Source organism: Turicibacter sp. GALT-G1, from assembly GCF_025594995.1.
GTDB lineage: Bacteria > Bacillota_I > Bacilli_A > MOL361 > Turicibacteraceae > Turicibacter > Turicibacter bilis.
In genome coordinates this window covers 1-57,671 of the sequence record NZ_JAMQUS010000036.1, presented here as the reverse complement: position 1 = coordinate 57,671, position 57,671 = coordinate 1, and the positions used below count along the sequence as shown (strand labels likewise).

The following is a 57,671-nucleotide window of genomic DNA, read 5'->3' as shown; positions in this document are numbered from 1 at the left end:
ATCTCACAGTCATTGTAGAAGGTAAAACGATGAAAGAAGTGGCGATGTTTGTTTCGGAGAAATTAGCTGTTCAAGAATACGTCTTAAGCTGTTCGACACACTTTGTCTTGAAAAAATATAAAGATCATGGAACGATCTTTAAGGAAAAAGAATTTGATGATCGAGAGGTAATCTTCTTATGATGCTAGAAAATATGATTTTAGAAAATGTAAAAAATATGCCCCCATCAGGGATTCGTAAATATTTTGATATGGTTCATGAAATGGAAGGGGTTATCTCACTTGGTGTTGGTGAACCAGACTTTGTAACCCCATGGAATGTTCGTGAAGCGGGAATTTATTCACTTGAAAAAGGGCATACCCATTACTCATCAAATGCTGGTTTTTTAGAGTTGCGTTATGAAATTTCACGCTATTTGTATCGCCGTTTTAATCTATCTTATCATCCAGAAAATGAAATTTTAGTGACTGTCGGTGGAAGTGAAGGGATTGATTTAGCATTACGTGCCTTAGTTGGACCGGGTGATGAGGTTATTATTCCTGAACCCAGTTTTGTTGCTTACAAAGGTTGTACAACCTTTACAGGAGCGACGCCGAAGGTGATTGAACTAAAAGCAGAAAATGAGTTTAAATTAACAAAAGAGGAATTATTAGAAGCGATTACTCCAAAAACAAAAGTTTTAATTATGCCATTCCCGAATAACCCAACAGGGGCGATTATGACAAAAGAAGAGCTTCAAGAAATTGTCGATGTTTTAAAAGATAAAGAAATTATTATTATTTCAGATGAAATTTATGCTGAACTAACTTATCAGACGCAACATGTTTCAATCGCAAGTTTCCCTGAAGTAAAAGATCAAACTCTTGTTATTAATGGTTTTTCAAAAGCTTATGCGATGACAGGATGGCGTTTAGGTTACGTGTGTGGACATCCAATTTTAATTAATGCTATGAAAAAAATTCACCAATATGCTATCATGTGTTCACCTACGACATCGCAATATGCTGCGATTGAAGCGATGAAAAATGGAGATACTAGTGTCGAGATGATGGTTAAGGAATATAATCAACGTCGTCGTGTGTTAGTCGATGGATTTAGAAAACTTGGTCTAGACTGCTTTGAACCACTTGGAGCGTTTTATGTCTTCCCTTGTATCAAGTCAACCGGCCTATCTTCTGATGAGTTTTGTGAGAAGCTACTATTAAGTGAGAAAGTACTAACTGTACCAGGAAATGCGTTTGGTGACTGTGGAGAAGGGTATATTCGTGCGTGCTACGCTTCATCAATGGAAAATATTAAAGAAGCGCTAGCGCGTATTGAGCATTTTTTAACAACATTATCAAAATAGAAAAAAAGGTGAAAGTTTGAAGCATCAAGATGAATGAGCAATAAAACCCGTGACAAGATTACTTATTCAATATTCTGTTCCTGCCATCATTGGGATGATGGTTAATGCCCTTTATAATGTGGTGAATCGAATGTTTATCGGGAATATCTAGGGGAGGGTCCACTTGCTATTACAGGAGTTGGGATGACTATGCCAATTTCTACAATTATCCTAGCATGTGGCATGTTGGTTGGAATCGGAACAACGGCTAATATTTGGACTAGATGGGGTGTGGCTCGCACAACCAATCTCTGATATATTAGCGATTGTCATTACTTTGATTTGTCTTTTACGAGAATTTAAAAACTTAAAACAAAAAGAATTGGATTGGTCAAAGATAAACGACTAAAAAGGAAGCCGTCATTAAATAAAATGACGGCTTTTATCATATTTGAAGGACGTGACTCATAGTTTTGAAAGAGACTCATCAAAAGGAGAGAGAAGATTGAAAGAAGTCGTATTAAAAATGATGATTCGATGCTTAATATCGATCGGCTTAATGATTTTCCTTATTAGTGGTGGTTTCTTTGTCATGCGTCAACTCTTTAGACAGTCTATTTTATCATCAGCGAATGAGTTAAATCACACTGGTGGAATCAGTGAAGTACGAGAAGTGCTACTAGGTGATATGTTACAATATATCGCTATTGAGGGAGAGAACATGGATAATCCGGTTTGCTTATTTTTACATGGGGGCCCAGGTTTATCTTTGCCTTATGGAATCAGTAGTCGGCATCAGTTGGAAACGATTAGCTCACATTGTACGGTTGTTTATTGGGATCAACGAGGCGCCGGAAAAACTTATAGTACCAATCCCTCAGACGTGTCTTTTACTTATGAACAAGTAGAGGCAGATGCTAAAGAGTTAATTACCTATTTAAGACGTGAGTTCGAGGTAGATCAAATCTATTTAATCGGATATTCATGGGGGAGTGTTTTAGGTATGCGACTTGTCCATGAAATTCCGGAGCAGTTATATGCTTATTTTGGCTTATCTCAAGTTGTTCATCCCCTTCAATCTGAACAAGTATTATATGATTGGCTCTTAGATGAATTTGAATCAACAGGTCATCATCAACTTGTTTCATCGTTAAAGCAATTGGGTCAGCCACCTTATGAACAAGCAAGTAGTCAAGAAACGTTTCAGCAAATTCTAAACCAAAGTAATGCGTATGTTAAATGGCGGGAGGGATTGCCAAATGTCAATGTTTTAAATTGGATCCGTCAAGTTTTAGCTTGCCCTGATTTAACATTGAAGGAAGCGTATGATACATTAATTGGAGCCTCCCATCAAACCTTACAGCAGAGTCAATATTGGTCCCAGTTGCAAGCGGTCAATTTATTTGAGGAAATAAAAGAAGTGAAAATTCCTATCTATTTTGCTACAGGTGTTGATGATTATATTTGTTCGGTTTCATTATTACAGTCTTGGGTTGAACAATTACAAGCCCCTAAAAAAGAGGTGCTCATTTTAGATAACTCGGCTCATTATTTTTCAAATGAAGATGAAAGTATAATCTATCAGTGGATGAAGGACCTCATTGCAAAGAAGTTTCCACAAGCAGAAGAAGCACCAGACGAAACAACGGTAGGAGATGTCTTCTCAAATTTATTACAATAAGAGCAAATGAATCTTATGGGGCATTTAGCTCTTTTTTTATGTTGTAATGTCTAAAGGTATAAAACTGTATATAGGTTATCACTTACATAAGAGGTTGACAAAAACGGAACATTTAGATGTGCTTAAATATTATGAAGGGTTAATTCATTATTCAGATATCTAACTGGTTCAAGAGGAACAGATAGACACTTCAAAACATCCAACTACGGGTTATGGTGATTTAGGGCTATCATTAAGCTTGGGTATTTGCTTAATTGTTGTTGGAGTGTGGATTCATCATCATAGAAAGATAAAAACATCAAAATAACGATAAAAGCGATGATTCATCAAGAGTCATCGCTTTTTTTGATAAGAATTAACACTTTGATTCATAATAAACATAAATGAATCGAGTGAGGTAGATTATGACTAAAATTAGTTTGTATCAATGGAGTATTATCGTTTGTTCGCTGGTGGTGGTTGTGATGACGATAATGCAATTAACACTAGATTTAAGTGCGTCAGTCAATCGAGTCTTTAATATTTTAGATATTTTAATTTGGTTGTTTTTTTTAATTGATTATACTCGCCGGTTAATAAAAAGTGAGAGTAAGAAAGAGTTTGTCAAAAATAACAAAATTGATTTATTAACAATCATCCCCTATTTTTCATTCTTTCGTATTTTAAGGGTAATTCGTGTGACACAAGTAGTTCCATTGTTCCATTTTGTAAAGGTTTTACGGGCGACGGCTATGTTAAGTAGTCTATCTAAGCGAGTAGGTTCTTTTTTTAAAACGAATAACTTTCATTATGTTGCTGGAGTGACACTAATTGTTATTTTATTAGGCGCAGGCAGTTTATCGTTCGTGGAAGGGATGGCGTTTAAAGATACCCTTTGGTGGTGTATTGTAACAGTGACAACCGTTGGTTATGGTGATATTGTTCCAAAAACAGGGCTTGGTCGGGTGATTGCGGGGATGGTCATGATTAGCGGAATTGGATTTTTAGGTGTTTTTACGGGAACCATTTCTACTTATTTTTTAAATCGACGAATAACGGACCACCAATCTCAGTATGTGACAGAATTAATTGAGAAATTGAATCATTTTGATGAACTGAGTGAAGATGAATTTAATGAGATCATGATGATTTTGCAAGTCATTAAAAAAGGTCAAAGTCAAATTTTGACCACTAATGAGAATGAGGGAAACATGAAGTCTTAAATATGATATACTTAAAAAGAGTGAGGTGAAGAAGATGCAACAACCTGAATTCATTGAAATTAATTCAGCTTTACGTTTAAGGACTCCTAAAAAATCCGATTGGGATTTAGCATATCCTTGGTATCAGAATCCAAACGTGATGTATTTGTCAGAAGGAGTGACTAATAAGACATACGAATTAGAACAAATTTATAATATGTATGAATTTCTAAGTACTCGGGGAGAGCTATACTTTATTGAGGTCAAGGAAAACGAAAATTGGTATGCAATTGGTGATGTGACACTATGGGAAGAAAATTTACCGATTGCAATTGGTGATGAAGAATATTGGGGACAGGGCATTGGAAAAGCAGTAATAAAAACGTTATTAAAACGTGCAAAAAGCCTTGGTATGACAAAAATTTCAGTTCCGGCTATATATCATTATAATATCGGATCACAGCGATTATTTGAATCATGTGGATTCAAAAAAGTAGGGGAAAATGCAACTGAGAAGTCTTACGAGAAAATCATCAAGTAAGCGCATTGACACCCATTTAAAGGGGATTTATAATTAACTTAATAATTAGATATTTTTCTAATTATACTGAGGGGGAGAATATGGTTAGTATTAGTTCAATGATGATGATGTGTTTGACACTTATTATTTGTTTTGGGGTTCCACTTGGCTTATTTTGGTTTATTAGACGACGCTATCAAGCATCCATTAAAAGTTTTTTCGTTGGGCTGATTGTTTTTATTGTGACTACACAAATACTAGAAGCTGTTGTTCACGTTTATTTATTAAAAGTGAATCAAACAACATCAATTTGGCTCATGCAACCTATCATCTACTCGTTATATGGTGGTTTAATGGCAGGGATATTTGAAGAAACAGGACGTTATTTTAGCTTTAAGTGGTTTTTGAAGAAAGAAAATCGAATCCAAGATGGAGTCAGTTATGGGATTGGACATGGGGGAATAGAGGCCATGCTCATTGTTGGAACAACGTATTTAAATAACTTGATTTTTTCAATTCTCATTAATCAAGGATGGATTGAGAAACTTGGATTAAGTGCTGAATTAGAAGAGACCGTTGTGACGCAACTCACACAGATTTCTCCGATAATTTTTGGATTGGCCGGCTATGAACGGTTGATGACGTTCATTATTCAAATTGGACTAAGTCTTCTCGTTTTTAAAGGTGTTCGAGAGCAAAAAATTTGTTATTATGTGTTAGCTGTGTTCATACATGCTATATTAGATGTTCCAGCAGCTTTAGTGCAAGTGAGGATGTTTAATATTTATGTCGTCGAAGGTTTCATAACATTAATTGCGATTGGCTTTATCATTTTTATGGTTAAGCAGTTTAAAAATTATCATGAAGATTTAACAAAAGTCGAAGATATTGAACTTGAAAAATACAAGCAGGCTGGATACTAAGTTATAACATAAAGGAGGTGTGCCGTTAGCTGATTGGTTAGCAACGGAAAGAAGCTGTGAATAAAGCATTTCAAGCATTAGCGGACCCAACAAGACGTACGATTTTAAAAAAATTAAATAAAGGTGAAATGACAGCCGGTCAAATTGCCGATTGTTTCGATATGAGTAAACCCTCGATTACACATCATTTAAATATTTTAAAAAATGCTGATTTGATCCAAAGTGAAAAGCGTGGACAATTTGTTGTATATACGTTAAACACAACGGTAATCGGAGATGTTCTTGGTTGGTTTTATGAATTTACACATCGTATCTAAGTAAAGATGGTCTAAAGATTATTCTTAGACCCTCTTTATTTTTTTACATAATTTATACTGTTATTTCCATTTCTTGTGATAGAATGGTTTGATTAATTTGTGGAATAATAAGTGAACAGATAGTAAAAGGGTGGGACATAAATGGATAATATTCAGATTGTATTAAATTATTTTTCGGAGTATGGTTTAGTGTTTTTATTTTTGATCGTCTTCCTAGAGTATATGAATTTACCTGGGTTACCAGCGGGAATTATTATGCCTGCAGCAGGAATCTTAATCGCAGGGAATGATATGGATTTTATTACAGCGCTAGTTATTTCAGTCATTGCCGGTTTATTTGGAAGTTATGTATTATACTTTATTGGTTATTTTCTAGGAAAGCCCATTTTAGATAAATTTTATGAAAAATATGAAAAAATCAGACCTTCGATTAATAAGGCGATTAGTTATACCGATAAACATGGAAGTAAAGGTGTTTTTATTGCTCGGCTAATTCCCGTTGCAAGAACGTTAGTGTCGTTAACGGTAGGAACCGTACGTATGAATTTTCTAACATTCACGATTTATTCCGTGTTTGGAATAACCATTTGGAATTTAATCTTTATTTATATGGGATATGCCTTTGGCTATTTTTTCTTAAAATAGGAGAGAGGGGTTTTGGGTTAAACGACTGGAGGCTGTCTATATGATTACTGTTTTTTTTGCGATATTTCGAATGATTAACTTGATATTAATCGGGATCTTAATTTTTTATAAACGAAAAGATCCAGCTCTATTGCTAGCTTGGATTCTCCTTTTGTTATTTTTACCTCCAGTCGGATTTGTTATGTACCTTTTGTTTGAACGAACACCAGTTTCTAGAAAGAAGATGTTGTTTTTAACAGAATATACTGATCAACGTTTGGAACGTCAAATTGATTATCAATTCAGTGAGTGTGTTGCATCGGTCATTGCGTTTAATGAAATTTATAATGGAAGTCGCTTATTCATGTATCATGACTGGATGTATTTTGCGGATGGAAAGAGTAAGTATGATCAATTATTTATCGATATTGAGCAGGCGACACAATCCATTCATTTATTATATTTTATTGTCCGTAAAGATGAGGTTGGACAGAGGTTAATCTCTTTATTAGCCCAAAAAGCAGCAGAAGGCGTTGAAGTTCGACTCGTTTATGATAGTGCGGGTTGCTTTGGTACAACTTTAAAATTTTTTGATTCAATTATTAAAGCAGGTGGTCATGTTTATAAGTTTCATCCTCCCACTTTACGTCTGATTGGTTTAAATTATAATTATCGAAATCATCGAAAAATTGTTGTCGTTGATGGACGGATTGGTTATTTAGGTGGGATGAATGTTGGGAAAGAGTATATGTCACTCGATCCTAACTATTCCCCATGGCGTGATGCCCATCTTCGGTTAGTAGGCGATGCAGTTTGGGATTTACAACATCGCTTTTTTAGAGATTACTTCATGGTTTGTGAAGATAAACGTGATGAAGTACACATTCAATCCAATCTAGATCATTACTTCAGTGCTTCATTAGTGACGACCATCTGTCCAATCCAAATTGTCTCAGATGGTCCAGATACACCGACCGACGATATTAAATTAGCTTTTGTGAAAATGATGCAAACAGCAACGAAATCAATTCGCATTCAAACCCCGTATTTTATTCCCGATCAGTTGTTTTTAGAGACGTTAAAAATTGCTGCTTACTCCGGTGTTAAAGTCGAAGTGATGATTCCAACAATTGCCGACCATCATTATGTTTATCGCACAACTACTTCTTTTATTCATGAGTTACTAGAAGCGAATATTGATGTTTACTTATATAAGGGTTTTTTACATTCTAAGATTTTAGTGATTGATGATGAGATTTGTACCGTTGGATCGACAAACATTGACCAACGAAGCTTCAAGATTAATTATGAAGTAAATGCCTTTATCTATGATCAACTTTTGACGCATCGCGTCTCACATCAATTTGATAAAGACTTAGAAAATTGTTTATTAGTGGATGAATCTTACGAAAAAAATAAATCATGGGTTGTCCGACTTGAAGAAAAGGTTTACCGATTAGTATCCATGATTTTATAATATAGGAGAAATAAAATTTTTTAGAAAGGAGGGACATTTACCAAAACGATTTGATATTCTTAGGCTTAAAGATTAAATTTCAATGTTTTGGAAAGATGACATATGATAATCTTACTCTTTATAGTGACTCTCTTATTCATTTACTTTGAGCAAGAAGTCTTTTCAACCTCATTTTATAAATTAAAAACAGATAAACTAAATTTAAAAAAGGGCCCAATTCGTATTGTCCAATTATCAGACTTACATTCGAAATCCTTTGGTCGTCAAAATAGACGTTTGATTCAAAAAATTAAACGTTTAAATCCTGATTTTATTGTGACTACGGGTGATATGATTACCTCTACGGATTCAAATGGCAATGCTTTCTTAGATGTCGTTACCGCGTGCTCATCAAAATATCCGATTTTTTATATTGAAGGGAATCATGAGATAACGGCTAAATATGATACCTTAAATCAAGAAACGAAATGGTATGAAGCCTATTTAAAGTCTTTAGAAGATTTAGGGGTTCATTTATTAAATAATGAGTCTCGAAAAGTCACGATTAATGAGGATGAGCTGTATATCTATGGGCTTACGGTCCCATTAGCGCATTATTATTCTGTTCCCATCGATATTCAAAAACAGGTGAGTGTCAGAGCGATTAAAGAAGTATCGGAGGTACTTCCTGATTTAGAAGAAGGACATTTTAATATTTTATTAGCACATAATCCATTTTTAGCAAATCTATATGAACAACATGGATTTGATCATGTTTATTGTGGGCATGTTCATGGTGGAGCACTTCGATTACCGTTGATCGGTGGAGTCTTATCACCGGAGCGAAAGTTGTTTCCTAAATATAGCGCAGGTATTTATCAAATTGGAAAAATGAAGATGATTGTCAGTCGAGGGCTTGGACGTTTGCGTTTATTTAATCGCCCAGATATTGTCGTTATCGAGATTTATCCGAAGTAAGAGTGGAGTGAGAAAATGGTAATGTTAGATAAAATTGCAATTATTTCAGATATTCATGGGAATTTACCAGCGCTTGAAGCCGTTTTAAAGGATATTGATAGACGAGGAGTTTCTCAGATTATTTGTTTAGGGGATATGATCGGGAAAGGCCCTCATTCAAAAGAAGTATTAGAAGTGTGTCAAATCAGGTGTCAAAGAATTGTCAAAGGGAATTGGGAAGATTTTATTTCAGATCCGAAGACGGAAGCGACACCTTTTATTCAGTTTTATCGAAATCAACTAGGGGAAGAACGTTTAGCCTATATTCGACAATTACCTTCGGTGACAGGTTTTTGGATGAGTGGAAAATATATTCGTCTTTTTCATGCGAATCCACATAGTTTATATGATCGGGTTTATGCGACCTCTCCACTTGAAAAACGTTTAGCTTTATTTGAAGTCCCAAAATTACCATCGACTGAAAGCAGTTCAAAAGCCGCTGATATGATTGGGTATGGTGATATTCATGAAGGATATTTGCAACATTTAGAGCAAGGACGCGTGTTATTCAATGTCGGAAGTGTTGGAAATTCATGTGATTCAATTCCAATGGCAGCTTATGTAATCTTAGAGGGGCATCTTCATCGTCGGGAAGAGGCTGATTTTTCGATTCAATTCTATCGTGTTAAATATGATCGTATGAAATCCATTAGTGATGCCATGAAAGTAGAGATTCCTGATCAAGAAGCATATATCAACGAAATTAAAACAGGTTTATATTGTCGTTAGAAACATCCAATAAATTAAGGATGTTTTTTTTTATTTTCAAAAAACTGGAATACAAACTTTTGGATAAAGTGGTGAAAACTAAAAAAGTCAGTTTATTCGAAAGGAGATTTTAAGATGAAAAAAATAAATATGACATTAGGTGCTATCTTTTTAGCAGCCACACTTAGCTTAACGGGTTACGCAAAAGAATCAACAAAAGAGATGCCAACGCCACCTGCTTTAACTGAAGAGCAAAAAGGAGAGAAGGCAAAACAATTTGAGGCTGAGTATAAACAAATGCAAGAGAAATTTAGTGCTTTAACAGATGAACAGAAAAAAGAAATTTATGATCTCTATGATAAGGTTAATGTTGCAAAAATTAAATTATTAGATAAGTATGTGGAACTAGGATTAATGACAGATGAAGAGGCAAAGTCTATTCAAAAACATATGTCTGACGTTTCAGAAAAAATTCGAAGTGAAGGTCAGTTTATCGGGTTTAAGGCCCCACATTTTCCTAAACGTGCAGAAAATAATCAACAAAATAGTCAAGATGTTGAATAATTTAGCTATTATTTACCAACAATAAAAATGTGATGAAGAATGCCCATCTTGATTTTTGGGGCATTCTTTTATCTACCCATTAATCATCATGTAACGATGCCAATTAAAGGCTGGATGCATATGATAAAATAAGAGAATAAGACATGAGGTGATTAGCTATGAAAGAACGAAAGCGTCCATCGCTTCGACCAAAGCAGCGAACGATTCCTTCAAATATTCATCACACGTATAAATTAAAAATGACGGATCAAGAACAAAAAAGAAAAACGTATTTTGCAAGATTAAGAGGTTATCGTGACCGCCAATAAGAGCCACGATAACCTTTTTTTTATATTTTAAATTAAAGTAATTATAAAATTAGACAATACTCTAATTAATTGACAATAAAAAAAATCCAACGAAAAATGATAAAACATCGCCGATACAATAAAGTCAAACAATAAAAAATATAACCATTTGTGATAATTTTCGCATGTATTGTATTAAAAACTATCATGATGACTGAAATTTCTCCATAAACTGTATTAAAAAGATAGAGAGGAGAGGTGGGATGTTATTAAATCAGCAATTATGGTCTGTTTATCAAATGGCCAGTAATCGTGAATCAATTAGAGCACTTCTTCTTTATGACTTTGAAGAGGAAGACACTGACTTAGGTTATAAATTTATCGTAATTTGTACAGATCCTGCCAGTTTCTTTATAGACTTAAATTGGGTTAATGAAATTGATCCTGTTGGTCATATCGAAAAAGAACGATCCTTTTATCAAAGCAGTCATATTTATTTTAATTGCTGTATCATCTTTAAAACAGCATGGAGCAGCCAATTTATTTTTATTATAAATGATGAAAAGAGCTATTTTTTTAAACAATCTAAAATAATTGTTTTTATTGATCGTGATTTCTTAATTAAATCGGAGCGAATTCGAATTGAGGCGATGAACTTTGGACAATGGAAGGAACCTCCAATAGAAGTTGAACTTCGAGCGTTAGTCTCCGATTTTTACGAAGAAATTCTTCAAATATGCCGGTTGATTAAGCAACAACCTTTTTATTTCACACTATCGTCACCAGAATTTTGTATTGAATGGACGATTGTTCATTTCGTCCAGTGGTTGAGCTATTTTGGAGTATGTTTTTCAGTAGACGAATTACAAGACATTAATGCTTTAATCAACTCTCCATCGAAAGTAACGGAAGTGATTTCCTTTAAGCAACTTTCAAAATATATTCAGTTAGCAACCCACCTACTAGAGCTTTATTGTGACTACACGAACTATAACTATCAGACCCCGCAGATTGTCCTGTTAAAAGAATATATTGATATCATTCTAAGACAAGAAAACGTTAGATCTGAAGGTTATAAAATGTCATTGGTTCGGGTAAATTAATAGTGATTTGACAGTTCTTTACAAAAAGCCAAGCGTCTCTCGTTTCTTATATGAGCAATTTATGGTAAAATGAAGAGATAAGTTGAAAATAGGAGTGTGAGTAGCGTGAATTTAAACCAAACTATGATTAAAAATCGAGCAGCTAACCCTGCTGTTTTTTCGCGTGCTCAATCTTTTTATAACAGTGGGGGAAAAATTCAATACTATGTAACTTACGATCCAGTCGATCTCTATCAAATCTTTGCAGAAGTTGAAGATGATAACGAATTACATCATATTTTGATTAATTTAGATGAAAAGAGTAAAGTGATTCATGATCAATGTGATTGCGGAACATTTTTATCAAACTTTGGTTCATGTAAGCATGTGATTGCGACACTGTTGAAGGTCTATGATGATCAAGTGCGTAATAAACTTGTTATTCACTCCACAGGAGATGAAGAAGAAGGCCTCATGGACGAGTTATTAGCGGCTTATGAATCACAATTAACAACAGAGATGAATTACGAGATGTATACAAAAGATGTCATGATCTATCCAAAATTAATCATGAAATCACAACAAGAAGCCTCAGTTGAGGTCTCTGTCGGCATTCATCGTCCTTATGTTGTTCGCGATATTTATAAGTTAGCCAGCGATATTTGGAATGAAAATGTCGTAAGCTATGGGAAAGAGCTTCAATTTAAACATGCGATTCAACATTTTGATGAGGGGTCACGTCCATTTGCGAGCTTTATCTGTGAAATCGTCAAGGAATATGATATTTATGCAAAACAGCTTCCATTACTAGGGCCTGTGAAGTCAACTCGTACGTTAATCTTGACCCCTAGTTGGTTTGATCGGTTTTATGACTTATATAAACGTCAAACGATTGCATGTGACATCGAGGATTTATCAAGTGAAATGATAACCCTCCATCCCTATGAACCAGCGATTGAACTTCGATTAACACAAGAGGATGAAGACTATTATTTATCGCATAATCTCGGAGCTTTTAGAATGATTCAAGGGCAGAAATACATGTATCTTCTTTGTGAACGAGAAGCCTATCGCTGTGGAAGTAAATTCATCGATCAAATGCTCCCAATCTTACAAACACTCATTCAGTCACCTCGTTTTGAGTTGCGTATGAATGAAGCTTATATGGGAAAATTTTTATCATTAGTCATGCCCAAAATTAAAAACTACATTCGGGACACATCTTTAGATGCGCTTTATGAACGGTTTAAAGTTTATCCATTAGTGATTAAATTTTATTTAGACTCATTAAAACGAGGAAATATTGGATTGAATGTCCAATTTTGCTACGGTGATACGGTCATTCAGGCAAATGATCCAAATTCATTTGAACACAGTACGTCTATTTTACGAGATGCAAACAAAGAAGCTCAAATCTTAGCTCTCTTAGAACAATATCAATTCCAAAAGCAATCTAATGGAACTTATCTTTTAGCGGAAGAAGAAGCGATTTATTCATTTTTACATGATGGAACAGCTGAATTAAAGCAGTTAGGAGAAGTTTATGCTTCTGATACGTTTAAAGCGATTAAAATAAAAGAGCCTAAATCATTCTCAGTTGGTATTCGTTTGAAAAATGATTGGCTGAGCTTAAATTTTGAAGATTTAGAGTTTGGACCATCTGAGTATAAAAAGATTCTAGCCTCGTATCGCCAAAATAAGAAATATTTCCGTTTAAAAGATGGTTCATTCTTAAATTTAAAGAATGAGTATGTGGATACACTTGCTTCATTTGTAGATGATTTAAATCTAAATGATGACCAATTAGACGAGGAAGAAGTTTTAATTCCAAAATATCGAGCACTGTATTTAGATCAATTAACAAAAATTAGTCAGTCCTTACATGTCGAACGCGATGTTTCCTTTAAATCGATGGTTCGTGAATTTAAACAGGTGGAAGATGCTGACTTTACCGTGCCAGTTAATCTTCAAAAAACACTTCGTCGTTATCAAAAAACAGGCTATCGATGGCTTAAAACGTTATCAAAATATCAAATGGGTGGAATTTTAGCCGATGATATGGGACTTGGAAAAACATTACAGGTCATTTCTGTTTTATTATCTGAGAAGGGTCAATCCAATAAATCATCACTCATTGTGGCACCAAGTTCGCTCATTTATAACTGGGAGAGTGAAATTCATAAATTTGCTCCGGGGTTAACAACCATGATTATTCATGGCGATCCAGCGACGAGAAGGCAACTGATTCAAGACAGTTCTAACGTTGATATCGTCATTACATCATATGACTTAATACGTCGCGATGTGGAGAGTTATCACTCTCAAAGCTTTAGATACTGTATTTTAGATGAAGCACATTATATCAAGAACCATACGACGTTAAGTGCAAAAGCTGTGAAAAAAGTAAATAGTGAAATTAGATTTGCCTTAACTGGGACCCCCATTGAAAACTCATTATCAGATTTATGGTCGATCTTTGATTTTATCTTACCAGGATACTTTGGAACATACGCACAGTTTAGGAAAAAGTATGAAGTGCCTATCATGAAGCAACAGAATCTGAATTTATTAAGTCGGATCCATCAACAAGTGGCTCCATTTATTTTACGACGCTTGAAAAAGGACGTCTTAAAAGAATTACCTGAGAAGATTGAAACTAGTATGTACTGTGAGATGGATAAAACGCAACGTGACTTATATCACGCAATGGTTTATGAAATGAAAGAAGAAATGAATCAAGAGATTCAAGAGCAAGGCATTGAACGTAGCCGTATTAAAATCTTGGCACTTTTAATGCGCTTACGTCAAATCTGTTGTGATCCATCGTTATATTTAGAAAACTATAAAGGGGAAAGCGCAAAATTAAAACTTTGCTTAGAATTAGTCGATGAATGTATTTCTACAGGTCATAAAGTGTTGATTTTCTCACAATTCACATCCATGTTAGATATTTTATCTAAAGAGTTAACGGCTAAAGAAATCAAACATTTAATGTTAACGGGTTCAACGAAAACGAATGAGCGTTTAGCTTTAACGGAACAGTTTAATTCAGATGATACCCCTGTCTTTTTAATCTCTTTAAAAGCGGGTGGAACGGGATTAAACTTAACAGGGGCAGACGTCGTCATCCATTATGATCCATGGTGGAATATGAGTGCTCAAAATCAAGCAACAGACCGTGCACATCGTCTCGGTCAGGAGAAAACGGTTCAAGTATTTAAACTATTCGTTAAAAATACAATTGAAGAGAAAATTGAACGTCTTCAACAGCGAAAACGTGATTTAACTGAAGCAATCGTTCAAGAAGGAGAAACCTTTATTACTCAATTAAGTAGTGAAGAGTTAACCGCACTTTTTGAAACTGATGATGATTTTTAATTGACAAAGTGAGATGCTTTTCATACAATGATAATAAATAATAAACCTTTGATTGAGAAATAGTAGTTTAAGTGTCATTTTAAAGAGAGTCGATGGCTGGTGTGAATCGATAAATGTCTTAAATGAATGGGCTCATGAGTGGAACCTGAATAAAAAGAGTAAGGAACCCGGTAAACTCCCGTTATGAGTATGAAGTGGAATAAACAAGCATTTATTCTATTGAGGTGGTACCGCGGTTTTTATCGTCCTCTATCGATTGAGATAGAGGGCGTTTTTTTATTTAGATAAACAATAAAAGGATGATTAAAACTTAATAAAGGAGTCGAAATTATGGCAAGAATTTTATCTGCAATTCAACCATCAGGAACATTAACTATTGGAAATTATTTAGGGGCATTAAAAAACTTCGTGAAATTACAAGATGAGCATGAATGTTTATTTTTCATTGTTGATCAACATGCGATTACAGTCCCACAAGATCGTTTAGAATTACGTAAAAAAATTAAAGAGTTAACCGCATTATATTTAGCTTGTGGATTAGATCCAGAAAAAGCAACGATTTTCGTTCAGTCAGAAGTACCAGGGCATACGCAACTAGCTTGGATGTTAACTTGTAACACGTCCATGGGTGAATTAGAGCGCATGACTCAATTTAAAGATAAATCACAAAAGCAAGCCGCTAAAGGACAAGGAATCGGTGTTGGATTATTCATGTATCCAGTCTTAATGGCAGCTGATATCTTATTATACGATGTTGATTTTGTACCAGTTGGAGATGATCAAAAACAACATTTAGAGTTAACTCGTGACTTAGCAGAGCGTTTCAATAACCGCTTTGGAGAAACTTTCAAAATTCCTGAGCCATTAATCGCTAAGACAGGGGCTCGTATTATGTCATTACAAGAACCGACAAAGAAAATGAGCAAGTCAGATGATAACCCACGTAACTTCATTTTAATGACAGATGAACCGAATGTCATTCGTAAAAAAATTAAATCGGCTGTGACGGATTCAGATGGAATTATCGCATTTGACCGTGAAAATAAACCAGGATTATCAAACTTATTAGAAATCTACTCAGTGATTACTGGAGAATCAATTGATTCAATCGTGGCTCGCTATGAAGGATGCGGATATGGACAATTTAAATCTGATTTAGCTGAAGTAGTTGTCGCTGAATTAGAACCGATCCAAAATCGTATGAAAGAATTATTAAATTCACCAATTATTGATGAAGTATTAGATCGTGGGGCAGAACAAGCGAATAAACTAGCATTCAAAAAAGTAAAAAAAGTGGAACATAAAATGGGATTAGGTCGCAAAAAATAATCATTTAGAACGGATAGCTCAGAAAAGCTATCCTTTTTCTTTGATTGAGTAATCTATTAAGCACGTTTCTTAGCAACTTTTTCCGTCGAACATTCGGACTTAAGGACAGTTTAGTTCTATTATTGAACATTACTGGGGAAAGCGTTGACAATGTATGGCAATTTCAAATAAAATGAGAATAACTTGAACGCAAGATGAGTTAGATGGGGGCTAAATATGGGGAAAGTTTTGGTTTTTTTATTTGATGGGATGACGGATTATGAAATTACGTTTATTTGTCATGTCTTACATTCAGATGCAGGGAAAGATATTATAACGGTCGCTTATGAGGATCGTGTCGTCAAAGCACAATCAGGCTTCAACTTTGAACCTGACTGTACCCTTGCGGAAGTCGTTGATTTAGATACTGAGGGACTTATATTATGTGGGGGGCGAGAGGTTGATATTAAACCTTCACTAGTTAAATTAATTCAACGCTATCATGGTGAGCGAAAACTATTAGCAGCGATTGGAACAGCTGGAACCATCATGTTAGCTAAATCAGGTGTCTTAGATGAAGCGACTTATACAACACCTTTAACGCAGTGGTCAACGAAATACCAATATGTCTATGGAATCCAAGATCCATTCCCGCGCGATAATTGTATTGAAAAGCGACTCGTACGTGACAGACATATTATCACGGCACAAAGCATTGCTTTTTTAGATTTCACATTAGAAATTTGTGCTTGGTTTAAATTATTTCAAAACCATCAAGAGAAGCATGCGTTTGCGAAGTTGATTAAAGGAGCATAAAAAAAGGTTAACTCTGACATTGGAGTTAACCTTTTTTATATATTTAAGGGTTTTAATTCACCATGAATAATGATTTGTTCTTCTTTTATATATGATTCAATTCCTTTATATGAGCTTGGATAAAAATCCTCACATGCTATTAATCTCATAAACGAATATGAGGAATCATTCATAAAAGCGATTTGTGAATCGATCATGTCTTGTAATGATTGGAACACAGTTTTCATCTGAACTGATGAAAAAGATTGGGTAAATTGTAAAACGACGTGTTTAATTTCTTCTTTTATATATTTAACATGTTGCATTAATGTCATGTCTTGAGTTAGGCTTAATGGTTTGACGGTTTCATCAAGGTTCATTTGACTTTGTATGTTCATGATTGGCGTCACTTCTGAAGATGCAACGACGTTTGGTGTCTCATGACATCCAATCAGTAAAACAGTACTTGCAAAAGCTACAAATATCATTTGTTGTAGTCTCATATTGACCTCCATTGCTACACTTTTTGGCGAACGTTATTTAATTTAACACAAGATTTTTACAATGTAAATAATAAAAAACTAAAAAATGATAAAAATCGACCTTCAAAAACGCTTTTTATGTTACTTTATCCCATTTTATAATGAGGATGAGTTTAACGTAACGTTTGATTTTAAAAAGATAGTAAAACAATTTTTAAAGTTACTGATATTTCGTATAAAGCATGCTACAATACCATTAATTGGTAAAAGTTGTGTTTTTGATATAAGTCAGTCATAGATAGGGGGATGAGTTTGATGATTAAATATAATAACCGAACGAATTTAATGGAAGCGATTGAATTTAATTATTTATTAAATGATGTTAAAGATCCAAATCTTTATCGCGATGTTTATCCGTATGATGAAATTCCAAAGGTGACATTTAATCATACGCGGGTTCCTATACGTATGCCAGATGATATCTTTATAACAGATACATCATTTAGAGATGGACAACAATCACGCGCACCCTATACCGTTGATCAAATGGTAACACTGTATGAAATGCTACATCGTCTTGGTGGACCCCAAGGAAAGATTCGTCAAAGTGAGTTTTTCTTATATTCGAAAAAAGATCGAGAAGCCGTCTATCGATGTTTAGAATTAGATTATGAATTTCCAGAAATCACAGCATGGATTCGTGCGAATAAGGATGATTTTCAATTAGTTCATGAGATGGGATTAAAAGAAACGGGTATTTTAGTCTCTTGCTCGGATTATCATATTTTTAAAAAATTAAAGATGACACGTAAAGAAGCTTTTGATCATTATTTAGGCATCGTTAAACAAGCGTTAGAAGTTGGTATCATTCCAAGATGTCACCTCGAAGATATTACACGTGCTGATTTTTATGGATTCGTAGTACCATTCGCTATGGCGCTGAAATCATTAAGTAACGAAAGTGGTGTTCCTATTAAGGTGAGAGCTTGCGACACGATGGGATATGGGGTTACTTATCCAGGAGCGGCTTTACCACGCTCGGTTCAAGGAATTATTTTTGGACTTAATCATCATGCTCAAATTCCAAGTGAACAAATTGAGTGGCATGGGCATAATGACTTTTATAAAGCCGTTAATAACTCATCGAATGCTTGGTTATATGGAGCTAGTGGCGTTAATTGTACGATGCTTGGGATTGGAGAACGAACTGGAAATACGCCTCTGGAAGCGATGGTGTTTGAGTATGCCCAGCTGAAAGGAACACTAGATGGCATGGATCCTACTGTCATTACAGAGATTGCTTCTTATTATGAGCATGAAATTGGTTATAAAGTGGCGTCTAATACTCCTTTTGTTGGAAAAAACTTCAATGTGACTCGTGCCGGTATTCATGCCGACGGCCTCTTAAAAAATGAAGAAATCTATAATATTTTTGATACGGATAAATTTTTAAATCGTCCACCCCTTGTCTCGATTTCTGCTCATTCAGGATTAGCTGGAATTGCTCATTGGGTGAATAGCTATTATCAGTTAAAAGAAGAGGAGGCTGTAGATAAAAACTCAGCACTCGTCTGTCGATTAAAAAGATTTGTGGATCAGGAATTTGAACAAGGTCGAATTGGAATTATGTCAGATGAAGAGTTAGCCAATTATGTCGAGTTTTTAAAATCTAATGGGGGCGTTTTATAATGGGATTAACATTATCACAAAAAATTATTCAAAAACACCTGCTTCATGGAGAGATGAAAGCAGGAGAAGAAATTGCAATCAGCATTGATCAGACGTTAACACAGGACTCAACAGGAACGATGGCTTATTTGCAATTAGAAGCCATGAATATTGATCAAATCAAAACTAAACGCTCAGTTGCCTATATCGATCATAATATGTTACAAGTTGGTTTTGAAAATGCAGACGATCACAAATATATTCAAACGGTCGCTAATAAATATGGGATTTATTTTTCAAAGCCTGGCAACGGGATCTGTCATCAAGTTCATCTTGAACGATTTGGAGTACCTGGACAAACGTTAATTGGGAGTGATTCACATACGCCAACGTGTGGGGGGCTTGGCATGTTAGCCATTGGGGCAGGTGGTTTAGATGTTGCACTTGCTATGGCAGGTCAACCGTACTATTTAAAGATGCCCAAGATGGTTCAAATCAAACTAACTGGGGCACTAAGAACGGGTGTCTCATCTAAAGATATTATTTTAGAAGTTTTACGTCTACTAAGTGTCAAAGGTGGCGTTGGTAAAATTATCGAATACAGTGGAGAAGGGGTAAAGACATTAACTGTTCCGGAACGCGCAACGATGACTAATATGGGAGCAGAACTTGGAGCTACGACATCCATTTTCCCAAGTGATGAGCAAACATACGCCTTTTTAAAAGCTCAACAACGCGAACAAGACTTTACAGCATTAGTTGCAGATGAGGATGCTGATTATGATGAATCTTATGAAATTGATTTAGATGAATTAGAGCCACTTGTGGCCAAACCTCATTCACCAGATGCCATTTCAACCGTCGAAGAAGTGGGAGCTATAAAAGTCGATCAAGTGGCCATTGGGTCTTGTACGAACGGTTCTTATCTTGATTTAATGAAAGTCGCTGCTATTTTAAAAGGGAAAAGGGTGCATCCAGATGTCAGTCTGGTCATCTCACCAGGGTCAAAACAAGTATTAACGATGTTAGCTCAAAATGGAGCATTGGCAGATTTAATTGCTAGTGGGGCGCGAATTTTAGAATCTGGATGCGGTCCATGCATTGGAATGGGACAAGCTCCTGCCAGTCATGCCGTGAGTTTACGAACATTTAACCGTAATTTTTATGGACGATGTGGAACGTTATCAGCACAAGTTTATTTATGTTCACCTGAAACAGCGGCTTATTCAGCAATCAGTGGGACATTAGTTAGTCCATTGCAAGCAACAACGTTTGAGCACCCTTCATTCCCTCATCAGTTTGAAGTGTTAGATAATAGTATTATTTTACCAAACGAACTAAAACAAGACGTCGTTCGAGGACCTAATATTAAATCATTCCCATTAAATGAGGCACTTAAAAAGGATTTAGAAGCCTCCGTATTATTGAAAGTAGAAGATAACATTACCACTGATCATATCATGCCATCAAATGCTAAGCTTCTCCCTTATCGCTCAAACATCCCATATTTATCGAACCATTGCTTTGAAACGATTGATTCTACTTTTTCTTCACGCGCAAAACAGGCGAAGCAAGGCTTTATTGTTGGAGGAGAAAATTATGGACAAGGTTCCTCACGTGAACATGCGGCACTTGTTCCACTGTATTTAGGAATCAAAGCTGTTTTTGCTAAGTCATTTGCACGCATCCATCGCTCAAATTTAATTAACTCAGGAATCCTTCCTTTTGAATTTGAACAGTCTTCAGATTATGATTTGATTGAAGAAGGAGATCGATTATCAATCAAAAATTTAAAAGAGGCCATTGAATTGAATCAAACACAGCTTACAGTGACAAATCAGAGTAAACAAAGCACGTTTACCGTTCATTTACCATTAAGTCCTCGTGAAAAAGAGGCGATTCTAGCAGGTGGGATCATTAATTTAATTCGTCAAAGGGAGGAAGCTTAATGAGAACAGTCACATTAATTCCAGGGGATGGCATTGGACCAGAAATTAGTCAATCTGTCGTCAAAATCTTTGAAGCTGCCAAGGTTCCGATTAAATTTGAAATCGTTGAAGCGGGAGCGAAAGTGATGGATCAAGAAAAGACTCCACTGCCACAGGCCGTCTTAGATTCTATTCAAAAAAACAAAGTAGCGCTCAAAGGCCCAATTACAACGCCGATTGGATCAGGCTTTCGTAGTGTCAATGTGGCCTTACGACAATACTTTGATTTATACGCCAATGTACGTCCCGTTAAAAGTATTAAAGGGGTTCCTTCCCGTTATGAGGAGGTTGACTTAATTATTGTTCGTGAAAATACAGAAGATTTATATGCTGGAATTGAACATAAAATCGGAGAGGTAGCGGCTGAAAGTATTAAGGTCATCACGAAAAAAGCAAGTGATCGCATTGCAACGTATGCTTTTACACTCGCGAATCAACAACAACGTGAAAAAGTAACGGCCGTTCATAAAGCGAACATTATGAAATTAAGTGATGGTTTATTCTTAGATTGTGTTCGTGACATTCGTGAACAATATCCTGACATTGAATATGATGAACAAATTGTAGATGCGATGTGTATGAATTTAGTCTTGCATCCTGAATCCTCAGATGTTTTAGTGATGGGGAATTTATATGGCGATATTTTATCTGATTTATGTGCCGGATTTGTAGGTGGACTTGGATTAATTCCGGGCGCAAATATTGGAGAAGAGATTGCCATTTTTGAAGCTGTTCATGGTAGTGCACCGAGCATTGCCGGCTGTAATCAGGCCAATCCAACAGCTTTGATTCAATCTGCAATCATGATGCTTCGACATTTAAACCTTCTAAATGAAGCAAATCGCATTGAGGCCGCCCTTTATGCGGTATATGAGCAAGGGCATGACTTAACCAAGGACTTAGGTGGAACAGCGACAACGACACAGTTTACTGATGCGCTCATTGCTAAATTACTGAATAATCGATAGAACGGGCTTCCGTTCTTTTTTTGTTTTCCTTTGACAGAAGAAATGAGAATGTGACGGACTGAGACAACTTCCTCTCTATTTAAAGACGTTTAATGAATGATTTTTTTATCGAAGAATGAGTAATATCAAATGCTACCACACGTCATGCGATATAATAAGTCATATTAACTAGGCGAAATGGAGGATTCATATGCCAGACATAAAATCAATCTTACTACTTTGCTCCTTCTTGTGTTTCATCACCGGTATTTTTAGCCCTGAAGTCATCATTAGATGGGGAATTCCTTCCGTTAAAACTAGAAGACGTGTCCTTGCACTTTTTGGAGGTGTGACACTTTTATTAGTCATCATCACACAAATCGGTGAATCATTACCGGAGACTTATACTGAATTTAATCCTGAGGAAGAACCGTCTAATATTTTTGTCTTTTCTCCCATTGAGGCAGGAGATCGAATGAAAATTTATAAAATTGCTGAAACCGGCTATACCAATCATTTAGAGATTAATATTCTGAATCAGCAGACCTCTTTAGGTAATGAAAATTATAATGCACCTGAAGGATATGAGTTTGTTCAATTAGATTTAAGGGTAACAAATAAAATGAATGAGCCCTATACACTTGATACACGTGAACTTCAATTACAAACAGGGATGCTTGAAGTCTTAACACCAACCATTGAGGATACGACAGAAACAAGGATTGATCTCGCGGGAGAAGAAACAATTGAGTTATCCCTAGTTTATTTACAACCGATTGACGAATCCTATTTGACCTTAACGTATTTACCACTAGCTACAGAAGCAGAATCCAATGAAGAAGCCTCAACAGAAGTCAGTGTTAGCAAAATTGGAGAAATCATCAAGACAAAACAAACGATGATTCAAGTTCATGAAGTGAGGCGAATGAATCAGAGTGCTAAAGCTGGATTTGAATATATTGAAGTCTCATTAAGTATTAAAAATCCAAGTAATCGTGCGATGACGTACTATCCCTTTCATTTTGAGTTAGAGTGTAGTTCAAGTCCTAATCGGGTAAAATCAGCTATGGGAATATCTGAAGTAGAAACATTAGGAATAACCGAGTTAGCTAGCGGAGGAATGGTGACGGGCACCTTACTATTTGAAGTTCCTAAAGGAGCGACGGATTTAAAGCTTTATTATCACGAACCCTCATTATTTACAAAACAAACCCTTGAAATCAATTTAATGGAAACAAGTAGTCAGTCGCTACCGCTACAATCTGAAGTCGTATTAAGTGAACAATGGAAGTCAGTAGACGAACTCAATAACAGACAACTCAAAGTTTTAGAAACAGAGTTAATCAAAGAAACTAAATACACGCAAGCTAAAGAACATCATCAATTTGTTGCTGTTCGTGTTGAGTTGACAAATCAATCGGCTGAAAATCAAGAATATACCGCTTTTGATTTTAAATTAATGAATGAGCAAGGTCGTTTAACGATGCCAAGTCTTTTATTAATTGATAATCAATCCGAGTTAACGAGTGGCACCTTAGCACCACAAGAAAGTGTCACAGGTTACTTATTATTTGAAGATTCCGATTTATATACGACTTTTTACTTACTTTATTCACCTGATAATTGGAAAGATTCTGAGTGCATCATTCAACCGTTACAGTAATTTGTGGGAATATTGAAAAAATTTTACAATTTGTTGAAAAAACAGTGTCTTTTTTGTGTACACAGTGTATAATATTCTTAATTTAACAAAAAAAAGAAAAGTTAAAATGCTTTAGGCTGATGAGTGAATTATCTTAGATCTAGATGGCACACTTTAGCGTCTCAAAGGATGGGGATCGATTCTTAGAACGAGGCCATTTAATTTTTTAAGCTGATGTAAAAATGTTGAAGATGATAGGTTATATAAGCAAATGGCTATCGCTATTCCTAGATGAATTGACATAGCAACAAGTTGAATGACTGAAACCTATTTCAAACGTACCATTCAAATGGTATCCGTTATTAATCATAAATGATGGTCAAGTGGGTTATATCGAAAGCTTTTTAGATAATGATCAGTGGCATCAGTCATGTAAGGCTAGTATTCAAGGACTTGATACAGTGTATCATAATCATTGAACGTCATGATTTGAAGGCCCATATAGGTAGGGAAGACATTGTAAGACTTCAAATCAGCTAAAGCAACTTATTGATCTTTCTTTTTTTGCAAAGGATGAATTTGAAGACGTTGATCTTCAAATAGAGTCCTATCACCATGACGTGAGTGAGTAGGTGAGTGAATGCTAACGTTCGTTGGGGAAAGACGATCGTTAGAAATAAAGGAGTAAAGGGGTAGTGAGTATGAGTCAAGGGCTTTTTGAAACATTAATTAAAGAAGAACAACAACCATTTTCAGGATGGGATTTTAGTTACTTAGAAGACAGTGGTCGAATGGTAGAGTTTCCTTTAAAGTGGAAATTTTCAAATGTTTTAAAGCCATATCTTGAAAATTGTCACCGATTATTAGATATGGGCACAGGTGGCGGTGAATATTTAAGTTCATTCGCACCACTTCCAGCGGTGACCTTTGCAACAGAAGGGTATGAACCTAATGTAACGATTGCTGCTGAGCGTTTAGCACCACTTGGAGTAACTGTCGTTCCAATTGAATCAGATGATCATTTACCATTTGAAGAGGATTCGTTTGATGTGATCATGAATAAGCATGAATCCTTTAACGCAGATGAAGTGGCACGTCTTTTATCAGAAGATGGTTACTTCATTACTCAACAAGTCGGTGGTTTAAATGACTGTGAGTTGAATATCTGGTTAAATGCAGAACCCAGTCACTTTTCCAATTGGAGTTTACGTTGTGCTGTGAACCGTTTAAAAGAAGCAGGATTAACGATTTTAAAGGCAACGGATGATGTCTCATTCACACGTTTTTATGATGTGGGAGCCATTGTTTATTATTTAAAAGCGATCAGTTGGCAAATCCCTGATTTTTCAGTGGAAAAATACTTTGATCGTTTAGAATCCATCCAAGCTGTTATTGATAAACAAGAATATATTGATTTTACACGCCATCGTTTTTTAATTGTGGCACAGAAAACAAAGCAAGATGAATTAAATTGACAAGACTAGTCGTGATCCAGCATGTAATTGGTAATTTATTCGATTCATGCTGGATTTTATGATCTTTTTTTGACTCTTTATGAACTGCTGACTAATCAGACTTCTTTTATTCGGTTATCAATTTTTAAAATCTCGTGTTAGTCGTTTGACATCTGTCTTTAATAAAGTTCATGGGGATCCATTCCATTATGATAATAATTATCTACAAATTCTTTTGTTTTTTTATCCATAAAGCTAATGTAGAGGTTTCCAGTTTCATCAAAGCACATTTCATCAATGGTGACTTGATAAGTTTTAGCTATTTCTTGTGCTCTAGCTAATCGTTCACTACTCTGAGTAATCACATAAATTTGTCTAAAGTTATCGGCTGAAATAATTTTCCAGCCAAGTGCATGTAAGATATCTAAGATATTCAATTTAATCACCTCGAATACCTTATTATAGGAGAAAAAGTTCTTAGTTAAACAAAAAAACACCTCGTCAGAGGTGTTTTAAATTATTCTTGTTCTAAGTTTGCAACGTATGATTCACGATCAATAGGAGAGAATCCAACGATTTGATCACAATGAAGGGTTAATTCATCAAAACTTAGTGTGTGTCCCGCTGCATAAGTGACGATAGCCTCTTTGACACAAATCATGCTACCATCACCGATAAATTCTACGTCCTCTTCACGCATGTTTTTAATCACTTCATCTTTTGCTGCCGAGATGATTCCTGCCATCGTTTCATCCATTTGATCTCCAGCATAATATAAACGTCCCATGACATGGCCAAAGTTAGTGATTAAAATAACATATCCATCACCAGAGTTAGCTATGGCAGATAATAAATTTAAATTTAAATATTTAGAAGACATTTGCTTCATACTAACACATCCTTATCTGAAATACCTTATCCATTTTAACATGAGAAAAAATTCACGACTACAATAATTTATCGAATTTTTAAGAATAACAGTGATGAATGATTTACGATGATACCTGATATTTCAGTTCATGCCCTTATTTTAAATGATAAAATCAAGAGTTCACTCAACTTTTATTCGATAAAAAGCGGATTCTTTTTTATATTTCATGTATAATTATCGTAAAAGTTGTCAGATAAAAATAGAGGTGAATATAATGGACTTTTTTAAACACTATCCTCGTAAAAAGATTGACTTAGCAACTATTGAGGAACATTACAAGCTAGGTAACTATCAAGAGTTATATTATTTTATACAAGAGGCACTAAAAACGGGAGTCATCATCCCAATCAAAAGTAGTGGGAGTAATGGGAAAAAACCAGCATTGTATAAAACTTACCGAATTCAAGTCACGATAGAAAATGAAGCAACTCTTCGTGAGGAGTTACTCTATTTAATTCATCCCAATTTAAAAAATGATTATTACCTGGCTCATTTAACGCAATATAGCAACGATCGTGAAGCCATATTGAAGCTCAGTTCTTTTTTTCAAACGAAATCATCTGATTTAGAACATCCCACTGCAATCAATGAACGCAGTTTTCAGATTTGGCAACAAGAGAAGTTTCTCTTAGAAGAAGGAAACAGACTTTTAAAAAATGTTGGCCTATCAATGACTGATTTAAATATTTATGAAACAGCAGAACCCCTGGCGTATTTTAGTGCTTGTAAAGAGACGCCTCAAAATATTTTAATTATTGAAAACAAAGATACGTTTTATAGTTTGCGTAAATATTTAATTGCGGGGCATAAAGAGATTCTAGGGTGTCGAATCAGTACCTTAATTTATGGAGGCGGTAAAAAGGGTGTTAAAGGATTTCAACATTTTCACGCGAGCGTTGAACCGTATTTATTGCACCAAGACAATCGATTTTACTATTTTGGAGATTTAGATTATGAAGGAATTATTATCTATGAAAGTTTATGCGCTCATTTTTACTGTGAGCCATTGGTGTCAGCATATGAGGCGATGCTTCAAAAAGCAGCCAATCTTCCATTACCAAAGACGAAAGAAAAACAAAAACGTCACGAACAAGGCGTTTTCTTTAGCTATTTTAATGAGGTGTCAGCCATGAAAGCCATTTTAGAGAATGAGTATTATATTCCACAAGAAATATTGACGATGGAAGATTTTTAGGAGGAAGGACATGCAGTACGATTTTTTACGACACTTTCAAATGCGTATGAAAAAAGTGGGTGCCTATGCGGTCTTGTTTAAGAACAGTTTAGCCAAAACGACATGGAAAAGTTATGGGTTTGATGAATCTTATGAACAAGTCAACCTCATGTTTTCAGTCTTACTTTATATTATGGAGTGCTCACTCAAAGAAGAGGTGTGCACGATGGATGACATTGCGAATTTCATTGATCAACTTAACATGCAAGCTTATCAGAAGTCACTGTCCTATGAACAAGCAAAAGAGCTGGCTATTTTTATTGTTGATGTAGCCCTTTGTAATGAAGGACGTCCGATGTACTTTGAGAGTTATAATTACGAAGAAAGCCAGTATGAGTCCATTTATATCAGCTTCGTCGGAAACAAAGTGGTTTACATCGATCAAGAATTGAAACGAACGTCGTATTACTTAACCGATGAAGGCTATGAACTGATGTTATCCACCCTTGAAGTCGACAGTCATTTACAATTAACGATTCAAGAGATGATCTTTAAACTGCACTTAGAGAAGGCAACGTACGATAAAGCGGTGGATGATGTCAAAAATATCTTTAATTTATTGCGCATTCAATTTCAAAAAATTGAGGGAGCCATGCGAAAAATCCGTCAAAATGCCTTGCTATATTCAGTGGATGACTATAAAGAAGTTGTTGAACAAAATTTAAGCATTATTGAAGAAACCAAAGAGAAATTTTTAGGATATCGCGAGAATATTAAACGTCGAATGCAAGAACTAGAAGAAAAAGATATTACGATTCAAAAGCTTGCAGAAGATGAACGTGAAAACTTAGGGCATTTAAAAACGATTGAAAGTTATTTAAATCAAGCCCTTGATGAACATCAGCGAATTTTAAACTTACATTTTGATTTGAAAAGTTTGTATACCAAAGAACTTGAAGGTTTGACGCAAATGGGGATGATTCAACGATTTAACTTACGCACTGAACTTTATGAAGAAGTATTAAAACAACCACATACCTTGGATTTTATGGATTATTTCTTACGCCCGTTATTTATGAAACCATTAGAAAAGACGTACAACCTTAATAAAAGTATTGAGTTACAACGCCCGATTTCAAAAAAGAAAAAAGAAGAAGAGTTTTTTACCACAATTGAAGAAGAATCAATGGAAACCTTTATCCTTGAACAAAAGCAGCAACGACTTCAGCGTTATCGGGATAGTCTAACCCTTTTACTGTCATTTGTTTTTAAAACGGGAAGTATTGAACTAAATGAGATCCAGCGACAACTGAATGACTCTCAATTACAACAGCTTATTCCAACCGTTGAAATTTTTAAAGAAATTATGATTGAATTATTGCAAGCGAAAGAACTCGATATCCAACGCTTAAAACAAGAACGTTCCGAAAATATTAGTGAACAAACCTTTGAATTTCAGCTGAGCACTTGTTTGCTTGATGTACTGGAAGCACAATTTCCATTAAAACGAATTGAAACGCTGACGGTCACTCGAACAGAAACAAAAAAAGTGGTGACATTTGAGCACGTTCAAGATGAAGAAGGGCGTAAAAAGACGATTAAATGTTCTAACATTAAATTAGAGGTGAAGTAACATGAGTTATCAAATAGAAGAAGTAAAACTTAGCCAGCAAATCTTTTATCACTTACTTTCACAGCGTGAATTAAATGAGCAACAAGACAAAGCTCTTTATTACGCCTATACTGGAAATGAAACGGTGATGAATTTAGTCAAAAGCCAAGGCGAAATTGCCAATTGTGTCATTGAACGTTATGGAAGTAGCATCTACTTAATTCCAAAAGAGGAAAATGAAGTTCTAGGATTTTCAAAACGTGAACTAAAAAAAGTCCTTTGTAAATCATCGGGAACAGATAAAGATTATTATTTATCTCAATTTGTCATTTTAACCTTACTTGTTGAATTTTATGATGGACAAGGACAAAGTGCAAAAGGGCGAGACTTTATGCGTGTGGGAGAGTTACAAAATATCATTGCCGAGCGTTTAAAAGAAGGCGCAACCTACTATGACGAAGAACAACAACAGCAACTTGGCATTGCCTATAGTAACATGCTAGAAGCCTTTGAAGCGCTACGAAGTGATGATCGAGGTTCAAAACAAAAAACAACAAAAGAAGGATTTTTACATGGAATCTTTAAGTTTTTACAAGAGCAACAACTCATTGAATACATTGAAGCTGATGAAATGATTACAACAACGAAAAAGCTTGATCAACTGATGGATTTTAATTTATTAAATCAAAACAACTATACTCGAGTATTACACGTCCTAAAGGAGGCCGAAAATGAGTCGAATTAATCGTATCCGTATTGTCAACTTAAATTACAATAATAACGCCATTCGAATCGATGATGAATGCTTTGAACTAGTCAATGAAAATACGTTACTTTCTTTACGGAATGGGGGCGGTAAATCGGTGTTAATTCAAATGTTAACCGCTCCGTTTGTTCATAAACGTTACCGTGATACGAGTGATCGTCCATTTGCTAGCTATTTTACGACGAATCAGCCAACGTTTATTTTAGTGGAATGGAGTTTAGATCATGAGGCTGGGTATGTGTTAACGGGAATGATGGTTCGTAAAAATCAAGAGCTGAAAGAGGACGAGGATCATCGTTTTGACCTTGAAATGATTAACTTTATTCATGAATATACGTCTGAAAATGATTACGATATTCAAAATTTCCCGCTACTGATTCAAGAAAGTCAGCGTAAGACGTTAAAAGGGTTTCATGTTTGTCGTCAATTATTTGAGCAATGTAAACAAGATAAACAACTTAAATTTGATTACTATGATATGAATCAGCCGGCACGTAGCCGTGCCTACTTCAATAAATTAGAAGAATTTCAAATTTATTATAAAGAATGGGAGTCCATCATCAAAAAGGTCAATTTAAAAGAGTCGGGATTATCTGAATTATTTAAGGATGCAAAAGATGAAAAAGGGCTCACAGAAAAATGGTTTTTAGAAGCGATTGAAAATAAGCTCAATCAGCAGCAAGACCGCATGAAAAACTTTGAAACACTAATAAAAAAATATATCTTACAGTATCAGGCGAACGAAGGAAATTTCAAAAAAAAAGAAGGAATTTTACGTTTTCAAGAAGAAATGCAGCCGATTTTAGAGCTTGAAAAACAGTTGCTCGAGAATGAAACTCAAGTGCATGAGTATGAATGTCAATTGGCTAAATTATATGCCATTTTAGATGTCTTACACCAAGAAACGACACAGGCAAAGGAGCAGCAGAACCAGCAATTAGAGCAGTTAACTCAACAACAACATCGTCTAGCTTATGAACAACAATCCCTTGTCATTTATGATTTAATGGATCAGATAACAACCTTACTTAAGGAAACAGGTGAGCAAGAACATCGGTTAACTCAATTAGAAGAGCGTCAACAAATAACCGTGAGACAACAACACATCTATGAAGCAGCGAATCGTTATCAATCGTATAAGCAAGCGTCAGAAGATGTTCAGCGTTGTGAATCGGAACTTGCCGTTGCGAAAAAAAGTCAAGAAGATTTACTCCCACGTTTACAAAATCTTGGATATAGTTTAAGTTTAGCGTATGAACAGCAAGTCGAACGTGAACAAGCTGACTTAACTCATGTTCGTTGGCAAATAAAAGATGTGATGCAACAACAAAAACACATTCACAAGCAATTAGAGATCAAGCAAGAGGATCGTCAGCAATTTTCCACTCAAATAGGGCGACTTGAGCAAGCTATTTCACAATTTGATCAAGACGAACAACGCTTATCTTCTAAGTATGACGAAGCTATTCAACGAAACTTAGAAGGTTTTTATGCAGCGGGATTGTTAAAGGAGACAATCGACTCCATCAAACATCAGCTTGGAGAACTCAAGAAACAAAAAAAACAAGACTTAGAACAAGAGCTTCACGTAAAAGAGTTGCAGCATAAGGTGAATCGTGATTCAGAAGATGCTAAAGAAGCACTTGGGTCGTTAAAAATGATGATCAACGCCTATCAACAAGAACTACAACAATTAGAAGAGGAATTGAAAGTTCGTCATCGTATTCGTAGTTACATTGCTTGGCCTGAAGAAGCCGTTCTTGATACAGATGGCATGATAGAGGCGCTACACCAAAAGCGCCAAACCGTTGAAGGACGTCTACGTGAGTTTGAACGTGAAATGGATCGTTTACAAAAAGAAAAACAACAACTTCAATCGGGAGAAGTTTTGCCGATTCCTGATGATTTAAAACAACGTCTAGCGGATGAAGGGATTCAATATATCCAAGGAATAGACTGGTTAAAACGAAATCAACGTTCAGCCGAAGAAAATCAACTCCTTATTTCGAAAAATCCATTTTTGCCCTACAGTTTGATTTTAAATGCTACAGAGATGAAGCGATTAAAACGTATTGACCTTCAAATTAAAACGCCATTCCCTGTACCGATGATTCTGAGGGAACAATTAGAACAAGCACCGGCCACAACGTATTTATCTGGTTATTGTCAATTAGATACCCTTCATTTTTATGTTTGGTTTAATGAAGAATTATTAGACGAGCACCGTTTGCAACAATTGTTACTGCTTAAAGAAAAAGAAATTGCCGAGATTCAAGATAAGTGTGCCACACAACGTCTTCATCTTGAACGATATGAGGAGCAAATAGGTGTCTTAAAATATCAAAAGCTATCTGCCACAACATATGATCATGCTAAAAAACAACTCTCTGATTCCTTAACACAACAAGATGAATTACAACAACAACTTCTTCATTTTCAAGCGGAAAAAGAGCGTCTTCGTGGAGAATTAGACGCGATCTTGAAACAGTTAACGACACGTCAAGAACAGATTCACTTTACTCAATTGAAACTTCAAGATTTTGAACAATTTATAATTGCTTATGAGCGTTATGTTCAGTTTCTGAAGGAGTTATTAGACGTCCGTGAGCAATTAAATACAACGTTAAGCGAGATTGATGAGGCGATGCAACAGCAAGCAGAACTTCATGAATCATACGATCGATTAAAAGCCAGTGAGCGTGAAAAACAAGCGCGTTTATCCCAGTCACAAGCAGTTCTTCAACGCTTTGAGCATTATGAAGAAGGAGAAGAATTACGAAAAGATGTGGAGGATTTATTAGCAGAGTATGAGGCCATTAAAGATCAATTAGATGGGGTGCTACATCGCAGCGAGGAAGACCTCATTTCAGCGAAAAAGCGATTTAACTTTGAAGAAGAGCAACTTCATACACTCATGCAACGTTATGAACTTTCAGATGCTGATTACCAACACATAACCTATGATAAATTTGCGCATGAAGAGGTGTTACATGAGATTGAACGATTGACGCATGAACTTCGTGAACAAGAAAAGGTGATTAATGAGTTAAAGATTTCAGTTGCAAAATATGAAACTGAGAAGAAAAATGCCTATGATTTATTAAAACGTGATTTAGGTGAAACCGAGATTTTAGATAAATCTGAAGTCGTGAAGCGGGATTTCATTATATTGCTGTCACAAAATCAAGCACAAATTAAAACGGTGAAGCAATGTCTTCATACGCTCGAGCAATCATTAGCGTTATACGCCCGTGAGCAATCGAATTTAGTCGAATATAACCAAGAGTTACCTGAAACAGACGTTGTCATTGATTCAAGCTATCGAAGCTATGATGAAAAAGCATGGCAAACAGAGAGAGGAACATTACTTCGTGATTATAGACAACAACAAAAAATGGTCGAAACATTAAAACATTCAATTAGCGATGAGTTTAATCGAATGAGTCGCCTCCCTCTATTTGAAGAGGATTTCTTTAATCGTCCATTACAGCGATTTGCTGTATGCAAACATGTCCCGCAATCGTTTATCGAGCAGTACGACACGATGCATCAAGTCTTTAACAGCCTAATGAAAAAGTTAGATGTTGATATTGAAATGAGTGAAAAAGAGAAAAGCAATGTCATTCAATTGTTACTTGATTATGTCGGAGAAATTCATAAACAACTCGGTTTAATTGATCAAAATTCAAGTATTCCGATTCGTGGGAAAAACATTAAAATGCTTCGCATCAAGCTACCTGATTGGCAAAGTAATGCCAATGTTTATCACGTGCGAATGAACGACTTTGTCAACTCATTAACGCAACATTGCTTACAACTCATGCAAAATAATGAAAATATCGAAGAGTTTATTGGCCATCAAGTGACAACCAAACAACTTTATGACCAAATTGTTGGAACGTCAAATGTTGAGATTAAATTATATAAAATTGAAGAGCAACGTGAATATCAAATCACATGGGAGCAAGTGGCGAAAAATTCAGGAGGGGAAGGATTCTTATCCGCCTTCGTTATTTTAACAAGTTTACTTTCTTTCATGCGTCGAGACGAAACAGATATCTTCTCAAGCTTTGAAGAAGGAAAAGTTTTACTCATGGATAACCCATTTGCCCAGACGAATGCAGCTCACCTTTTAAAACCACTCATTGAACTCGCAAAGAAAAACAACACTCAATTAATTTGTTTATCCGGGCTAGGGGGGGACTCCATCTATAGTCGATTTGAAAACATCTATTCCTTAAGTCTCGTTCCATCCAGCTTCAAAAAAGGATGTGAATACCTCAAAAGCCAACACATCAAAGGCGAAGTCGAACCCCACCTGGTGATTCCCTCGCGCGTTTACGTGGAAGATGCAGTACAAGAAGCGTTATTATTTTAACAGTTAATCTTCCTAAAAATGAGAGACCTCAGTTGTATATTCAATATACAACTGAGGTCTTTTAAAAAACAATCAATGGGATTGCTTATTAAATTAAAATTATCTCCAAAGTATGTCATGTTTTTCTATAATTTGTTAAAATAAACTTAGTTTAAATCATTTCTTAAATGTCTATGCAAATATTGTAGCAAAAGCATGTTACTTCTTAGCTAGGTTATTTACTGTAGAAAAGAAATTTAGGAGGGCAACGATGACTAAAACATTAAATTATTATAATCAGTGTGCTCAGGCATACAATGAAACAACTTTAAATATTGAGTTTGATAGTAAGCGTGAGATGCTGTTAAAATATCTTCAACCAAATGCGCATATTTTAGATTTAGGGTGTGGATCAGGAAGAGATAGCAAAGGGTTCCTTCAAAAGGGTTATAAAGTGACTGCCGTAGATGGTTCTAAAGAATTATGTAAAATTGCAAGCAAAAACATCGGGCAAGATGTGATTTGTCAGTTGTTTAATGAACTAGATGCTGTTAATGAGTTTGATGGAGTATGGGCATGCGCCTCTTTATTACATTTACCAACTAATGAGTTGAAAGAAACAATTTCAAAAGTTGAGAATGCGTTAAAAAATGATGGCTATTTCTATGTTTCATTTAAATATGGTGATTTTGAAGGTGAGCGTGACGGACGATACTTTAATGACTTTACTGAAGTTTCATTCAGTACCTTACTGAAAGAGTTTCCTAATTTAGAACTTCAAGAAGTAGAAGTCACAACAGATGTGATTCCAGGTCGTGAGAACGTTAGTTGGCTGAACGTGATTATGAAAAAAATAGCTTAAGGAAAAAGACACCTCCATTGTTAGACTTCATTGCTAACGTTAGCGGGTGTCTTTTATTTTGTTGATTTTAAGATGATATTTTTTAGAAGCATTTACATTTTTCTTTTTGCTCTTGGCGTTTGTTTAGTAAATCTTGCTCTGTGTATCCAAGTTTATGACCTAATCCGAATAAGACTTCCATGACATCGATTAGTTCTTCTAGTTTTTTAACTAGATCATCAAAGGAACCAAGCGGATTTTATTAACTGTATAGCCTGGAATAAAACGGCTCAAACCATTGATAGGTATGTCCTAAACGAAAGATGATTGGGATAGAGGGGCGATTACAAGTGAGAAATTATGAGAATGGGTCCCCTGCGCTAAGTAGCGAAGCTCTTAGCCATCCTCAATTGGTAGGGAATAAAGCGGGAGTTCGCCAGTATCTATCAGAAGTTTTAGTCAATCGATTCACTTTTCTAGAATCTAAAAAAAGTAGTACGATAGCTGAACCTGTAGAGCCTTTTAATCCCGCTATGGAAAGTAATATTAACCCGTTTGATCCAAACTTCTCAAATGCTAATTACTCTCCCACCAGTCAAAACTACAACAATCCCTTTACAACCGCTACAACTTTGGCTGGGAGTCTAAATAGGGCAATGAATCCTATTTCCGTTAGTGATGATGATTTACCTTTTTAGGGGATAATTCGTGATAAAAAAGATGGCACTCAAATTCATTTCAAGAATAGTTGATATATCTTTTTAGGATATAATCGCCAAACGTTGTATACAGGCTTTGGACCTCGGTAAATGTTTGAACTTTTTAACACTTATTTTTGGTCTGTACGCATTCCCTACTAGCGGAAGATACATTTACGTCGTAAATGGCAGGGGGTCCACTTTGTTTTAGGTTACGTGGCAAACTCCCCGAGTTTGCAATGATGTTTAGTGTTCTACTGATGTGCTATACACATACAAGGGGATATAAGGAGAGAATGAACTGTTTAGTTTTCTAGGATCAGATCTTATCGTTATCAATTGTTACTAGGGTATTTTTTTAAACGCACTGGAATAATATTATTAAAAAATTAGACAATACTCTAAATATTTGTTATATCTAATCTCCAACGGCCAAGCAAATAAAACAACCAATTAATCAGTCAAATAAAGATTTGATATATAATTTAAGCGATTGAATCTTACTGGGATGAAAGCACAAATCAGGATATTATCATTAATGTAACGAGATAAACCGTTACCATATACTCATTACTATTTTTAAAAATTCAAGAAAGTCTCTTATATTTTTCTTTTATGCCGTTCAAATGAATGGCTTTTTTTATAACGATCAATGTGAAAGGGGAAGTGAAAATGGAAAACAAATTAAGAGGAAATTGTGACTTGGCTTACAGTGCAAGAGAGGGATTACCTGATGAAGTCAAAAGATTGTATGGGGTGATGGGTCACCTGCCATTTACGGAGTAAATGTATCCTCAACTAGTAGGGAATGGTGGTGGCAGGTGCCTTGATATTTAGTTGCTATTTAAGAGAAGGCGATTATAGTAGTGGGATATTATTATTTGTAAATGTAGAATATATCTTAGTACATAGAAATTGATAAAAGCCTCAATGGTTGCAAGGCAACTATTGGGGCTTTTATCATCATCTAAGATAGAGAACTAGTAAAAGTGATTTAATTCAATCACTATTGCCTTTATAGATCAATTGTTGTTAATTTTTGGATATACGTGTAAAATATGATTAATAATAGATAATTCGCTTGCTATGGAGTTCACTCCAGTGTTTATAATACAGAAGTAAATGATAGGAAGTGAAACAGATGAACTCAAAACAAGTATCAGAAATGTTCAATCTTTCGATTGATACCTTACGCTATTATGAAAAAGTTGGCGTCATTCCAGCAGTTACACGAAATAAACAAGGATATCGTGACTATCAGACGAGCGATTTAAACTGGATTTTTCTTGTCAAAACTTTGAGAAAGGCTGGAATGACAATTGATTCTTTACAAGAGTTTGCTCGTCTTGCAAAAGAGCATGAGGCGGATAACCCTGACGTAGAGAAAAAACAAAAACAGATTTTAATTGATCAGCTTGAACAAGTAGAAAAAAAACTAGCTGAAATTCAAGAAGCTCGTGATTTACTTGCTTATAAAATCGAGACTTATGATGAGCATCTTGCAAAATTTAAAAATGGTAAGATATTAGAAGAAGATATTGAAAAATTATGGGAATTAAGAAAAAATTAGTTGCTATAGAGTTTACTCCATAGTCTATAGTAATACTTGTAAATTTGATTGAAACAAATTACAGGAGGCGAATAAATGATGAAAACAGTAAAATTAAATAATGGGGTAGATATTCCAATTTTAGGTTTCGGTGTATTCCAAATTGAACCAGAATATACGGCACAAGCAGTTAAAGATGCGATTAAAGCAGGTTACCGTCATATCGATACAGCGCAAAGCTATATGAATGAACGTGAAGTGGGTATCGGGATTAAAGAATCTAATGTGGCTCGTGAAGAGTTGTTTATTACAACAAAAATTTGGATTCAAAATATTAGCTACGAAGGGGTTATGAAATCATTCACAGCATCACTTGAAGCATTAGATACTGACTATGTTGATTTACTATTACTTCATCAACCATATAACGATGTTTACGGTGCGTGGCGTGCAATGGAAGAATTGTATAAAGCAGGAAAAATCCGTGCTATCGGTATTTCAAACTTCGCAGTTGATCGCGCAGTTGACTTAGCTGTTTTTAATGAAGTAACACCTGCTATTAATCAGATTGAAATCAATCCATTTCAACAACAAACAGAAATAATTGCCGCTTTACGTGAAGAAGGAATTGCACCACAAGCTTGGGCACCATTTGCTGAGGGACAAAATGGAATCTTTACAAATCCTGTTCTGACAAAAATCGGTGAAAAGTATGGAAAATCAGTTGCACAAGTTATCCTTCGTTGGTTAGTTGAACAAGATGTCATAGTATTAGCAAAAACAGTTAAACCAGAACGTATGGCTGAAAATATCAATGTATTTGACTTTGAATTAACAGATGAAGATAAAACTGCAATCGCAACATTAAACGTTGGTTCAAGCCAGTTCTTCTCACATTCAGATCCAGTTATGATCAAACAATTAGCAAGCTATAAAATTTAAGTTATTTAATAGATATTCATTAATATAAAGTAAACAAAAATCAATGACTTAATTTGTGATAACTAATTGTCTGATTTAAATTGATAACGTAGGAAAAGAAAAAACCATTATCCCAAATCACATTTAATCTGAACTCAGATAATGGTTTTTGTTTTATCAATTCCCTGTAAAATTTCCGGATGTGAATATTATCGTGGAGATGGGTCAGTACCCATCCCAAATGTTTTAGGTGATTGCCGTAGCGGGATGTATTAAGAATAAAAGACATAAAAAAACAACTGATGAGGGGAATCAGCTGTTTAATAAAAGGGATTTTATAACATAAGGAGTTTTGGGAATAGCAAGTCTTAAACTTACCATTATGTTATGGAATATATTTCTGCTTTTATTCAAAAGCAGGAGATTTAAAGAGAAATCATGTGTTTTAAAAAACTAGAGTGCCTTATGTCACAACAGGTATTTTCATAATCATGTGTAATCCCGCTACCATGCCTGATGAAACTTCAATGCTTCCAAATAACAATAAGTAAATGGATAGGCTAATCATGCAAGTGCATCATTAGCCTTTTCTTATCCTATGCTAAGACTCAAATCTAAAGATTTTCGTACTTAGCGGAAATCCATACTTAAACAACGTCATCACTAAACATTCAATCCACCCGTGCCACCATCCTTGCGTATGGTTAGGGTGTGGGGCTTGATGTTTAGCTGTTTTTGTTTAATAGAGGAGACTGCATCGTAGCGAGAGAGTTTTCGTTGTGGATAAAGAATAAACCTTAGTACCAAGAAATTAATAAAAGCCTCAACGGTTGCAAGGCAACGATTGAGGCTTTTATCATCATCAACAGAACTATGAATATAAGGAACGTAAATAACGGTTCAGTATTGAAGAAACTGAACTATTATTTACTCCCGCCACTAAATAGTATCTTCTTATTAATAAAGAGATTGATATAAAAAGAAAAATAGGAAAATCAAAACGACATGAATTCATGTGGTTTTGGTATCCATGATCTTTTGTAATAGATTTAAAACATGCTAGAAATAAACATGGAATATTCGGCTACCATGAAGCATTCTAACTACATTTATCCCTAATAACAGTATCACTAAATATCAATCCACTCATGCCTACATCCAAGTGGATGTGTTATTTAGTTTTATATTTAATCTGAAAAACTCATCGTAGCGGGATTTTAAAGTGCCGCCTGTAACGGCAGTTATCCTAATAACCACAAGCCTCCCGCTACAAGAATTTATCTAATTGCATTTCACCTAAAGAAACACAATAAGGCATGGATAGGCGAATCATGTTCATCACATCATTCGCCTTTTCTTATTGGATGTTTTATTACAAACAAAGATGATCACTAAGCATCAATCCCTTTTTACGCCCCCATCCTATTGATGTGGGGCAGTGAGGGCTTGATGTTTAGTTGCCCACTTAACAAAGATAATTGCTAGTAGCGGGATTACGATACTTAGATATAACCTTAGTACAAAGAGGACCTTCCATCCCAAACGGTTGCAAGGCAACGATTGGGGATGGAAGATCATCTTATATTCTTTATTTAACAGGGGCTATTATTTATCAAATTAATCTTCTCATACAAGAAAAAAGAGCCTATAACTAAAATGAACGCCATTAAAAAACGTCACCGTACGCCTACGATGTACGGCGTGTGGGTGCTATTTTTAAGGCGTTTTTTTGTTAGGAGAGGGAGATACTTATTATACAAGATGCACGTGTTTCTTGATGAAATACTCTATCTATCAAAGTTCATTAAGTAGCGGGAAATATCCACGTATAAAACTAGGACTAGAAAAGTTAAACGGTATTTTTGCATATCGTGTCATGATATTCAATAGGCAACGATAGAACAGTTGCTGTTAATTTATCAAAATAACCTAGCTAATGACAGCTAGGCTTTTTCTTTCAGTTTTCAGACATAAAAAAAGAAGAACAGTTGACTAGGCTGTTCTTCAACAAACAAAACAAACAAACTAACTAACTAAAAGAGAAATAACAATCAAAGTTATAACTTTTTAATTCGTTACATAAATAGTATATCACAATTCATTCGTAGTTACCATATAAAATTATATAATAAAGCATGGATAGGCTAATCACGTTTATACGTCATTAGCCTTTTCTCATTAGATTTTTAATCTAAAAGAGAGAGATCACTAATCATCAATCCCTTGATACGCCCACATCATGCTGATGTTGGGGCCATTAGGGCTTGATGGTTAGTTTTCATATTTAATATAGATGACTCATCGTAGCGGGAAAATCATTTCTATACTTAGTGGTAATCTTAGTACCTAGATTTCATGAAGCGGCTAACGGTTGCTTTGCAACGATTAGCGCTTCATGACTCTAATTTTAACTTTCTAAACAGTTAAGACTTCATAAAAAGGGCTCATTCTTCCAAGTGGAAGATTATCTCACAAACCATAAGAAAATCAACACGGCATAAATGCGGTGTTGGTATCAATGATTTTTTGAGGATGAATTTAAAAAGCATTCAGATTAATCATAGGCATGCCGCTACAAGAACTACTCAAACATCAATCCCCAGTGCTACCATCCTTGCGTATGGTTAGGGTGTGGGGCTTGATGTTTAGTTGCTGTATTTAATAAGGGTCATTCATCGTAGCGGGAGAGTTTTCGTTGTGGATAAAGAATAAAGCTTAGTACCTAGAAATTGATAAAAGCCTCAACGGTTGCAAGGCAACGATTGGGGCTTTTATCTTTATCAAGAAAACTATAAATACAAAGTCTGCAAATAACCGTTCAGTCAGGATCCGTAAACGGAAGGCTCTGAACGGTTATTTACTCTCATTACTAAACAATATCTTCTGATTAAGGAAGAAATCGATGTAGCATGAACAATAAGAAAATCAAAACGACAGGAACACCTGTGGTTTTGGTATCGATGCTTTTTATTGTGCTAGGGATCTAAAAGGGGATTGAAATAACCATAGGCATCCCGCTACAAGGAAAGATAAAATCTTATCCCCAAAAGAAAGAGTCACTAAATGATCAATCCCACCGAGTCACCCGCCTATTGTATACGTCGGGTGTGGTGTGGCTTGATATTTAGTTGCTATATTTAACGAAGGTCATTTATCGTAGCGGGAAATTACCTGACATTTTCATCATTAAAAATATGTATAAGTATGAAAAAAGCCCTAATGATTGCAGGGGGGAGCAACGATTAGGGTTTACTTTAATGTAAATATCTAATTATAAGGAAGAGTAGAAAGTAAATTTTTTTATAAGTGCTAGGGGGGAGTAGCACCCTAATGTTATTGACGTCGATTTCTAAATTTATTCACTGGATTATAAATAAATAATAAAAGAGGATTTATAACAATTGGCATCATGAAGTTCGTCTACTACGTGATGCTTTTTTTTGTATCCCGCTGTGTGTTTTAAAAGAGGTAAAGATTCTTTAGAAGTGGGGGAAATGAATTTTTAGTTAATTTTGGAATTAAATTCGTTAATTTTATTGAACATTTGTTCGTTTTTGATTATAATAATGAATAAAGAAAGGAGGAAATGGCATGGCAGATAGGGTATATATTGCACTAGATCTTAAGAGTTTTTATGCTTCCGTTGAGTGTCATGAGCGAGGATTAGATCCGATGACGACTAATCTCGTGGTTGCCGATGAAAGTCGGACAGAAAAGACCATCTGCCTTGCGGTTTCTCCTTCCCTTAAGTCTTTTGGTATTTCCGGTAGACCTCGTTTATTTGAGGTTGAGCAGAAGATTAAAGAAATTAATCATGCTCGTAAACAGGACGCAAGTCATCAGACTTTTGTTGGTGCGTCGTATGATCAGACGGAGTTGATGAATTCGTCCAACTTAGAGGTATCTTATCTTGTTGCCACGCCCAGAATGGCACATTATATCCAGTACAGTACTCGAATTTATGAGGTGTATTTGAAATATATTGCACCTGAAGATATACATGTTTACAGTATTGACGAGGTATTTATTGATGCGACCCATTATCTTAAGATGTATCAAATGAGCGCTTATGATTTAGCGATGACCATGATTCATGATGTTTTAAAAACAACAGGTATCACAGCTACTGCTGGAATTGGAACTAATCTGTATTTGTGTAAGGTGGCGATGGACATTGTGGCGAAGAAAATGCCCGCTGATCGATTGGGTGTTCGTATCGCCGAGCTTGATGAAATGACTTATCGAAGGCTTTTATGGGATCATCAGCCCCTCACGTCCTTTTGGCGTGTTGGGAAAGGTTATGCAACGAAGCTAGAGGCCCATGGGATGTATACGATGGGAGATGTGGCAAGAATGTCTTTATCGGAGGGGGGAGAAAAGTTATTATATAAGCTATTTGGTGTTCATGCCGAGTTATTAATTGACCATGCCTGGGGGTGGGAACCTTGTACCATGGCTGATATTAAAGCCTATCAACCTGAAAATAGCAGTATCAGTTCAGGACAGATTTTGCAAAGTGCTTATCCAGCTAATAAAGCGAGGTTAGTTGTTCGTGAGATGGCGGATTCTCTTGTGCTTGAACTGGTTGAGAAAAAGTTAGTCACCAATCACATCGTATTGGTGATTGATTATGATAGGGAGAGTTTAGCTGATCCAAACATCGCAAGGGATTATATCGAAGAGGTGACCGTAGACCGATATGGAAGAAAGATTCCAAAGCGTGCACGTGGTTCAAGAAAGCTTGAAGGTCACACGTCCTCAACCACACTGATTATGAAAGCGATAACGGAGTTATTTGATCAAATCGTGAATCAGAAGCTTTTAGTGAGGCGGTTAACGGTGGTGTTTAATCATGTGGTAGATGAGGAGACAGTAAAGTCAATCCCAACCACGAAGCAACTTGATTTGTTTACCGATTACAGTATCATTGAGCAGAAGCAAAAAAAGAAAGAGGCTACTCTTAAAAAGGAACGTAAGAAACAAGAAGCACTATTATCTATTCGTAAAAAGTTTGGAAAAAATGCGATTCTTAAAGGAATGAATTTGGAAGAAGGGGCAACTACAAGAGATAGAAATAATCAAATTGGCGGTCATAAAGCCTAAACAAAGAATGAGGTGAATACCTATGAATCATAAATATAGCGATATACTACATCTGCCCTATCAAAAATCTAAAAACCATCCCCCTATGTTAAATAGTCATCGTGCCGCGCAGTTCGCTCCATTTGCGGCACTAACTGGACATGACAGGGCAGTGAGGGAAGTTGCAAGACTAACGGCGGATAAGGTAGAACTAGATGAATCATCCATCAACAGACTGAATGAGAAGATACAACTTTTAAAGGAACATCTCCTAAATCGACCAAGGGTCACAATCACCTATTTTCAACACGATGAAAAAAAAACGGGTGGTGCTTATTTGACAACGGATGGCTATGTGAAAAAGATTGATGATTACCATAACATCCTTGTGATGGGGCAAGGAACTCTCATCTCTTTTTCAGATATTTTTGATATTGAATGTCATGAACTTTTCTGTGATGAAGGGTTCTAATGAATTCTTCCTATTGTGAAATATGAAATAAAGTGCCATCTTTAAGAAAAGTTTCCTTGATAGACCTAAGAATCAAGCCCTAGTAGTTGAGAATAACCACAAAACCTTAAAAGATTCCAGTCCCGCTACCAGATGATTTTTTGTTCATCAGTAGCAATTATCTCTATCATCAGAAACATCTCACTACAAGATAGGCACAAGCTTCAATCTCCGAAAAAACATAAGAACATGAAAAGGCTAATCACGTTGACACATCATTAGCCTTTTATAATGGATGGATTCTCATGAATATAGCAATTGCTAAACATTCAATCTTGCTAGTATGTCCACCTCGTGCTGAGGGTGGAGCGTTGCCAATTAATGTTAGCTGCAAGATGGCTCATAGTGTGGGAGAGTAGTCCACAAAAATAAAGGGTATACCATTGTATATAGAGTTTTAAATTCCTCAACAGTTGGCTAGGCAGCTATTGGTGGATTTAATCATAAAGCTAAAGCATATCTTCTAATTACGGAAGAAATCGATATCTTAAGAAAACTAAGAGAACTAAAACGAAATGAACTCATGCTGTTGTGGTATTCTTGCCTTTATAGAAATATGGATATAAATTAGATATTTTACTAAACGCATGTATCATCCTACTAAAAAGAGCAAGTTCATCAACTCTAAATTATGAAATTGAGAGAAGATGGAGTAGTTAAACATTTATAGAAGAGCTATCGATGAATTTATTAAAGGAGTATAAAGGAATACAGTGATGAATTTAAACTATTGGAAGGTTATGTTGGTAACGCTCCTCAAATTATCTTTTAATGGGGTTAGAAGGGTTTTTGCGATACTCGGAGGGAGTACAATTTTTGTAATGTCTAAATAGTTTATTAAAGTAACTAAAGTTATCAATACCAACCTTTAGGCTTATATCTGTAATATTTAAATCTGTTGATGATAGGAGAAGGGTTGCCTCCTCAATTCGATGGGTATTAATAAAGTCTACAGGTGTTTTCCCAGTCATCGATTTGAAAAAGCGACAGAAGTATTGTGAGTTCATGTTAACTTCATGAGCTAAGTCCTTGATATATATTTTTTGTTGGTAGTTTTGATGAATATAGGTGACACTTTTTTTAAGTAACTGTAGTTTGTAATCTAGATTTTTTTCAATAGTATTAGAAGCTATAAAGCTATTATTTTCAACTAAATAAGAAAGAATCTTATACAAAGATCCTTTGATTGTTAATTGATAGCCTGGTGTTCTAGAAGTATAGCGATCAATGATATCAATAATCTCATTAATTATTTTCGAGTTTTGTATCGAATCGGAATTAATGGTGGAGGGGAGTTTTATGCTTTGCTTGATAAGTGGTTCAAGAATATTAATATGGCAGTAGTCTAGATTAGAGGTGTTAATAAAGTTGGGATGAAAGACGATGGCATGATGAATGGATTCAGAGTTACTAATATCTTCTATAGAATGGATTTCCCCACTATTAATGAAAAGTAATTCACCTGCTTTTATATTAATCAGATGACTATCTTTAAGGATTTTAAATTCTCCCTTTTCAACGTATATGATTTCAAATTCATTATGCCAGTGAGAATTAACTGAATAGTTTCCATCTTTATTAAAATGTCGATAGAGTTGGAAAGGAAATAAAGAATCACCATGTGAAGACTTCTCTTTTAATCGGGTATCTTTCATATCATCACTCCTTTGATAAAGTCAAAATTATGTTATTTATTAAGAAAATATTGCAAGTGAATCGTTTTCTTCTGGATTATACTATTAAATAGTGGTAATGATTTATGATTGCATTACTCATCATACAATAACAGTTTATAGATTGTAAATGATCATTCTTAAAAGGTAGGAGAGTATTATGGAGCAAAAATGGTGGCATGAATCAGTTGTTTATCAAATTTATCCTAGGAGTTTTATGGATACAAATCACGATGGGATTGGTGATCTACAGGGGATTATTAGTAAATTAGATTATTTAAAAGAGTTAGGGATTGATGTGATCTGGTTAAGTCCTGTCTATAAATCACCTAATGTTGATAACGGTTATGATATTAGCGATTATCAAGGAATTATGAATGAGTTTGGAACCATGGGCGATATGAAGGTACTCATTAGGGAATGTCAGAGTAGAGAAATCAAAATTATTATGGATTTAGTTGTTAATCATACATCGGATGAACATGAATGGTTTATAGAGGCAAGAAAAGGGAAAGATAATCCTTACCGTGATTTTTACATTTGGCGGGACCCGGTAAATGGAGGAGTCCCGAATGAATTAAAATCTAATTTCGGTGGAAGTGCTTGGACATTTGATGAGCAAACAGGACAGTACTATTTTCATTTACATGATAAACGACAGCCTGATTTAAATTGGAGCAATAAGCATGTTAGAGAGAAAATTTATGAAATGATGAATTTTTGGTTAGAGCTAGGGATTAGTGGTTTTAGAATGGATGTTATTGATTTAATCGGAAAGGATGTTGACCATTTGATTACTACTAATGGACCAAAGTTGCATCAGTACTTACGAGAGATGAATGAAAAAACATTTGGAAATTATGAAACCTTAACTGTCGGTGAAACATGGGGAGCAACACCAGAAATAGGGCGATTATATAGTGATCCTAAAAGAAAAGAATTAAGCATGATCTTTCAATTCGAGGTGATTTCACTTGATAAACAGCAAGGAAAACGCAAGTGGGATCTAGCTCCACTAGATTTTATTAAATTTAAAGAAACCTTTGAAAAATGGCAAATTGAATTATATGGAAAGGGATGGAATAGCCTATTTGGAAATAATCATGACCTTCCACGAATGGTTTCAAGATGGGGCAATGATGAAGAGTATCGGGTTGAATCAGCTAAAATGTTGGCAGTGATGTTACATATGCAACAAGGAACTCCTTTTATATACCAAGGAGAAGAGATAGGGATGACTAATGTAAAGTTTAAATCAATTGAAGATTATAAAGATATTGAAACTCATAATATGTACAAAGAGAGATTGGCTAATGGCTATAGTAAGGATGAAATTATGACTTCAATTTATGCAAAAGGACGCGATAATGCACGAACTCCTATGCAATGGAATAGTGAAAAGTATTCTGGATTTTCTAATGTTCAACCTTGGATTGGTGTAAATGAAAATTATCCTCACATTAATGTACAAAATGCTTTAGCCGATCGTAATTCAATTTTTTATTTTTATCAAAAACTTATTAAGCTAAGACGTGAGATGGATATTATTAAATATGGAACGTTTGAATTGATTTTAAAAGAGCATAATGAAGTGTTTGCCTTTTTAAGAAAATTTGGAGAGGAAATGCTTCTAGTAATTTGCAACTTTTATGGAAATAGATTACAGATATCTTTACCAGATAAATTAGTAGAAGGAGATGGACAAGTTTTAATTGCAAATTATGATGACTATCCGGTATTTAACAAATGCATTAATTTACGTCCTTATGAAGCTATTGTTTATCGAATCATCACGAAACAATAGTAAGGACTAAAAGATAGAACTGTAAAACATAGCAAGATATTACCTGTTATCTTCTTTTTTTACTCTTGTTACCATCACGATAGCGTTTTATAATCGGCATGTAGGTAATTATTTTAGTAGTAGGAGGAAAGGTATGGATATCATTTATGATGAGAGGACAAGATGTTTTCATTTAAGGAATAAACATGTTAGTTATATTATGAAGGTCATTAATGGGGGATATCTAGCCCACTTGTATTGGGGCAGAAGAATTGAACACTATCATGAAAGTAATGATATTGTACTATATGATAGAGGATTTTGTGCCAATCCGAATCCAGAGGACCGTACTTTTTCATTGGATACGCTCCCCCAAGAGTATCCTGCATATGGAAATAGTGATTTTCGCGTTCCCTCATTTCAAGTTGAATTGGTTGATGGTTCCCGAATATGTGATTTAAGATTTAAAGATTTTCGTATTTATGCAGGGAAAAAAAAGCTTGCACTGTTAGAAAAGAATGTGAATTGTTTATTTAATTTTAACCAAGAAAAATTTGCAGTATAATAATTATGGGGTGCTACAAACACCCCATGTTCTTAGTGAATTACCAAACTTCTATACTATTCTCTGCATCTACCCATTCCTGCATTTTTCCATCCAAAGCAAGACTTGCATAAACTTATTGTAGTAATTTCACAGTAGCCTATGGAACTCAAAGGTACAAGAAATCGTTATTTTCCTTAACGCAACGTATCGTAGCAAAAGATTTATGTTATAAAAATTGTATAACATAAATCTTTTGTCCTATAATTTCCACTTTCTTAATATCTATACAAATTCCTATTTATCTACATGATATCAAAAACATATGTATTTCGTATTATATAACAACTACGAACTAAAATATATTATTTATCATGAAGTTGGCTAACAGAGCCTTGTAATAAAAAGTATAAAAATAACCATATACAAGTTTTTAATAACTAGATATGGTTATTTTTATTTTAAGGTTGATTATATTATTTGATTATACATAATAAAATCAAACAATTGTAATATAAGGCTTACAATATATTGATTATACTTTTTACCCTATATTCAATCTCTGGATAGGCTAATCATGCACTCGCATCATTAGCCTTTTCTTATCTTCCATACCCTACCAGAGGAGGATAGCTAAGACTCAAATCTAAAGATTTTCGTACTTAGCGCAGGGAACCCATACTTAAACAAGGTCATCACTAAATATTCAAGTCACCTATGTCCACATACTAGCGTGTGGGACCCCTGCCATTTACGAAGTAAATGTATCCTCAACTAGTAGGGAATGGTGGTGGCGAGTGCCTTGATATTTAGTTTGATGTTTAAGAGAAGACGATCCTAGTAGCGGGATATATTAAGAATAAAAGACATAAAAAAACAACTGATAGGGGGAATCAGTTGTTTGATGAAAGGGAATTTATAACATAAGGAGTTTTTGGAATAGCAAGTTTTAAACTTACAATTATGTTATGGGTTATATTTCTATTTTTATTCAAAAAAAGGTATTTAAATCTAAATTATCTGTTTTAAACAACCTAGAGTGCTTTATGTCACCACAGGTCTTTTCATCATCAGGTTCAATTCTGCTATAAGAATTAATCAAACTTTAATGTCAAAAGAAACATAATCATTAATAGAAAGGCTAATCATGTCAACACATCATTAACCTATTTTTTATCTCAGAACAGAATGATCACTAAATAGTCAATCTGCCCACTCACATACTGTCGTATGGCGAGGTTTGGATAGGTTGAAATGAATTAGACAGTTTTTAAGATCATGTAGAATTTATAATTATTCTGTTTCATATAATTGACATTGAATAGGCAAAAAGTATTAGGAGAGTAGGGATGAGAGAAGTTCTGAAAAAGTTTCTGATTGTTGTTTTAAGTTTATTTTTATTACTTGTCATTTTAGTGTGTAGTTATATCGTTTATATCAATAACTCATATTATCGGATAGAAGATGATTTGTCATTAGAAGTTATAAATAATCAAAAGATTATTTTAGAAAAAGATACCGAGTATTCTATACTGACCTATAACATTGGATTTGGAGCGTATGATCAACAGTATTCATTTTTCATGGATGTAGGAACTATGAAAGATGGAAACGTGATGACGGGGAAGTCTTCAAGAGGAATTAGTCAAGAAAATGTTTTAAAAAATACGAAAGGGTCTATTAATTTAATAAATGAATTAGCGACAGATTTTATTTTATTGCAGGAAGTTGATGTAAAGGCAACACGTAGTTATCAGATTAATCAAAAAGAAATGATTGAAAATTCGTTAAGTCATTATGGTCGTGTCTTTGCTCTTAATTTTCATGCACCGTATATGTTGTATCCTTTTTATGAACCTCATGGAAGTGTAGAATCGGGATTACTGACGTTATCTCGATATCAGATCAGTTCAGCAAAACGAATGAGCTATCCAGTAGATAATAGCTTTTTGGCTAAATTTTTTGATTTAGATAGATGTTTTGTTATTACTCGGTATGAAGTTGGTAATGGCAAAGAGTTAGTCTTAATTAATAATCATATGTCTGCTTATGATGAAGATGGGATGATTCGTGCTAAACAACTTGAACTTCTTAATACAATGATGAAGCAAGAATACGATCAAGGAAATTATGTGATTGTAGGTGGTGATTTTAATCATGTTTTAAATATTGATGAAGAGGCTTTTTCATCTGAACAATTAGTTCCTAGTTGGGTAAATAGTCTAAGTGATGAAGAATTGCCTGATGGAATGAAGATTGTTAATGCAAGTAATAATTTAGAAGTTGCAACATGTAGGGCTTCTGATATTCCATATATAAAAGGTGTTAATTACATGACGATATTAGATGGGTTTATTATTTCAGATAATATTGTAGCGAATGCTGAGAACATTGATGCTGATTTTATGTATAGTGATCACAATCCAGTGAAATTAACTTTTAAATTAAAGTAATCAGCATAACAATAAATCAGATATTCTTTAAATCAGACGCATGTTGTGTTGTATATGAAAGTTAAGATTTTTAGATAAAGGAGCAACTTCAAGATTGGGATAGAGAACAATTCATCATTGCTTGTTTGACTACTAAACATGAACCACCCACTATTCGTATCACTAGACCACTCAATAAAGCGATTGTCCATTCAAGAGAAGTCGTATCAAATGCGACTAGTATTATGGCATTTCATAATCATCCATCAGGAGATACAACACCATGTGATCTAGATATTCAACTTAAACATTATCAATGGACCTTTTGATATAGAGATAGGAGAAGGGGCAGTCGTTTCAAATCCATGGAACAATCAATATGGCATACGTGATTTGACAAAAGGCACATCTGTTGTTAATGTAAGTGATGGATTTAAAAACATGTCAATTCATATAGGATAGCGCGTTAGGAATTATATTTTTTGGATGGGAAGTAACAAATTTAATAAAGTAAGCGGGGAAACAGAGATGAGAATTGAAACAGATAGATTAGTCATAAGAGATTTAGAACAAAAAGATAAAGAACAATTATTTAAAATTGTATGGCAGAAGGAAGTGATTCGATTTATGAGGGATTGGTCTGAACATATACCCTCTGCAGAATCATTAACTGGATATGTTGATTGGCATCAAACACAAAAAGAATCTACAGATATGTATGAGTGTAAAAGATATGCCGTTGCGCTAAAAGAGAATGATTTACTAATTGGAACAGTAGGAATGGGATTTGAGGATACTTTAAATGAAGTCGAAATGGCCTATTTTATTGATGAAGAATATCAGGGAAAAGGATATGCAACAGAAAGTTTAGTTGCATTGTTTAATTGGTGCATGGATGTCTCGACTTTAGATTATATGATACTAACAATTGATTGTGAGAATATAGCATCATGTAAAGTTGCTGAGAAAAGTGGTTTTGAATTGTTTGAAAAACGAACACCAATCGGTCATAAACAGCCCAATATGATAAGTGATAGTTATTATTACTACAGAAAATATAGACAGAAAAATTGTTGTTTTTATACCGATAACAAATGAAAGATGGATGATTAATCTTTCTCATCAATGGAGTAAGGTTCAAATTCCATAGGTCATAGGACAAGGAGATACGGATAGGGTTGCTACGACAAAACTAGTTGAAGAGTTGGTGGCCAAGATCAATAATTCTTATTTAAGTTGTAACGTTATCACTCATACTGGACAGATGTCAGGCGTAGAGATGGTGAATGGGTTATCACCTCTGTCGCCGGAACAGAGTCAACAATTCTGATTTCAACAAATTTTTAAGATATGAACTGGAGATCAATTGATACTTTCTGCGACTCAAAAATTGAAGAAATGACGATTTAACGAGGTAGATTAGAGATGACAAAGTTATATCTTGTTGAAGGATTACCATGCTCGGGTAAGAGTACAACGGCAAAATTTATTTCAGAAAAATTATCTGAAATGGATAAATCAGTAATACTGGTTGATGAGGGAAGCGGAAAACATCCAGCAGACTTTGAGTTTCATGCTTATGTTGAGAAAAACGATTTACATAAATTTGATGCTCCCCTTCAAATAAAAATAAAGGAATGTTCAGAACTAAAAAATGGTGGATATATTATTGATTTGTCACAATTTGCAGATGAAGATTTGGATCTATTGATAAAGTATAAAATCTATGATGTTTTGCCATGGGAAGTTGAGATGCCACAAATGATAAATCGGTGGCAGGACTTTGCCAAAAAAGCAAGTTATGATGAAAAGGTTTATGTTTTTAACTGCGTTTTTTTACAAAATCCAATGTGCGAAATGATGATGAGATTTAATTTTCCTGAAAATGAATCTTTTGAATACATTTCGAAAATATATCAGAGTATTAGTTCGTTAAATCCTATAGTTATTTATTTGAAAAATGATGATATTGTAGATAAAGTAAAAGAAACAGCTAAGGAACGTAAGGGCTGGCTTGATGCGGTAATCGATTATCATATAAATGGGGGATATGGAAAGAGTATAGATGCACGAGGATTTGATGGATATATATCTTGTTTAGAAGAACGACAGTGTAGAGAATTAGCTATTTTGGAAAAATTATCTATAAAGAAGCTCATTGTTAATAATGCGCATAGAGATTGGAAGAGGGCATATAAGGAGATTATGACAGTCATAGATGAAGAGTGAAAATGGATATTTTCTGTGACTAAAAAAATGAAGAAACGTTAAGTTTATTTCAATCGAAGGACATCCCGCATACAAATCTAAACATGATCGTGATAAACATGGCATAAAAATAGCTACACCTTAGTATTTTCAATGTATTGAATTCTAAGATATAAAAAATCATCTTATGTATTTTTATACATAAGATGATTTTTTTGTCTTGAGAGAATTGAAAATGACAATTATTCTATGTTGATCTCTATCCTAATATATGTAAGAATAATATTATGACACTAAAAAAATACATTTTTCGATAAAGTGACATTTGATTAGAATAGGGAGAGATAAAAATGACACAATACTGGCAGTTTACACCAGTTGATCGTATTGAAGAGTCGACTTTTCATCCTGTTTTGGAGCGATTTTATAAGAATGGTATATCAGGTCTGATTCGTGAAAATATACAAAACTCGTTGGATGGGAAGTTAAAAGAAAATGATGATCCTGTCACAGTAACCATTAAAACTGGAACCATTGATAAAGAACATATACCTGGGTTACATGAAATAAAAGAGCGTATTTTGAGTTTACAAGGGCGTAATACATATACAAAAGAAACAATTGCGCATATGCAAAATAAGATGCACGCTCAAACAATTGATTATATTTCTTTTGAAGATAGTAATACAAAAGGATTACGTGGCGCAAGGAATGGACAAACCAATTCTAATGAGGATACGTGGAGTATTTACGCCTACAACAAAGGGGTACACACAGTTGAAGCGGATGAATCAACAGAGCAGGCGCGTGGAGGTTCTCATGGAATAGGGAAAATCGCATCGAATGCAGCATCTGATTTATATCTAATGTATTTTGCGAACTGTGATGAATTTGGGGATCAGCATCTCGGTGGAACAATTCAATTAATAGAGCATGAGTTAAATACCAAATGTTATCGTGCCACAGGCTATTTTACACAAATACAAAATGGTAAATTTTATCCCTTTGAAAATCATTATCACGAGGTGTTTCAAAAACAGACGCGTGGTTTGAAAATTATTGTGCCGTTTTTACGTACTGAGTTCAATAATGAGATCGAAATTGTAAAGGCCGTTTGTGATAGTTTCTTCTTGTCTATTTTAGAAGGAAAATTGCAAGTTTACATTAATGATCAGTGCTTGAATGTTCAAACAATTGGTCAATATATGTCTGATCCTATCTATTATCTAGATAATGTAGAATCTAAAGACTTGAATTTTACACCATTTTATTATCAAACGTATACGGAACATGAACCACAACGCATTACGATTAGAGATAAAAAAGAAGCCTACGAATTTAATTTATATTTTAGATACGATTTATCTATTCCAAAAGGGCGCATTGGGATTATTCGTACAATTGGAATGAAGATTGAGGATAAGAAAATTAGTGGTCATATTAATAAACCGTTTAATGGGATTTTGATTCCGGTGTCTTCGAAAGAGGATGCATATTTAAAGTCGCTAGAAAATGAATCACATACGCAGCTATCTTTTGATCACATTAAGGATCAAGAACTTCAAAAAAATGCTAAACGTTTTATTAATAATATTAACAGACAAATTAGTCAGGTAATTGAGGCGGCAATTAAACAAAACAATCCAACAGATGGGAAAATGGATACTAGTGATATTTTATATGTGGTTGAAACACAGTTTAAGAAAGAGCTATCTAAAGCTGCTTCCCCTGTAAAGTTGAAAAAAGGTAGTAAAGAAAAAACTGTGGTGAAGGTTAAGACAGATGTTCCAAAGAAGAAACCTAAAAATAAAGAATCAGAAGAGCAGAATCCAAAACCACCGCTAAAACGTAAACCTCGAGCTAAAGATGAGGCGGAAGGTAAAATTAAATATCAAGCACAACCTGATCGTGTGCAACGTGCAATCGTTGGTGATGCTGAAATTTTGCGCTTTGATTTCTCAACAAGTCCTGAGATTAAGAACGTAAGTACGTGTGATGTTTCACTTGCTGTTGTTGATGGGATGGGGAAAGAATATCCTAATGAATTAAAGCTTCATGAAGCCTATACGCAAATTACCGATTTAACAACAAGTAAGACATTAAAAGTTGAAGGTGGTATCATTAAAGATGTGGGGTTAAATAAAGGGATAGCTCAGCTCAAACTACAATCAAGTGTTAATAATCTGAACAAAAATCTGAAATTCGTGTACTATGTGGAGGTGTAGAAATGATTTATAAAAAAGAAGCCAATTTCCCATACCCTCTCTTAACCAACACCTCAGACTCATATGAACAATGTCAATTCACTTTAGATATCAATCTACAAGAAAACACAGAGCATTATCACTTCAATGTTACATCAGAAATTGAATCACCCTTTATTAAAAAGCTAATTCAATCAAAACAAGCAAAACTTATCCTCGTTATCCAGTCAAAGGACAATAAATTTTATGATGTAAAGTTAAACCAAGATCAAATTATCATTCCAAAAACACGACTTTCATTAAGTAAACGAACAACACTCCAATTGTTTATTCAGGCAGTAGAGGATGTAAACTTTGCAGCAAATGATGACTTAGCAAGTTTTTACGATGACATAAAAGAAGGTATTACAGTACCTAAACACTCAGTTCTTGGATTCTCAAATTGTGTCATCTTTGATGGAAGTACAAACAAACCATTTGATCTATTTGAAAAGAAACTAAATCCAGATTTAAAATCAGAAATTGCAATTGACCTTGGTAGCGAGACAATTATCATTAATTATAAAAGTGACGAATTACAATTTAATGATTCAAGCATGAGTGGAATTTTAAACAATCCATACGTTTATATGGGTCTTCAAAAAGCCCTTTATCGCTTTATTATTAAATATGGTGAGGATGATCAAGTTTATTTAGATGATATCGAATATCCAGAAGATGGACTTGACTTCAAATTATATAACTTGATGAAAAGTAAAATGATTACGGAGCTCAATACTGAAAATATAGATGAAGTTATTTCTAAAATCTCAGATAAAATCTTAAACAAATTTACTAGTGCGGTAAGGGGGCTGTATAAAAATGAAGATTAATTTATTAGATAAGGGCTATAAAAATAACGAAGCCTTCTACAATGCCTTTCTGACTAATAATATGGAAGATTTTTTAAGCGATGAGGTAATAGAGTTAAAATCTGCCCCAGACTTTCCAATCTATCTCAATATATCAGATGAAACTGAACGTACAAATAAATTCATCGAGGCATTTACAGTTATTGCTCATCATTATTTACACACTGATCGTGATACGCATTTTGATGAACTCTTCTGGCACTCCTTGCTATGCACGGCAAAACGAGACTATATCTTAGAAAACTATCCTCAAGTTAAAACTAGCATAAAAGAATTTAATAATGTGGTTCTAAAGAAATTCGACTGGGAAAACTACATTTATAAATGTATTCTTGGAGCTCAATATGTCGTCGATCATGTGAATGATCAAACACGCCATGATCACTATTTCCGCCTAATCGCTGACAATTTAGATATGTTTAACTATATGTTAAAGTATCCAGTATTCCGTAACGGAGAATTTATGATCAATATTTTAGATATTATTGATGAGTATGACCTATCAGGTATCTTGAAACAAAAAATTACATGGCGTGATGATTTAGGAAAAGATGAGCGTGTTGGACGCCGTGTATTATTTGAGTTTAATAAAAGCTACCCAATTGTCTTGTTCCCAATGCTGAGTAAGGATGAATTAAAGCCATTGTTTTTTGAGTATTTGAAGATGTATGAGAAGTAAAATAGTTAGTTTCTCATAAAAATTTACTTCTACTTAAATTCATAATTTTATATAAGGAAAAACACACAAGAGCACCCTAACTTTTCACATTGATAGGTACTTGTGTGTTTTAAATTATCAATCATGACAATGTGTTATACTATTTTCTGTTTCAGAATAAGGATTCAATTAATAAAAGATCTCTTTTAGGAATAGCAAAAGGGAAGCAACTTGAACAGAGTGAAAGCTAGATTAGTGCGACACTAGCTGGTAATAAGATTTTATAGACTTAGTAAAAACCACCCGTTGGACGGGTGGTTTCTTTTTATTTTGTTGATTTTAAGATGATATTTTTTTCAAAACCGCCACGTGCTTCTTTTTTCTCTTGGCGTTTGTTTAGTAAATCTTGCTCTGTGTATCCAAGTTTATGAGCTAATCCAAATAAGACTTCCATGACATCAGCTAGTTCTTCTAGATTTTTATCTGTTTTGAATTCTGTGACTTCTTCATCTAGTTTTTTAACTAGATAATTAAAGGCAACCTCATTATTAACAATTTCAATATCTGCTGTTTTTCCCGATGCTGCGATGATTTCGGGAATTAAATCACGGACTAGTTTATCGTATTGAATCATAGATCATTCTCCTCTGTACTTTAATTAGTTTTATTATATTTCAAGGGATAAATTCTGTCAAAAATTTCAAAAGAATGATAAAATATTACCAAAGTGTAAGGTAGGGTGAAAATGGTGACAACAATTAAAAGTATTACAGGGTATGATGATTATCTGTATCATCATATGAAAGAGAGTTTTAAAAAAGCTAAAAAAATCGATATTATCGTTTCTTTTTTAATGGAATCAGGGGTTAAACTATTAGAACAAGATTTAATAGAACTTAAAACGAAAAATATTCCGATTCGAATCTTAACAGGGAATTATTTGAATATTACACAGCCTTCGGCGTTGTATCGATTAAAAGATATTTTCGGTGATAGTGCTGATTTACGATTTTTTAATGAGCCTAATCGGAGTTTTCATGCAAAATCTTATTTTTTCGAATATGAAGATGGAGCCGACATGTATATTGGATCATCTAACTTATCAAAATCAGCTTTTACAAGTGGGGTAGAATGGAATTTCAAACTTGATAAACTGACGCATCAGGTAGAGTATGAGCGGTATCATCAAGTATTTGAAGATTTATTTTATAATCATTCCATTAAAATTACCGATGCAGAACTGGATTTCTATTCAAAGAATTGGAAGAAAAATAAAATCTATCAAACAACACCGTTTCCAAATACAAACTTTACAGAAGTTGCAGCTGATGAGGCACCATCATATGTGACGGATTTATATTCACCGCGTGGTGCTCAAATAGAAGCTCTTTATCATTTAAAGAAAACAAGAGAAGAAGGGTTTGATAAAGGGCTTGTCGTTGCTGCAACTGACGCTATCTTCTGAAA

47 protein-coding genes and 1 other annotated feature (1 of these 48 running past the window's edge) are annotated in these 57,671 nt (G+C 34.7%); of the genes, 42 read left to right on the top strand and 5 right to left on the bottom strand.

Annotated elements, in window-relative coordinates; all coding sequences use genetic code 11:
• The 17 genes from NEH74_RS07015 to NEH74_RS06935 form a co-directional block, all read left to right on the top strand.
• A protein-coding gene (locus NEH74_RS07015; protein ID WP_055244170.1) for an Lrp/AsnC family transcriptional regulator crosses the window boundary here: on the top strand, positions 1–182 show its final stretch. Its footprint begins 298 nt before the window's first position; 182 of the gene's 480 nt are visible here — the last part of the coding sequence; the start codon falls outside the window, past its left edge; it ends in the stop codon at positions 180–182.
• A complete protein-coding gene (locus tag NEH74_RS07010; protein WP_055275759.1) occupies positions 179–1,348 on the top strand; it encodes an aminotransferase class I/II-fold pyridoxal phosphate-dependent enzyme in 1,170 nt (389 codons plus the stop codon). The genes NEH74_RS07015 and NEH74_RS07010 overlap by 4 nt, the downstream gene beginning before the upstream one ends.
• A gap of 484 nt (positions 1,349–1,832) precedes the next feature.
• Positions 1,833–3,008, top strand: coding sequence for an alpha/beta fold hydrolase (locus tag NEH74_RS07005; RefSeq protein WP_055304180.1), 1,176 nt, complete (start codon positions 1,833–1,835; stop codon positions 3,006–3,008).
• A gap of 404 nt (positions 3,009–3,412) precedes the next feature.
• Positions 3,413–4,210 (top strand): potassium channel family protein, encoded by a 798-nt coding sequence (locus NEH74_RS07000; protein ID WP_055304178.1) that lies wholly within the window; start codon positions 3,413–3,415, stop codon positions 4,208–4,210.
• Between the two features lie 34 nt (positions 4,211–4,244).
• On the top strand, positions 4,245–4,730 hold the full coding sequence (locus tag NEH74_RS06995) for a GNAT family N-acetyltransferase (protein WP_055304177.1): 486 nt from the start codon (positions 4,245–4,247) through the stop codon (positions 4,728–4,730).
• A gap of 80 nt (positions 4,731–4,810) precedes the next feature.
• Positions 4,811–5,632: a YhfC family intramembrane metalloprotease gene (locus NEH74_RS06990; protein WP_055304175.1), complete on the top strand. Its 822-nt coding sequence runs from the start codon at positions 4,811–4,813 to the stop codon at positions 5,630–5,632.
• A 56-nt stretch (positions 5,633–5,688) separates the two neighbouring features.
• Positions 5,689–5,949 (top strand): autorepressor SdpR family transcription factor, encoded by a 261-nt coding sequence (locus tag NEH74_RS06985; protein WP_055275769.1) that lies wholly within the window; start codon positions 5,689–5,691, stop codon positions 5,947–5,949.
• A gap of 141 nt (positions 5,950–6,090) precedes the next feature.
• A complete protein-coding gene (locus tag NEH74_RS06980; protein WP_055245118.1) occupies positions 6,091–6,594 on the top strand; it encodes a DedA family protein in 504 nt (167 codons plus the stop codon).
• A 40-nt stretch (positions 6,595–6,634) separates the two neighbouring features.
• On the top strand, positions 6,635–8,050 hold the full coding sequence (cls, locus tag NEH74_RS06975; RefSeq protein ID WP_055245116.1) for a cardiolipin synthase: 1,416 nt from the start codon (positions 6,635–6,637) through the stop codon (positions 8,048–8,050).
• A gap of 102 nt (positions 8,051–8,152) precedes the next feature.
• Positions 8,153–9,007 carry a metallophosphoesterase gene (locus NEH74_RS06970; RefSeq protein WP_055304173.1) on the top strand — a complete coding sequence of 285 codons (855 nt, stop codon included), beginning with the start codon at positions 8,153–8,155 and terminating at the stop codon, positions 9,005–9,007.
• A 21-nt stretch (positions 9,008–9,028) separates the two neighbouring features.
• Positions 9,029–9,775 (top strand): metallophosphoesterase family protein, encoded by a 747-nt coding sequence (locus NEH74_RS06965; RefSeq protein ID WP_055304343.1) that lies wholly within the window; start codon positions 9,029–9,031, stop codon positions 9,773–9,775.
• Between the two features lie 114 nt (positions 9,776–9,889).
• Positions 9,890–10,318: a DUF2680 domain-containing protein gene (locus NEH74_RS06960; protein ID WP_055245113.1), complete on the top strand. Its 429-nt coding sequence runs from the start codon at positions 9,890–9,892 to the stop codon at positions 10,316–10,318.
• A gap of 158 nt (positions 10,319–10,476) precedes the next feature.
• Entirely contained in the window at positions 10,477–10,626 is a 150-nt protein-coding gene (locus NEH74_RS06955; RefSeq protein WP_156343973.1) for a hypothetical protein, read from the top strand.
• 242 nt (positions 10,627–10,868) lie between these two features.
• Entirely contained in the window at positions 10,869–11,708 is an 840-nt protein-coding gene (locus NEH74_RS06950) for a hypothetical protein (RefSeq protein WP_055304171.1), read from the top strand.
• Between the two features lie 105 nt (positions 11,709–11,813).
• On the top strand, positions 11,814–15,065 hold the full coding sequence (locus NEH74_RS06945; protein ID WP_262941229.1) for an SNF2 helicase associated domain-containing protein: 3,252 nt from the start codon (positions 11,814–11,816) through the stop codon (positions 15,063–15,065).
• Between the two features lie 39 nt (positions 15,066–15,104).
• Positions 15,105–15,318, top strand: a binding site (T-box leader).
• Positions 15,319–15,395: 77 nt separating this feature from the next.
• Positions 15,396–16,394: a tryptophan--tRNA ligase gene (gene trpS / locus NEH74_RS06940; RefSeq protein WP_055243985.1), complete on the top strand. Its 999-nt coding sequence runs from the start codon at positions 15,396–15,398 to the stop codon at positions 16,392–16,394.
• A 216-nt stretch (positions 16,395–16,610) separates the two neighbouring features.
• On the top strand, positions 16,611–17,189 hold the full coding sequence (locus NEH74_RS06935) for a DJ-1/PfpI family protein (RefSeq protein ID WP_055243983.1): 579 nt from the start codon (positions 16,611–16,613) through the stop codon (positions 17,187–17,189).
• Between the two features lie 35 nt (positions 17,190–17,224).
• Here the strand turns inward: NEH74_RS06935 and NEH74_RS06930 are convergent, their stop codons facing one another.
• Positions 17,225–17,671, bottom strand: a complete 447-nt coding sequence (locus NEH74_RS06930) for a hypothetical protein (protein WP_055304169.1) — start codon at positions 17,669–17,671, stop codon at positions 17,225–17,227.
• Positions 17,672–17,965: 294 nt separating this feature from the next.
• On the opposite strand from NEH74_RS06930, the gene NEH74_RS06925 reads away from it, so the two are divergent.
• The 5 genes from NEH74_RS06925 to NEH74_RS06905 all read left to right on the top strand — a co-directional run bounded on the left by NEH74_RS06925 (position 17,966) and on the right by NEH74_RS06905 (position 25,370).
• The gene (locus NEH74_RS06925) at positions 17,966–19,339 is read left to right on the top strand and encodes a 2-isopropylmalate synthase (protein WP_055304167.1); all 1,374 of its coding nucleotides are present in this window, start codon (positions 17,966–17,968) and stop codon (positions 19,337–19,339) included.
• Positions 19,339–21,267 (top strand): aconitate hydratase, encoded by a 1,929-nt coding sequence (locus NEH74_RS06920; protein WP_055304165.1) that lies wholly within the window; start codon positions 19,339–19,341, stop codon positions 21,265–21,267. Before NEH74_RS06925 ends, NEH74_RS06920 begins: the two co-directional genes overlap by 1 nt.
• On the top strand, positions 21,267–22,274 hold the full coding sequence (locus tag NEH74_RS06915; RefSeq protein ID WP_055304163.1) for an isocitrate dehydrogenase (NAD(+)): 1,008 nt from the start codon (positions 21,267–21,269) through the stop codon (positions 22,272–22,274). The genes NEH74_RS06920 and NEH74_RS06915 overlap by 1 nt, the downstream gene beginning before the upstream one ends.
• Before the next feature lie 190 nt (positions 22,275–22,464).
• Positions 22,465–23,916, top strand: a complete 1,452-nt coding sequence (locus tag NEH74_RS06910; RefSeq protein WP_055243975.1) for a DUF4352 domain-containing protein — start codon at positions 22,465–22,467, stop codon at positions 23,914–23,916.
• A 680-nt stretch (positions 23,917–24,596) separates the two neighbouring features.
• Positions 24,597–25,370 carry a class I SAM-dependent methyltransferase gene (locus NEH74_RS06905; RefSeq protein ID WP_055304159.1) on the top strand — a complete coding sequence of 258 codons (774 nt, stop codon included), beginning with the start codon at positions 24,597–24,599 and terminating at the stop codon, positions 25,368–25,370.
• Positions 25,371–25,528: 158 nt separating this feature from the next.
• On the opposite strand, the gene NEH74_RS06900 is transcribed toward NEH74_RS06905, so the two are convergent.
• Together NEH74_RS06900 and NEH74_RS06895 are read right to left on the bottom strand one after the other, a co-directional pair.
• On the bottom strand, positions 25,529–25,795 hold the full coding sequence (locus NEH74_RS06900) for a hypothetical protein (protein WP_238581248.1): 267 nt from the start codon (positions 25,793–25,795) through the stop codon (positions 25,529–25,531).
• Positions 25,796–25,866: 71 nt separating this feature from the next.
• Entirely contained in the window at positions 25,867–26,238 is a 372-nt protein-coding gene (locus NEH74_RS06895) for a hypothetical protein (RefSeq protein ID WP_055304155.1), read from the bottom strand.
• Between the two features lie 256 nt (positions 26,239–26,494).
• On the opposite strand from NEH74_RS06895, the gene NEH74_RS06890 reads away from it, so the two are divergent.
• The 10 genes from NEH74_RS06890 to NEH74_RS06845 all read left to right on the top strand — a co-directional run bounded on the left by NEH74_RS06890 (position 26,495) and on the right by NEH74_RS06845 (position 43,752).
• Complete coding sequence (locus NEH74_RS06890; RefSeq protein WP_055304153.1) at positions 26,495–27,475, top strand: Wadjet anti-phage system protein JetD domain-containing protein; 981 nt, start codon at positions 26,495–26,497, stop codon at positions 27,473–27,475.
• Positions 27,476–27,485: 10 nt separating this feature from the next.
• Positions 27,486–29,087 carry a hypothetical protein gene (locus NEH74_RS06885; protein ID WP_055304151.1) on the top strand — a complete coding sequence of 534 codons (1,602 nt, stop codon included), beginning with the start codon at positions 27,486–27,488 and terminating at the stop codon, positions 29,085–29,087.
• 1 nt (position 29,088) lies between these two features.
• Complete coding sequence (locus tag NEH74_RS06880) at positions 29,089–29,811, top strand: DUF6063 family protein (protein WP_055243964.1); 723 nt, start codon at positions 29,089–29,091, stop codon at positions 29,809–29,811.
• The gene (locus NEH74_RS06875; RefSeq protein ID WP_055304149.1) at positions 29,798–34,210 is read left to right on the top strand and encodes a hypothetical protein; all 4,413 of its coding nucleotides are present in this window, start codon (positions 29,798–29,800) and stop codon (positions 34,208–34,210) included. The genes NEH74_RS06880 and NEH74_RS06875 overlap by 14 nt, the downstream gene beginning before the upstream one ends.
• A gap of 250 nt (positions 34,211–34,460) precedes the next feature.
• Positions 34,461–35,051 (top strand): class I SAM-dependent methyltransferase, encoded by a 591-nt coding sequence (locus tag NEH74_RS06870; protein ID WP_055304147.1) that lies wholly within the window; start codon positions 34,461–34,463, stop codon positions 35,049–35,051.
• Positions 35,052–35,380: 329 nt separating this feature from the next.
• On the top strand, positions 35,381–35,728 hold the full coding sequence (locus tag NEH74_RS06865) for a hypothetical protein (RefSeq protein WP_055304145.1): 348 nt from the start codon (positions 35,381–35,383) through the stop codon (positions 35,726–35,728).
• Positions 35,729–36,869: 1,141 nt separating this feature from the next.
• Positions 36,870–37,298, top strand: coding sequence for a MerR family transcriptional regulator (locus NEH74_RS06860; RefSeq protein ID WP_055304143.1), 429 nt, complete (start codon positions 36,870–36,872; stop codon positions 37,296–37,298).
• 78 nt (positions 37,299–37,376) lie between these two features.
• The gene (locus tag NEH74_RS06855; RefSeq protein ID WP_055304341.1) at positions 37,377–38,219 is read left to right on the top strand and encodes an aldo/keto reductase; all 843 of its coding nucleotides are present in this window, start codon (positions 37,377–37,379) and stop codon (positions 38,217–38,219) included.
• 3,570 nt (positions 38,220–41,789) lie between these two features.
• Entirely contained in the window at positions 41,790–43,301 is a 1,512-nt protein-coding gene (locus NEH74_RS06850) for a DNA methylase (protein WP_055304141.1), read from the top strand.
• 22 nt (positions 43,302–43,323) lie between these two features.
• Complete coding sequence (locus NEH74_RS06845) at positions 43,324–43,752, top strand: hypothetical protein (RefSeq protein WP_055304139.1); 429 nt, start codon at positions 43,324–43,326, stop codon at positions 43,750–43,752.
• A gap of 800 nt (positions 43,753–44,552) precedes the next feature.
• Here the strand turns inward: NEH74_RS06845 and NEH74_RS06840 are convergent.
• Complete coding sequence (locus tag NEH74_RS06840) at positions 44,553–45,446, bottom strand: helix-turn-helix domain-containing protein (RefSeq protein WP_055304137.1); 894 nt, start codon at positions 45,444–45,446, stop codon at positions 44,553–44,555.
• Between the two features lie 178 nt (positions 45,447–45,624).
• Between NEH74_RS06840 and NEH74_RS06835 the strand changes: the two genes are divergently transcribed.
• The 9 genes from NEH74_RS06835 (at position 45,625) to NEH74_RS06795 (ending at position 56,225) form a co-directional block, all read left to right on the top strand.
• Positions 45,625–47,268 carry a glycoside hydrolase family 13 protein gene (locus tag NEH74_RS06835; protein WP_055304135.1) on the top strand — a complete coding sequence of 548 codons (1,644 nt, stop codon included), beginning with the start codon at positions 45,625–45,627 and terminating at the stop codon, positions 47,266–47,268.
• Positions 47,269–47,401: 133 nt separating this feature from the next.
• A complete protein-coding gene (locus NEH74_RS06830; RefSeq protein WP_055304132.1) occupies positions 47,402–47,812 on the top strand; it encodes a glycoside hydrolase family 36 N-terminal domain-containing protein in 411 nt (136 codons plus the stop codon).
• Between the two features lie 1,328 nt (positions 47,813–49,140).
• On the top strand, positions 49,141–50,244 hold the full coding sequence (locus NEH74_RS06825) for an endonuclease/exonuclease/phosphatase family protein (protein ID WP_055304130.1): 1,104 nt from the start codon (positions 49,141–49,143) through the stop codon (positions 50,242–50,244).
• 74 nt (positions 50,245–50,318) lie between these two features.
• Positions 50,319–50,552 carry a JAB domain-containing protein gene (locus NEH74_RS06820; RefSeq protein WP_082427778.1) on the top strand — a complete coding sequence of 78 codons (234 nt, stop codon included), beginning with the start codon at positions 50,319–50,321 and terminating at the stop codon, positions 50,550–50,552.
• 157 nt (positions 50,553–50,709) lie between these two features.
• Complete coding sequence (locus NEH74_RS06815; protein WP_202966264.1) at positions 50,710–51,321, top strand: GNAT family N-acetyltransferase; 612 nt, start codon at positions 50,710–50,712, stop codon at positions 51,319–51,321.
• Positions 51,322–51,648: 327 nt separating this feature from the next.
• Complete coding sequence (locus tag NEH74_RS06810) at positions 51,649–52,452, top strand: hypothetical protein (RefSeq protein ID WP_055304128.1); 804 nt, start codon at positions 51,649–51,651, stop codon at positions 52,450–52,452.
• A 329-nt stretch (positions 52,453–52,781) separates the two neighbouring features.
• Positions 52,782–54,656, top strand: a complete 1,875-nt coding sequence (locus NEH74_RS06805; protein WP_055304126.1) for a hypothetical protein — start codon at positions 52,782–52,784, stop codon at positions 54,654–54,656.
• Between the two features lie 2 nt (positions 54,657–54,658).
• On the top strand, positions 54,659–55,507 hold the full coding sequence (locus tag NEH74_RS06800) for a hypothetical protein (RefSeq protein ID WP_262941228.1): 849 nt from the start codon (positions 54,659–54,661) through the stop codon (positions 55,505–55,507).
• Positions 55,497–56,225 carry a hypothetical protein gene (locus tag NEH74_RS06795; protein WP_055304123.1) on the top strand — a complete coding sequence of 243 codons (729 nt, stop codon included), beginning with the start codon at positions 55,497–55,499 and terminating at the stop codon, positions 56,223–56,225. Before NEH74_RS06800 ends, NEH74_RS06795 begins: the two co-directional genes overlap by 11 nt.
• A 304-nt stretch (positions 56,226–56,529) precedes the next feature.
• Here the strand turns inward: NEH74_RS06795 and NEH74_RS06790 are convergent, their stop codons facing one another.
• Positions 56,530–56,838, bottom strand: a complete 309-nt coding sequence (locus NEH74_RS06790; protein ID WP_055304121.1) for a nucleoside triphosphate pyrophosphohydrolase — start codon at positions 56,836–56,838, stop codon at positions 56,530–56,532.
• Positions 56,839–56,952: 114 nt separating this feature from the next.
• Here NEH74_RS06790 and NEH74_RS06785 point away from each other — a divergent pair, with 114 nt between their 5' ends.
• Positions 56,953–57,669: a phospholipase D-like domain-containing protein gene (locus NEH74_RS06785; protein ID WP_172676241.1), complete on the top strand. Its 717-nt coding sequence runs from the start codon at positions 56,953–56,955 to the stop codon at positions 57,667–57,669.
• Positions 57,670–57,671 lie beyond the last annotated feature (2 nt).

Bases quoted from the DNA above. Each gene is read 5' to 3' on its own strand.
- NEH74_RS07010 (WP_055275759.1), top strand. From the start codon at position 179: ATGATGCTAGAAAATATGATTTTAGAAAATGTAAAAAATATGCCCCCA.
- NEH74_RS07000 (WP_055304178.1), top strand. From the start codon at position 3,413: ATGACTAAAATTAGTTTGTATCAATGGAGTATTATCGTTTGTTCGCTG.
- NEH74_RS06995 (WP_055304177.1), top strand. From the start codon at position 4,245: ATGCAACAACCTGAATTCATTGAAATTAATTCAGCTTTACGTTTAAGG.
- NEH74_RS06990 (WP_055304175.1), top strand. From the start codon at position 4,811: ATGGTTAGTATTAGTTCAATGATGATGATGTGTTTGACACTTATTATT.
- NEH74_RS06980 (WP_055245118.1), top strand. From the start codon at position 6,091: ATGGATAATATTCAGATTGTATTAAATTATTTTTCGGAGTATGGTTTA.
- cls (WP_055245116.1), top strand. From the start codon at position 6,635: ATGATTACTGTTTTTTTTGCGATATTTCGAATGATTAACTTGATATTA.
- NEH74_RS06970 (WP_055304173.1), top strand. From the start codon at position 8,153: ATGATAATCTTACTCTTTATAGTGACTCTCTTATTCATTTACTTTGAG.
- NEH74_RS06965 (WP_055304343.1), top strand. From the start codon at position 9,029: ATGTTAGATAAAATTGCAATTATTTCAGATATTCATGGGAATTTACCA.
- NEH74_RS06960 (WP_055245113.1), top strand. From the start codon at position 9,890: ATGAAAAAAATAAATATGACATTAGGTGCTATCTTTTTAGCAGCCACA.
- NEH74_RS06955 (WP_156343973.1), top strand. From the start codon at position 10,477: ATGAAAGAACGAAAGCGTCCATCGCTTCGACCAAAGCAGCGAACGATT.
- NEH74_RS06950 (WP_055304171.1), top strand. From the start codon at position 10,869: ATGTTATTAAATCAGCAATTATGGTCTGTTTATCAAATGGCCAGTAAT.
- trpS (WP_055243985.1), top strand. From the start codon at position 15,396: ATGGCAAGAATTTTATCTGCAATTCAACCATCAGGAACATTAACTATT.
- NEH74_RS06935 (WP_055243983.1), top strand. From the start codon at position 16,611: ATGGGGAAAGTTTTGGTTTTTTTATTTGATGGGATGACGGATTATGAA.
- NEH74_RS06930 (WP_055304169.1), bottom strand. From the start codon at position 17,671: ATGAGACTACAACAAATGATATTTGTAGCTTTTGCAAGTACTGTTTTA.
- NEH74_RS06925 (WP_055304167.1), top strand. From the start codon at position 17,966: ATGATTAAATATAATAACCGAACGAATTTAATGGAAGCGATTGAATTT.
- NEH74_RS06920 (WP_055304165.1), top strand. From the start codon at position 19,339: ATGGGATTAACATTATCACAAAAAATTATTCAAAAACACCTGCTTCAT.
- NEH74_RS06915 (WP_055304163.1), top strand. From the start codon at position 21,267: ATGAGAACAGTCACATTAATTCCAGGGGATGGCATTGGACCAGAAATT.
- NEH74_RS06910 (WP_055243975.1), top strand. From the start codon at position 22,465: ATGCCAGACATAAAATCAATCTTACTACTTTGCTCCTTCTTGTGTTTC.
- NEH74_RS06905 (WP_055304159.1), top strand. From the start codon at position 24,597: ATGAGTCAAGGGCTTTTTGAAACATTAATTAAAGAAGAACAACAACCA.
- NEH74_RS06895 (WP_055304155.1), bottom strand. From the start codon at position 26,238: ATGAAGCAAATGTCTTCTAAATATTTAAATTTAAATTTATTATCTGCC.
- NEH74_RS06890 (WP_055304153.1), top strand. From the start codon at position 26,495: ATGGACTTTTTTAAACACTATCCTCGTAAAAAGATTGACTTAGCAACT.
- NEH74_RS06885 (WP_055304151.1), top strand. From the start codon at position 27,486: ATGCAGTACGATTTTTTACGACACTTTCAAATGCGTATGAAAAAAGTG.
- NEH74_RS06880 (WP_055243964.1), top strand. From the start codon at position 29,089: ATGAGTTATCAAATAGAAGAAGTAAAACTTAGCCAGCAAATCTTTTAT.
- NEH74_RS06875 (WP_055304149.1), top strand. From the start codon at position 29,798: ATGAGTCGAATTAATCGTATCCGTATTGTCAACTTAAATTACAATAAT.
- NEH74_RS06870 (WP_055304147.1), top strand. From the start codon at position 34,461: ATGACTAAAACATTAAATTATTATAATCAGTGTGCTCAGGCATACAAT.
- NEH74_RS06860 (WP_055304143.1), top strand. From the start codon at position 36,870: ATGAACTCAAAACAAGTATCAGAAATGTTCAATCTTTCGATTGATACC.
- NEH74_RS06855 (WP_055304341.1), top strand. From the start codon at position 37,377: ATGAAAACAGTAAAATTAAATAATGGGGTAGATATTCCAATTTTAGGT.
- NEH74_RS06850 (WP_055304141.1), top strand. From the start codon at position 41,790: ATGGCAGATAGGGTATATATTGCACTAGATCTTAAGAGTTTTTATGCT.
- NEH74_RS06845 (WP_055304139.1), top strand. From the start codon at position 43,324: ATGAATCATAAATATAGCGATATACTACATCTGCCCTATCAAAAATCT.
- NEH74_RS06840 (WP_055304137.1), bottom strand. From the start codon at position 45,446: ATGAAAGATACCCGATTAAAAGAGAAGTCTTCACATGGTGATTCTTTA.
- NEH74_RS06835 (WP_055304135.1), top strand. From the start codon at position 45,625: ATGGAGCAAAAATGGTGGCATGAATCAGTTGTTTATCAAATTTATCCT.
- NEH74_RS06830 (WP_055304132.1), top strand. From the start codon at position 47,402: ATGGATATCATTTATGATGAGAGGACAAGATGTTTTCATTTAAGGAAT.
- NEH74_RS06825 (WP_055304130.1), top strand. From the start codon at position 49,141: ATGAGAGAAGTTCTGAAAAAGTTTCTGATTGTTGTTTTAAGTTTATTT.
- NEH74_RS06815 (WP_202966264.1), top strand. From the start codon at position 50,710: ATGGGAAGTAACAAATTTAATAAAGTAAGCGGGGAAACAGAGATGAGA.
- NEH74_RS06810 (WP_055304128.1), top strand. From the start codon at position 51,649: ATGACAAAGTTATATCTTGTTGAAGGATTACCATGCTCGGGTAAGAGT.
- NEH74_RS06805 (WP_055304126.1), top strand. From the start codon at position 52,782: ATGACACAATACTGGCAGTTTACACCAGTTGATCGTATTGAAGAGTCG.
- NEH74_RS06800 (WP_262941228.1), top strand. From the start codon at position 54,659: ATGATTTATAAAAAAGAAGCCAATTTCCCATACCCTCTCTTAACCAAC.
- NEH74_RS06795 (WP_055304123.1), top strand. From the start codon at position 55,497: ATGAAGATTAATTTATTAGATAAGGGCTATAAAAATAACGAAGCCTTC.
- NEH74_RS06790 (WP_055304121.1), bottom strand. From the start codon at position 56,838: ATGATTCAATACGATAAACTAGTCCGTGATTTAATTCCCGAAATCATC.